Source organism: Pirellulaceae bacterium (assembly GCA_029243025.1).
In the GTDB taxonomy this organism is placed as follows: domain Bacteria; phylum Planctomycetota; class Planctomycetia; order Pirellulales; family Pirellulaceae.
In genome coordinates this window covers 1-52,838 of sequence record JAQWSU010000028.1, presented here as the reverse complement: position 1 = coordinate 52,838, position 52,838 = coordinate 1, and the positions used below count along the sequence as shown (strand labels likewise).

31 protein-coding genes are annotated in these 52,838 nt (G+C 52.9%); 12 read left to right on the top strand and 19 right to left on the bottom strand.

What is annotated here, in order from left to right:
* Positions 1–171: 171 nt before the first annotated feature.
* Both P8N76_12530 and P8N76_12525 read right to left on the bottom strand, forming a co-directional pair.
* Positions 172–1,284 (bottom strand): malate/lactate/ureidoglycolate dehydrogenase, encoded by a 1,113-nt coding sequence (locus P8N76_12530; protein ID MDG2382488.1) that lies wholly within the window; start codon positions 1,282–1,284, stop codon positions 172–174.
* Positions 1,285–1,287: 3 nt separating this feature from the next.
* Positions 1,288–2,301, bottom strand: a complete 1,014-nt coding sequence (locus tag P8N76_12525) for a peptidyl-alpha-hydroxyglycine alpha-amidating lyase family protein (protein MDG2382487.1) — start codon at positions 2,299–2,301, stop codon at positions 1,288–1,290.
* Positions 2,302–2,591: 290 nt separating this feature from the next.
* Between P8N76_12525 and P8N76_12520 the strand changes: the two genes are divergently transcribed.
* From P8N76_12520 to P8N76_12505, 4 genes are all read left to right on the top strand, one after another.
* Positions 2,592–5,375 carry a PSD1 and planctomycete cytochrome C domain-containing protein gene (locus tag P8N76_12520; GenBank protein MDG2382486.1) on the top strand — a complete coding sequence of 928 codons (2,784 nt, stop codon included), beginning with the start codon at positions 2,592–2,594 and terminating at the stop codon, positions 5,373–5,375.
* A 21-nt stretch (positions 5,376–5,396) separates the two neighbouring features.
* A complete protein-coding gene (locus P8N76_12515) occupies positions 5,397–6,875 on the top strand; it encodes a DUF1501 domain-containing protein (protein ID MDG2382485.1) in 1,479 nt (492 codons plus the stop codon).
* A gap of 490 nt (positions 6,876–7,365) precedes the next feature.
* Positions 7,366–8,628 (top strand): hypothetical protein, encoded by a 1,263-nt coding sequence (locus tag P8N76_12510; GenBank protein ID MDG2382484.1) that lies wholly within the window; start codon positions 7,366–7,368, stop codon positions 8,626–8,628.
* A gap of 742 nt (positions 8,629–9,370) precedes the next feature.
* Complete coding sequence (locus tag P8N76_12505; protein MDG2382483.1) at positions 9,371–10,615, top strand: M14-type cytosolic carboxypeptidase; 1,245 nt, start codon at positions 9,371–9,373, stop codon at positions 10,613–10,615.
* A gap of 302 nt (positions 10,616–10,917) precedes the next feature.
* On the opposite strand, the gene P8N76_12500 is transcribed toward P8N76_12505, so the two are convergent.
* From P8N76_12500 to P8N76_12490, 3 genes are all read right to left on the bottom strand, one after another.
* Positions 10,918–12,183: an outer membrane beta-barrel protein gene (locus P8N76_12500; GenBank protein MDG2382482.1), complete on the bottom strand. Its 1,266-nt coding sequence runs from the start codon at positions 12,181–12,183 to the stop codon at positions 10,918–10,920.
* 126 nt (positions 12,184–12,309) lie between these two features.
* A complete protein-coding gene (locus P8N76_12495; protein ID MDG2382481.1) occupies positions 12,310–12,486 on the bottom strand; it encodes a hypothetical protein in 177 nt (58 codons plus the stop codon).
* Positions 12,487–12,612: 126 nt separating this feature from the next.
* On the bottom strand, positions 12,613–14,346 hold the full coding sequence (locus P8N76_12490; GenBank protein ID MDG2382480.1) for an amidohydrolase: 1,734 nt from the start codon (positions 14,344–14,346) through the stop codon (positions 12,613–12,615).
* A 587-nt stretch (positions 14,347–14,933) separates the two neighbouring features.
* Between P8N76_12490 and P8N76_12485 the strand changes: the two genes are divergently transcribed.
* Complete coding sequence (locus P8N76_12485; protein ID MDG2382479.1) at positions 14,934–16,424, top strand: hypothetical protein; 1,491 nt, start codon at positions 14,934–14,936, stop codon at positions 16,422–16,424.
* 447 nt (positions 16,425–16,871) lie between these two features.
* Here P8N76_12485 and P8N76_12480 read toward each other — a convergent pair whose 3' ends face one another.
* A complete protein-coding gene (locus tag P8N76_12480) occupies positions 16,872–16,994 on the bottom strand; it encodes a hypothetical protein (GenBank protein ID MDG2382478.1) in 123 nt (40 codons plus the stop codon).
* 478 nt (positions 16,995–17,472) lie between these two features.
* Between P8N76_12480 and P8N76_12475 the strand changes: the two genes are divergently transcribed.
* Positions 17,473–18,582 carry a glycosyltransferase family 4 protein gene (locus tag P8N76_12475; GenBank protein MDG2382477.1) on the top strand — a complete coding sequence of 370 codons (1,110 nt, stop codon included), beginning with the start codon at positions 17,473–17,475 and terminating at the stop codon, positions 18,580–18,582.
* Between the two features lie 232 nt (positions 18,583–18,814).
* On the opposite strand, the gene P8N76_12470 is transcribed toward P8N76_12475, so the two are convergent.
* The gene (locus P8N76_12470; protein MDG2382476.1) at positions 18,815–20,044 is read right to left on the bottom strand and encodes a glycosyltransferase family 4 protein; all 1,230 of its coding nucleotides are present in this window, start codon (positions 20,042–20,044) and stop codon (positions 18,815–18,817) included.
* A gap of 337 nt (positions 20,045–20,381) precedes the next feature.
* Here P8N76_12470 and P8N76_12465 point away from each other — a divergent pair, with 337 nt between their 5' ends.
* From P8N76_12465 to P8N76_12455, 3 genes are all read left to right on the top strand, one after another.
* Positions 20,382–20,576 carry a hypothetical protein gene (locus P8N76_12465; protein MDG2382475.1) on the top strand — a complete coding sequence of 65 codons (195 nt, stop codon included), beginning with the start codon at positions 20,382–20,384 and terminating at the stop codon, positions 20,574–20,576.
* 518 nt (positions 20,577–21,094) lie between these two features.
* Entirely contained in the window at positions 21,095–21,790 is a 696-nt protein-coding gene (locus P8N76_12460; protein ID MDG2382474.1) for a hypothetical protein, read from the top strand.
* 280 nt (positions 21,791–22,070) lie between these two features.
* Positions 22,071–24,449: an arylsulfatase gene (locus tag P8N76_12455; protein ID MDG2382473.1), complete on the top strand. Its 2,379-nt coding sequence runs from the start codon at positions 22,071–22,073 to the stop codon at positions 24,447–24,449.
* 809 nt (positions 24,450–25,258) lie between these two features.
* On the opposite strand, the gene P8N76_12450 is transcribed toward P8N76_12455, so the two are convergent.
* The 6 genes from P8N76_12450 to P8N76_12425 all read right to left on the bottom strand — a co-directional run bounded on the left by P8N76_12450 (position 25,259) and on the right by P8N76_12425 (position 35,691).
* Positions 25,259–26,809, bottom strand: coding sequence for a hypothetical protein (locus tag P8N76_12450; GenBank protein MDG2382472.1), 1,551 nt, complete (start codon positions 26,807–26,809; stop codon positions 25,259–25,261).
* A 547-nt stretch (positions 26,810–27,356) separates the two neighbouring features.
* On the bottom strand, positions 27,357–29,621 hold the full coding sequence (locus P8N76_12445; protein ID MDG2382471.1) for an arylsulfatase: 2,265 nt from the start codon (positions 29,619–29,621) through the stop codon (positions 27,357–27,359).
* 414 nt (positions 29,622–30,035) lie between these two features.
* Complete coding sequence (locus P8N76_12440; GenBank protein MDG2382470.1) at positions 30,036–31,292, bottom strand: transporter substrate-binding domain-containing protein; 1,257 nt, start codon at positions 31,290–31,292, stop codon at positions 30,036–30,038.
* 724 nt (positions 31,293–32,016) lie between these two features.
* Positions 32,017–32,841: a formylglycine-generating enzyme family protein gene (locus P8N76_12435; GenBank protein MDG2382469.1), complete on the bottom strand. Its 825-nt coding sequence runs from the start codon at positions 32,839–32,841 to the stop codon at positions 32,017–32,019.
* Positions 32,838–34,181, bottom strand: coding sequence for a DUF1501 domain-containing protein (locus P8N76_12430; protein MDG2382468.1), 1,344 nt, complete (start codon positions 34,179–34,181; stop codon positions 32,838–32,840). Before P8N76_12430 ends, P8N76_12435 begins: the two co-directional genes overlap by 4 nt.
* Positions 34,182–34,776: 595 nt before the next feature.
* Positions 34,777–35,691 carry a hypothetical protein gene (locus P8N76_12425; GenBank protein MDG2382467.1) on the bottom strand — a complete coding sequence of 305 codons (915 nt, stop codon included), beginning with the start codon at positions 35,689–35,691 and terminating at the stop codon, positions 34,777–34,779.
* Between the two features lie 830 nt (positions 35,692–36,521).
* Here P8N76_12425 and P8N76_12420 point away from each other — a divergent pair.
* Positions 36,522–37,037: a hypothetical protein gene (locus P8N76_12420; protein MDG2382466.1), complete on the top strand. Its 516-nt coding sequence runs from the start codon at positions 36,522–36,524 to the stop codon at positions 37,035–37,037.
* 32 nt (positions 37,038–37,069) lie between these two features.
* On the opposite strand, the gene P8N76_12415 is transcribed toward P8N76_12420, so the two are convergent.
* The 3 genes from P8N76_12415 to P8N76_12405 all read right to left on the bottom strand — a co-directional run bounded on the left by P8N76_12415 (position 37,070) and on the right by P8N76_12405 (position 42,872).
* Positions 37,070–38,641: a hypothetical protein gene (locus tag P8N76_12415; protein ID MDG2382465.1), complete on the bottom strand. Its 1,572-nt coding sequence runs from the start codon at positions 38,639–38,641 to the stop codon at positions 37,070–37,072.
* Positions 38,642–39,787: 1,146 nt separating this feature from the next.
* Positions 39,788–40,945, bottom strand: a complete 1,158-nt coding sequence (locus P8N76_12410) for a hypothetical protein (GenBank protein ID MDG2382464.1) — start codon at positions 40,943–40,945, stop codon at positions 39,788–39,790.
* A 616-nt stretch (positions 40,946–41,561) separates the two neighbouring features.
* On the bottom strand, positions 41,562–42,872 hold the full coding sequence (locus P8N76_12405) for a PEP-CTERM sorting domain-containing protein (protein MDG2382463.1): 1,311 nt from the start codon (positions 42,870–42,872) through the stop codon (positions 41,562–41,564).
* A gap of 1,128 nt (positions 42,873–44,000) precedes the next feature.
* Between P8N76_12405 and P8N76_12400 the strand changes: the two genes are divergently transcribed.
* Positions 44,001–44,315 (top strand): hypothetical protein, encoded by a 315-nt coding sequence (locus P8N76_12400; protein ID MDG2382462.1) that lies wholly within the window; start codon positions 44,001–44,003, stop codon positions 44,313–44,315.
* Positions 44,316–44,873: 558 nt separating this feature from the next.
* Here P8N76_12400 and P8N76_12395 read toward each other — a convergent pair.
* From P8N76_12395 to P8N76_12385, 3 genes are all read right to left on the bottom strand, one after another.
* A complete protein-coding gene (locus P8N76_12395) occupies positions 44,874–46,331 on the bottom strand; it encodes a neutral/alkaline non-lysosomal ceramidase N-terminal domain-containing protein (GenBank protein MDG2382461.1) in 1,458 nt (485 codons plus the stop codon).
* Positions 46,328–49,309, bottom strand: coding sequence for a neutral/alkaline non-lysosomal ceramidase N-terminal domain-containing protein (locus P8N76_12390; protein MDG2382460.1), 2,982 nt, complete (start codon positions 49,307–49,309; stop codon positions 46,328–46,330). The genes P8N76_12395 and P8N76_12390 overlap by 4 nt, the downstream gene beginning before the upstream one ends.
* Before the next feature lie 145 nt (positions 49,310–49,454).
* Positions 49,455–49,829: a YdhR family protein gene (locus P8N76_12385; GenBank protein ID MDG2382459.1), complete on the bottom strand. Its 375-nt coding sequence runs from the start codon at positions 49,827–49,829 to the stop codon at positions 49,455–49,457.
* Positions 49,830–50,572: 743 nt separating this feature from the next.
* Between P8N76_12385 and P8N76_12380 the strand changes: the two genes are divergently transcribed.
* A partial coding sequence (locus P8N76_12380) for a leucine-rich repeat protein (protein ID MDG2382458.1) occupies positions 50,573–52,838 on the top strand: 2,266 nt, incomplete at its 3' end.

The following is a 52,838-nucleotide window of genomic DNA, read 5'->3' as shown; positions in this document are numbered from 1 at the left end:
CAATTCGTTCTCATCATCCAAGGGCCAAACGGGGACGGGAGCCGATTTTGCCGCAAGCCAGGCAGGTCAGCTAAACCGCCTCATCCAATCCCGGTAGCAACATCGCCGAACACGTTATCGAGGTCAGGTACCAACCGCGCTGGTTGCCGTTGGCAAATCAAGAAGTGTTCATCACTCTTCGGAGTCCACGCCGGGGATGTTGATTTCTGCCTGTGACTGCGAGGGCTGCTCGGTTTGGGGAGGCTCAAAGCCGGGATCGATTTCCAGCAGCCCACAGGTCGTGGCGATTTGAGAACAAGTTGTGGCATCCAGCTCGATGCCGTGGATCAGCCGTTGGGCCTTGGTGCGCTGCTCTGGTTCGCCAGGCATGAGGACTTCGCCTGTCGGGGTCGTCGTGCGAGAGCTTTTGACAAAGTCAACAAATCGGCTCACTTCAGGGTTGAATTCAGCGGTGGGCAAAAAGCGCGACGGATCGAGAATGATCGACAGCATTCCATTGGCGACTTGCTCAGCGTGTTTCGGATTCGTGCAAGATCCACCCGTCAAAGCTCCGGCCAGCATTTCGATAATCATCGACAAGCCAAACCCTTTGTGACCGGCGATCGGCAAGATCGAACCGGGCGGATTGCCATAGAACACTGAAGGCTCGCAAGTTGGATTGCCCACGGCATCAATCAGGCAGCCTTCTGGCACGGTTTCGCCTTTGTTCAAAGCGACGCGAACTTTGCCTTCAGCGATCGTGGCTGCCGACATGTCTAACAGCAGCGGCGCGCCGTTTGGCACCGGAACCGAGGCAGCGATTGGATCGACCGACAGCCTTCGTTCAATTCCTCCGTGCGGCGCGACGAGCATCCCCGCCCCGCTGGTGTTCACAAAGTGCAAAGAAATAAACCCTGCACGGGCGGCCATCAACGGCCAATCGCCGATACGGCCTAAGTGGCCCGCGTTGCGCAGGGCGACAACGGCCACGCCGTGTTGAGTCGCTTTTTCGATTCCCAACTGCATCGACTGATGACCTACCGACTGTCCCAACCCAAACTGCCCGTCGACCACGGCAAGCGGGCCATCGTCGACCAGCACGTTGATCGTTTGATTGGCAATCACTTTTCCAGCCCTTAGCCATTGGACATAACTGGGAATACGCAACACGCCGTGCGAATCGTGCCCGACCAGGTTGGCCTCGACCAGCAGGGTTGCCACTCTTTCTGATTCTTCCGGATTGCAACCTGCAGCGGCAAAGATGCGTTGCGTCAGACTTCGAAGTTGGTCGTGGGGAAAGATCATGGCTCACATTCGAGAGAACTTTTGAATCGTGTGACACTGCGGGCTGACGGCCCCTTTGTTCGCGCCGGCCGACCAGACAACTTCGGAAACATAGATATCGCCACAGCAATCGACCGAAACATCGTGGGGTGCGAAGAAATCGCCCGGGGCGCAAGGATCGTCGCCGCCGCCCCAACGGGCGAGCAGCTCGCCATCGCTGTTGAAAATGCTCAGCCGCCCGCCAATTGCCCCGGTCGGAGCGTCTGGCCAACCCGGCCACCTGCCCGCTCGCGCTCCAAGCTCCGAAACATAGACCGTCGAGTCGTCGGTGACAAACACCTCGGTCGGTCGAACGACGTCGGTCCACTGGTCGATGAACTGGCCCTGCAAATCGAATCGCTGAATGCGATTGTTTTCGCGATCGGCAACGTAAACAATCTCTTCCGGTGAAATCGCAATACCGTGAGGCACCTGGAATTGCCCAGGCCCTTCGCCCGAATCGCCCCAGGAGTCGATCAAGTTGCCCTCGGGCGAGAAGCGGTGAATTCTCGCGTTGCCATATCCATCGGCAATGTAGAGCTCGCCCGAAGCCGCGATCGCAAGATTGGTCGGGTAATTGAAAGGCGGTCCGGCGTGCTTGATCGTGCGATAGTCGATCGTGACGGCACCGGTGTCGGAAAATTGGCCGCTTGTTCCCAAAGTGCGTAATCGTTGGCCTGAGGGCGAAAGCACCTTCACCGTATGATCGAAATCGTCCACACAATAGATCGTGTCGTCGGGGCCTACGGTAATCCCGTGCGGACGAGCGGTGGGAAAATCGGCAATGCTATCAACCAACTTGCCGCACGGGTCGAAGATCAGAATCGGATGCGAGCCGCGATTAAACAGAAAGACTTGACCTGCACGGTTACAAGCGGCAGCGACCACTTCTTGAATTGTCACTTCCTCGGGAAGATGCGGCCAATCTGCAACAACACGGTAGCGATGGTCGTTGTTGCCAACTTCGATCGGATCTTTCGATTCCACCGTACGGCCCATGGTTGCAACTCCGCTAGAGATTGTCGCTGCACAGTACTCTTGCAACCGGCAGAGACGATCAGGATGCGTGCCATGTTAATCCATTTGGGCCTGGAAGTTGCATGCTTTTCCTTGCCTGTTTCGGGAATGTCGAAAGTCACCGACTTTCAGAAGCGAGGCAGTTTATGTAATTTACCGCTGTTCTGGTGCACTAGGCGGCATGTCGGCAACCTTCAACGCTCTTCTCCAAACGCATGTGACGAGCGAGGCAGTTTATGCAATTTGCCCGCTGCTCTGGTACACTGGCTAACATGTCGTCAACCTTCAGAGTCCTTCTCCAAACGCATGCGACGGTGATGATCGCCGCGGTTACGGCTGTTGTCTGTCCGCAAGCAGAGTCAGCGCCGATTGTGAGTTTCGCAGAGGGCGTCTTACCGATTCTGCGCGCTCATTGTTCCGAGTGTCACGACGAGACGACGCAAAAAGCCGAGCTGAATTTGACGACCGCGGCGGGTGTTTTACGTGGCAGCGAATCGGGCCCGATTGTCGCAGCGGCAGATCCCGCTACAAGTCGGCTATTGGAAGTGCTCGAAACGGGCGAAATGCCTCCTGACGGCGAAGGCGAACCCCTCTCGCCCGAGCAGATTGAGGTGATCCGCCATTGGATCGAGCAAGGTGCCGACGTTGGGACGGTTGCTGCGGAGTCCTCCGCGCTCAATCAACACGATGTCTTGCCAACGCTAATGTTGCACTGCGCTACCTGTCATGGCCGTCAGGTGCAGGAAGCCGAACTTGATATTCGCACGGTGGCGGCGATGCTCCAAGGCGGCAAGTCGGGCCCCGCGATCGTTCCCCACGACGCCGAGGCAAGTCTGCTCATTCAAAAAATCAAAGCCGAGCAAATGCCCCCCCGCGAAAAACTGGCCAGCCACAGCGTCAAGCCGGTGAGCGAACAAGGTTTGAAGCAGCTAGTCGAGTGGATTAACTTGGGAGCCCCCGTGATCGATGTCCAGCCCGACGTCGCGACCGGCGAGCCAGACCGACTGGTCATCGACGCTGACAGGAACTTCTGGTCGTTCCGCTCGCCCCAACAGACGGCAGTGCCTACCGTCAAAGGGATTGTTCGCAATCCTGTCGACGCTTTTATTTTGAATTCGCTCCAGGCGGTAGGACTGTCCGCATCTGCTGAGGCGTCAAAACATGTTTTGATTCGCCGCGCGTATTTCGATCTCATCGGCTTGCCGCCTGCGCCCGAAGCCGTGGAAGCATTTGTTGCCGACGATACTCCCTACGCGTATGAGCGCCTTATCGATCGACTCCTGGAATCACCTCGCTATGGGGAAAGATGGGGCCAGTATTGGCTCGACCTGGCTGGCTACAGCGATTCGGAAGGAGTCCAGAATAGCGACCCAGAGCGGCCTCACGCTTACCGTTACCGCGACTATGTGATCCGATCTTTCAATGCCGACAAACCGTATGATCAGTTCCTTATGGAGCAAATCGCCGGCGACGAGTTGGTCGATTATGAAAACGCCCCCGAGATCACCGACGCAATTTACGAGAAGCTCGTTGCCACCGGATTCTTGCGGATGACCTCCGATGGCACCTTTGCGGGCATCACAGGCTTTGTGCCGAACCGGCTTGATGTGATCGATGATCAGCTACGGGTGCTGGGTTCGGCGGTCATGGGTTTAACGATTCGCTGTGCGCGGTGCCATTCTCACAAGTTCGATCCGATTCCGCAGCGAGACTATTATCGACTCGTCGCGCTGCTAAAACCGGCGATGGACGAACACGATTGGCTCAAGCCAGTCACCGGCGGGGCGGGCAACTCGACGGGCGAATATCGTTATTTACCGCACGTGACGACTGCAGAACGGACGCGATGGGAACAGCAGGATGACGAACTCACGACAGAGATCGCCGAACTTAAGAAGCGACTGAAAGAGAAAAAAGACGCAGCGGACGGGGAGTTTGTCAAAACCACCGAAGAGAAGATCAAACGGCTCGAATCGCAGCGCACGCCAGAACCGATGCTGCGTGCGCTGTGGGATCGCGGCGAGCCGTCCCCGACTTATCTGCTGCGCCGCGGGAGCTATTTGCAACCTGCCCGTTTAATCGGACCAGGGGTGCCCTCGGTGCTGACCGATGGAAAAACACCATTTGCCCCCCAACTTCCTTGGCCTGGAGCGAAGAAGACCGGCAGTCGGCTGGCTTTGGCCAGGTGGCTTACCGATCCCGATCATCCACTTACCGCCCGGGTGATTGTGAATCGTGTTTGGAAACACCACTTTGGCGTTGGCATTGTCAAAACACTCGACGACTTCGGTCGTGCGGGAGCAACACCTTCGCACCCCGAGCTGCTGGATTGGTTGGCTGTGAACTTTATGCGTCACGGCTGGAGCATCAAACACTTGCACCGATTGATGATGACTTCAGCCACCTATCGACAGTCGTCCCAGACCTCGCCCGATCGGCAGCGAGCAGACCCCGAGAACACGCGTTTGTCGAGGATGCGGCTGCGTCGGATGGAGGCCGAAGTACTGCGCGACACCCTGCTAGCAGTTGCAGGGCAACTTGACCTGACCCCGTTCGGACCCGCGGATCCGATCACGGCCAATAGCGAGGGGCTCGTGATCTCAAATCTACAGGAGTCGGGCCGCAGACGCAGCCTTTACGTTTTGAAACGCCGGACGCAACGGCTCACCATCCTCGACAATTTTGATCGGCCGACGATGAGCCCCAACTGCGTCGACCGACCTATTTCGATTGTCGCACCGCAGGCCTTGTTTCTGATGAACAACAAGATGGTTCACGAGTTGAGCTTGGCCCTTGCCGAGCGATTGATTGCCGAAGTCGACCAAGACAACCAACAACAGATCGACAGGCTCTGCTTGGTCGCCCTGGGCCGAGCGCCGAGCAGCGAGCAACAGCAGGCGATGATGGGTACACTCGAGCAACTTAAGATCAAATGGCGAGAGCAATTGTCAACAGAGTCCGCGGCTGCAGACTTCGAAGGCGAGGTTACTAAAAAATCGCTTGCCAACCTCTGCCACGTAGTCATGAACTCGGCCGCGTTTTTGTATATCGATTGATTGTGAATTGAAATTTCCGCAATGCGAAACCTAATCCGACAACCAGCGAACATCACCCGACGAGGTTTCTTTGAGAACGTCGCCAACGGTCTCTACGGAGCTGCTTTGGCGTCGCTTGTTTCGCGGGACATTTATGGCCGAGACATTGCGGCTGACAAGCAAACGGTCGATTCGACTGAGGAAATAGCAGACTTCACGCCAAAAACGCCCCACTTTCAGCCCCGTGCCCAATCGGTTATTCAGCTCTTCATGAACGGCGGTCCAAGTCAAATGGACCTCTTCGATCCCAAAGAGGAGTTGGAAAAGAACCATGGTAAGTCCTACTTCGGCAAGATCGCCGGCGAAGTGGAAAACCCTGAGGCGGCCGGTTCGTTGATGCGCAGTTGGTTTCAATTCAAGCAGCGCGGACAGTGCGGCACGTGGGTGTCCGACGCGATGCCTCACCTGGCTAATTGCGTCGATGATATCGCCTTGATTCGTTCGATGCATACGACCAATCTGACACATGAGCCGGCGCTATTCAAAATCCATAGCGGTAGCGAAATGGCAGGCCTGCCGTCGGTGGGCTCTTGGGTCGCGTACGGATTGGGAAGCGAAAATCAGAACTTGCCGGCTTACATCGTGCTCGACGATCCGAAAGGATTGCCAGTGAATCACACTCAAAGTTGGCAGGCAGGCTACTTGCCGCCAGTCTACCAGGGAACCCGGTTCCGCTCGTCCGGCCCGCCGGTGCTCAACCTGCAGCGCGACTTTGGCGAGCCGCAACAGGCGACCCAGTTGCAACGCGACTTGCTCGCCCGCTTGGATCGCATCCACCGCGAATCCCATCCGCGCCAACCGGCCCTGGGCGCCCGCATTGCCAGCTACGAACTTGCCGCTCGCATGCAAATGGCCGCCACGGATGCCTTAGACCTCTCGGGTGAAACGCAGCAAACGCTTGAGATGTATGGGATCGGCACCGAAGCAACTGACTCGTATGGCCGCCGGTGTTTGTACGCGCGAAGGCTGGTGGAACGGGGGGTTCGCTTTATTCAGCTCTACATCGAGTCTCAGATCTGGGACAACCACACCGGACTCGAAAGGGGTTTGAAAGCGGCTTGCGAGAAGACCGACAAACCGACGGCAGCATTGCTGGTCGATCTCAAGCAACGCGGCTTGCTCGACAGCACACTTGTCGTTTGGGGCGGCGAATTTGGCAGGCTGCCGATTGCCCAATTGCCTAGCGATAAGAATGAAAAGAACGCGGGTCGCGATCACAACAAGAATGCGATGGTCACCTGGATGGCGGGCGGCGGAGTACGGGGCGGGTTGACTTACGGCGCGACGGATGAGTTGGGCTTTGCTGCGGTTGAGAAGAAGGTTTCAGTCGCCGATTGGCATGCCACGATTTTACATCAATTAGGCATGCATCACGAACAGTTGTATGCACTGCGCAACGGTTTGAAAGAACGGTTGACGGGGGTAGAAGAAGCGCGGGTGATTCGCGAAATCCTTGCTTAAAAGTGTCACATGGCGACGTCGGGGATATTCTCGAGCCAGTCTGACACTACTTGGACGATGCCAACTCCTACTGCAACCGGATTCCTTTGCACCCACATTGATCCAAACTGCTGGTTTCGATTTTCATCGGAGTGGGTGAAACCATGCAGCGGATTCCGCCACATTGCCGCGTCATGATAACCCTTCCCCAGTCGATGCTAATCGGACTCGGCTTGGCCGTCCGTCGACAAGAGGAGCCGCCGGGTTTTGCTCTTCGCTATACGCCTACGAAGCTGCCCGCCGTTACTGTCCGAGCGCACGATATTCGTGACTGAACGAGCTTTCACCCGCAGCGGTCGCGTCAAGCATTCTTGCTGAAATCGTTCACCGTTCTAATCAAATCCTCCTGGAAGCCTTCATGACAAGAGCGCTTACTAGTTTTAGCCATTGCGGGTACACCGTCGCAAGTTTTAAAATCACCGCTTTAAGAAACATCCATGGAGATATGCCAATGAAACGCCTCCCTGTACTCGCCATTTCCACCTTGATGCTCGCCCCTGCCGCTCTTCTTGGCGAACAGATCTCTCCCAATGGTAATCCGCATCAGGAGACCGTTTATGTGAGGACGCCCAGCATTACCAACGACAGCGAGTTTATAAACAATGGTCAGCTTGAGGTCACTAATTCCGGTACGTTGACCAACAACAACACCCTTTATAACGCGGCAAGCGGCTATGTGGCCAACGACGGCCATCTCAACAATAAGTCGGTGTTGAAAAACTTCGAAGGGTGCACCATTTACAACGGGGGTGAGCTCGAGAACCTCAGCGGTGGCACGTTCACCAACGAAGGGACGCTGGAAAACGAGCATTATCTTATCAACCGCGGCACCCTGAGCAATTCAGGAGCGTGGAGCGATGGTATCGTTCCCGGGGCTTGGTTGATGAGCTGGGGCACCTTGATTAACACACACATCCTGACGAATACCGGCAAGTTGACCAATACTACGAGTAATGATTCTAAGGGTGGGCATCTGTACAACATTGCTGGTGGCACGATCAACAACTACGGGATGTTGATAAACGAATCCGGCGGCAAACTTCTAAACGCCGGCACACTCAATAACGCGGTCGGCGGCAGTCTGACAAACAATGGCACGATTGATACGGTCCATGGTACGTTTACCAACAACGGAACCTTAAAAGGTAATGGTGCGATCAAAGGAAGTTATACCGATCATGGTCATACCAAGCCGGGTAATTCAGCCGGTGTAATGACCATTGAAGGTGAATACTTTAAAGTTGAGGGCAGCAAAGAGATCGAATTGGGCGGTCATTTCGATGGAGGAGGTGATAAGTTGTCGACCGAACATGACTGGCTGGACGTGACGGGCAATGTGGAACTAGCCGGCAGCTTGGACGTACTGTTGATTGACGATTTTGAACTCTCGGATGGAATGTCGTTCAATTTCCTGCGTGTCGGCGGTACGCTCACCGGTCAATATATGGGACTAGGCGAAGGCGGTCTCGTCGGTAACTTTGGCGGCCACGATCTTTTCATTACCTATGCCGGTGGCGATGGGAACGATGTGACCCTGTTCACCGTCCCTGAACCGATCACCATGCTAAGCTGGCCGATGCTGGCTGGCCTTGCAATCATGATGCGGCGCCGACGAAAAACGGCCAACCGCCAAGATATCTATCGACGCCGCCTCGATGCAGTCCCACGAGGGTTTCCGGCGTCCTGCCTGCGACGATTCGTCTGTGATGGGTGAAAATGGTGCGGTCACGCAGACCCTTCAGCATGGCAGCTTCATGGTTCACGATAACGATGCAACAATCGCATCGAGCGAATGACCGCATCACGTTGAGGGACTCCGTTCGAAAGACTCCATACTCCACGCCGAGCACTTGGAAGCGTCCCCTCAATTACTGAACGAGGAGAGTAAAAAGAAACAAAACAAAAATAGGAGTTCAGAGCAAAAGGCAATCTCTTCAACCCGCATTTTAAAAAAACCACATTAAAACAATTGCTGCCCTTGTTTAGCGCGCGGTAAAACCAGTCAAGCCATCAGCCCGTTTGAGCACCCATCGAATACGGCAGAATTAAATCATCCTTTGGGCAGGAGCGTGATAAAGCGTCTGCCTATGAATCTTAGTCATATAAACAGACCCTCCTTCGCGTGAGAGTTCGCGCCTCATGCGTTGAATGTGTAGCAGCTTGAAACTGCTTCTCAAGAAAACGATTGCGAAATCACACGAACGCACAGAGTCTGATCGCAGTAACGTGCCCCGATGACCTACAAAGAAAAAAGCTTCTCAAAACCTCAACGGGAATTGTCGTAAAAACGAGTTTCGTGGGTGAGACAAGTGCAGTGCCTGCAATTTCGTCTCCAGCCAGTTAATCTCACTCTTGCATGCTCAACGTGGTATGTTTCTTCCTGGAAGTGAACCGCGTCGTGCGAGAAAACGTTGATCCCTGAATGCTAGGCAAAAATAACTAAAGGGAATGATGGCATGAGACACTGCTTGATATTGATGGCTCTCATTGCAATGATTGGCAACGGTCGGGCACTGGCTGATTCACGTTTGAGCGTGGTGGCTGATTTCCAGGGGGCGTCAGTCCGCGTTTTGGAGATTGATCAGAAGTCCTGCAGCGTCAGATTCATGCCTGGCGGTGACCCCAGACGCGGCTGGCCTTGTTGGTGGTACTTTCGGGTTGATGGCCTGACAGCCAAAGATACATTGTCGTTGCGGTTACAGCGATCGCCAGCAGCCATCGACAAACGCAAGCCCCTGTCGGCATCGTGGTCCATGCCTAAGTACGCGACGTTTTCCACCGATGGGAAGACGTGGCAGCAGACCGATCAAGGTAGTCGGCAAGACGAGTGGATGGTTTACAAACTCAAGCCGAAAACGAAATCGGTCTTCGTGGCTTGGGGTCCGCCCTACACGCCGCGTACTGCGTCAACGTTCGTACATGAAATAAGCAAGCAATCTGGGCATGCCACCGCGGTTGAGTTGTGCCGATCGCGTGACGGACGAACCGTGCCAATGTTGCACGTCAAGGCAGGAAAGCGGTCGGACAAACAACGTTTCGGCGTTTGGGTTCAGGCACGGCAACACGCTTGGGAGAGCGGTTCGAGTTGGGTAGCACAAGGTTTCGCGAAATGGTTGCTTGGCAAAGATAAACAGGCTGCCTGGCTCCGGCAGCACGCCGAGGTGTTTATTGTTCCGGTGATGGACGTCGACAATACGGCAACCGGCAACGGCGGCAAAAATGCGCTGCCGCATGATCACAACCGAGATTGGTCCCGCAAGCCGCATTGGAATGAAGTTCGTGCGGCTCAACGAAAAGTCGGTAAGCTGATCGACGAACAACGCATGGACGTCTTTCTGGATCTTCACAATCCGGCTCCCAGCGACCCCAGCTTCTTTTACATCCTGCCGAGCGAGATGTCAAAGGAACCGATGATCAGCCTGCGGGATCGCTTTATCAGCCTCGCGTATGCACGCATCAGCAAGGTCAAGCCGCAGCTACCAATGAGCAGCAAATCCAGAGTCACTGGAGCCAGCTACCATCCGCTTTGGCGACAGATTAGCGCAAACTGGGTCAGCATGCACGGTAATCCGCAGACGGTCAGCCTGTGCTTAGAAACGATGTGGAACCATAAAAATAGCACCCCCACCGTCTACCAAGCTGTCGGCGCGAACCTGGCTGCAGCCGTCGCCGAATACCTAGCAGAACGACCGGAACGTTGAGGAGAAACCAAGGGTCACAGAGACAGGCGTAGGGTTCTTTCATGGAGCAACCGAGTCGGAAAGTCCACTCCTCAACAAGCCGCATCCAATGCCAGCCCGCCATTTGGAGGGCGAAAACCCGAGCATTGGGAGCCGCGCAACAGTCCCCAGAACGGGAGCCGATTTTGCAGCAAGCCACGCACGACAGATTAACCGCCTGAACCCTTCTCGATAACAACAATTCAATCATTCCCCTTAGGAAGCATTATGTCCCGACAGGGTATTGGTGAGACACGCGACCGGTCAGCTTCGCATCGAGGAATTCAGAAGATGAGCAAGACGTCCAGGCCGCCCGTGAATTGGTGGACCGACGTACCAGTCATGCCACCGTTCCTGCTGTCAAAAGGCCGGCCTTGACCGGTGAACCAGTCCCAACGGACTTCGGGGCGAATACGAATGTTGCCATGCGGTTCCCAGTTGATGCCAAGCGTCCCTTCATAAAAAGAGCCGGGGCCGGCACCGTTTACGTTGACTCGCTGGCCATCTTCGTCACAGAACCACTCAATCCGGGCTCCCGCCGACCAGCAATCGCTCAGATCATAAAAAAGATAGTTTGTTAGGGAGTACCACTGGCTGTTTCCTGACCCGACGCCAGTATGGCTATTACTGCCCAGCGTATTTTCCAGGACGTAACTGGCGCGTTCCGAAATTTCGCAGGTAAACACGATCGCGTGAGCATAAATCTGCCCGGCGTTGCTCTTGGCCCCGTTCTTTGCGGTTCCGTCCCCGAAATCGCCGATTGTTACGTGATAGGTCAGACTCACCTCGTCGCTCAAAGTCCATGTCAGCCCGCCCACGAACGTTGAGGCGCTCAAGTAGTTAGACCACCAACTATCCCAACCCGTCGTCCATCCCCCCAACACTGCAAGATTATCGCTTAACTCGTACTCCAACACGGCGCCGGAAAATGTGCCAGGCACACCGTACCCGTAGGCGTAGTTATGTGAATAGAAGAAATTGTCCACCGCTTGATTCGCTTCGAAACCCTGCAGGCCAATGGCGTAGCCCACACGAAGAACCAGTTCATGAAAGCCGAGCTCTGCGTATAGCTGAGGAATGGCTGAGCCGTAGTCGCGGGAAGTGTTCCAGCCGAAGTCCCAGCCCTGATCACCCGCTGCCTGCATCTCGGGACCATCCACTCCGAAGAGGTAGTCGATCCGGAAGCCCCAATCGGCACCCATTCTTTCCCTGTCGAGCGGCTTCTCTGCATAGAGCCACAACTGGTTCATTACGGGCGCATCCGCAATAGAGTTTAGTGGCAACGGTGCGTTACCCTTCCCGGTTCGATTGCCGTGTGCATTGGCGGTGAAGCCGGCCGATATCCAACCGCCGCACTCCAACGGCCCGCCGCCTCGATCTAACAGCGACCAGAGATTCTCGTTACCTTCATCAATCCGGGCCCAGTTGGTGTTCCACGGCAAGCCATTGTCCAAACCGATGCTATCTTGCCCGACGACGCGTGACGGCAAGAGCAGTGCACTCGCGAACAGCACAGCAGTGACGAGTCTGATTTCAGCGGTTTGCTGCATGACAACGACCGGATCGCGGGCAGAGAGATAGCATGGGCTATCATAGACACATACGTCGTGTTAAATCGGCACGATTCACCGCAACGCGCCACCTCAATCTACACAAGCCACAGACTCTACCCAGCCTTACTCGGCAAGCGATTCGCCTTTCAACTTCATGCTACCCGGCAAATATTCGGCAAAACGCGTGCTAATCGCTTTAAGACGATCGAGATAGCCATGAAAAGACTCGCGTTCGGCGAACACCGTTTCTAGGAAGAGCCCATTGGAAACACGGAACGATCGGGTTGTTGCGATTCGCATCTTTCTCTTCGGCCGGCTCGGGTCCCAGCAAATCGAGCATGAACGTGCCCGTCCGGCTAGACAGGCCGTAACTGCTTGAAGTCTTGCAACAGCATCGTCGCTTCCGAGCCAACCGTCCTGGCCGAATCAGATCCCCTTTCGGTGCGTGACCTTTCCGTTCATCATTGTCATCAGCACTTTGACCTTGCTGATCTCCATCGGTTCGACGTCGAAAAGGTTCTTCCCGAGCACAACCAGATCAGCCAGCTTGCCGACTTCAATCGAACCCACTTTGTCTTCCAAGCGAATCTGGTAGGCACAGGTCAGCGTCGTGGCTTCGATTGCCTGTGAAAGTGTGATTATTTCATCTTGGGGCGGCATGACTGGCGCCAGGCCTTTCCCAGTGAGCATCTTGCGGGTCAGGGCCACCTGAATCATCTCCAGGGGCTTGTAGGTGCTGTAGTAACCGGCAGGAGGCCAGTCAGTACCGAAAGTCACCTTCCCGCCCGCATTAAGGACCGAACGCGGCCGCATGAACTCGGTGTAGACGACCCGTTCGCCAAGTCGTTCGACCGCGAGGCCCAAGTTTGCTGAGTCAGGCGTGGCCCATTGAATGGAAAACTGCGCGATCGCGTTAAGTTTCGCGTATCGGGGTATATCATCATCCTTTAAATACATGGAGTGACCAAGCGTATGCCTTCGGTCGCGTTTGGGATTCGCCTTGGTGGCAGCTTCGATCGCATCCAAGGCCATCCGAGTAGCGTGGTCACCGTACGCATGATAATGAACGTCGATCCCTGAGGCGTCTGCCCGGGTGACAAGATCATTGAGTTGCTGCGGCGTGAAAATCGGCAAGCCCATGGTGTCCGGCTTATCCGCATAAGGTTGTAGGTAAGCACCCGTATGCTGAGCGTCGCCACCGTCGACATTGATCTTGAGTACCTCGCACTGGACTAATTCACCCCGAAAGGCTTTGCGATTAGCCTTGATGATCGGTAGCGGATCCACCTTGGGATTGTTGTGATAGTAACTGCCGACGATTCGCAATGGCAGTTTTCCGCTCTTTTCCATGTCAAGGTAAATCCCGAACCCGTCTTCGTTCGAAAGCCCCTGAATACCAGCCTCAAAAATAGCCGTGATCCCCGCTGCCGCAAACTTGGGCATCAAGTCGTCGAGTGCTGCCGCGACGCTGCTCCTGTTTTGGATCTGGAGCTTGCTGAGCACTTCGAGCGCTGCGGGAACTTCGACGAGGTAACCGGTGGGCTCGCCCGTCTTGGGGTCACGCTGATACTTGCTGAAGCCTGGTTGCGGATCCGGCGTATCCTTGCTGATACCCGCCTTCTCCAGCGCTTTCGAGTTCACCCAAGCTCCATGCGCATCGATGGCAAATAAGAAGACCGGACGATCGGGAACGATCTCGTCGAGCATTTGCTTGGTCGGCCCCGTGGAGGGAAAGGATGCGTATCGCCAACCAAAACCACGGATAAGATCACTGTCGGGATTTGCGTCCGCCTCTTCTTTGACAGACTTTAGCACCTCGTCTACCGAGTCATATTGAAGAAAAGCTCCAGGTGTGACCAATGCACCCACCACCGGGTGACAATGGCTATCAATGAATCCCGGTAGCATCATCTTGCCATCGAGATCGACGATCTTCGTCTGGTCGCCAATATAATTTTTTGCGTCTGAGGTGGAGCCGACAAAAACGATCTTCTTTCCCTGAACGGCTACAGCCTCGGCCCAGGGCTGCTCTTTGTTGACCGTGTAGACCTTACCGCCCATAAAGACATAATCGGCTGGCCCGGCGTGAACCACAGTCGCGAGCACCAACACAGAGATCCAACCCAAACCATGGACTGCGGAACATTTTGCGCCATTCATTGTAAATATCCTCATTGTATTTTGGACTGTCGATTCCATTCCTGCGTTGACATCGAATACCATCTGAGTGAAATCTCCGCTTGCATGGGCTTCTCGTAGGCAGCGGCCATCTCATCACAAAGCTTTTGCTTCAGGCTCTTAACCTGCAGTAAGACAACTCAGGCTCATCAAAACCTTCCAAATATACAGAACGTTTCGGACCAAGGCACGCAAAAACCGCAGAAAGGACTTCGACTTCAATGACCGTCGGCAAGCAGCTTGCCCAAGCTTAGCTCCGAAGTCTGTCGAGCCTTTCAAAAATCCACAATCTGAGAGGGCAAGAATGTAGCACCCGGGCGGGGCTCTGTGGAGGACGGGAGGATCGCCACCTACGACGTTGCCCCATGGTTTGGAAACTCGATTCGAGGTCGGCGCCACAAGCGATTCAGAAGGCGGACATTTTACAGCCTCAAGGATTCACCAATCCCTAAAACCATCACCTCTCTCAACAAATAAGATCGTTAACAACCGCACATCGCGCCATAATCGGTGAATCACCGGTCGATAAACTGATGTAATCAAACTCTTAGGCAGCAAAGGAATCGAGCATGAAATATCGCCGGGCATTGCTAATGCTCGCACTTTGTGCGTTCCTTACAAGCGGAACAAATGCGCAGCTCCAACCCCCATTGGGTTTGCGTTCTGACCGTCACGAGGCCCCTTCGACGCGGGACTTACTCCGCCGCTTGGAAGTCACCGAAGAGGAATTACGCTATCTGCGAGAACGAGAACAGCAACGTAGCAATTTTGAGCGCACGGCGATGCGGCGACTGCCAACCATCCACGCGACCTACGATCTGACCGTAGAAGATCCGGCGCAGATGGACGGCTGTGAATTTGGACTCTGCGATGGGGACAAGCCGGTTTGCCAGGGCCTAGGACCGCTCTGCAACTGTTGCGAGAAATCGTTCTCGCTGAACAAAGGGCCTTGGCGGATCGTTCCCTTTGGTTTCCTGGCCGGCGAAGCGATCGGTGCCACAACTGGCACGGTAGCGCGTCCCATGATCTTGTATCTCAACTCCCAACTTGGGGCGGGTTTTACTGAGGACCAATTCACCGTACACGGACAAACGTCCGCCTTGGGGTTAAATTTCAGCGGCCCGTCGATTGGATCGTTTCAACTCGGTGGTATGCTCCTCTACAACTACCTGGGCAGCAGGCCAGTGTTGAATCAGTCGTCACCGTTCTTTCTTCGTGGCTATGGGGAGCTCAAGAACGAATACTGGCGAATCACGTTCGGCCAAAATGGAGATCTGTTCAATCCGCTCGATCCTGTGACTGTCAATTTTGGCGGAAATAAGCAGGCAGGCAATGCCGGTTCGTTCCGTGGCTCTCTGCGCGCGGAGCGGTTCATGCGCCCCAGCGAACGCGTACAATGGACGCTGCAGGCTGCGATTAGCCAACAAGTCGTCAACGACTTTGTCACCGATCCTTTTGTGATTGGTACGGACAACGGTTGGCCGAACGTAGAGACACGAGTGGCCTTGGCGCTGGGGAAAGGCAGAAACGGCCAAAGGCCATTTGAGCTGGGAGTTTCAAGCGTCATTGGCGAGATACGATCGCTTGGCCTTGTCCAAGTGGTTTCCGATACCTGGGGAGTCTCGCTCGACGCCAACATCTCCGGCAAACGGATCGGAGTACGGGGTGAGTTTCTGGTAGGCGAGGCAATCGGCACCTACAACGCGGCAATCGGCCAAAGCCTCAATCCCGATACATTGCAGCCGATCGCCACCTACGCGGCCTGGGGTGACATTTGGGTGAAGCTCACTGATTCCCTGACCTTTCACATCGGCTACGGCGTTGACGACCCGCGTAACGAAGACTTGGGCGTGATTCGCCAGGACCCCTTCGATCCGACATCCCAGGCCATCGCGGGACAACGTTCTCGCAACGAAGTGGCCTGGACCAACTTGATGTGGGATGTCAGCGAGTACTTCGATGTCGCTTTCGAGGTGAGCCATCGCGAAACGGACTACATCGCACCCAGCGTTTCAAATAACGCGATGATCTATCACTTCCGCTCACGTCTCAAATTCTGATTAGAGCGATTACACCAGGGCCAACTAACCCGATCGGATTCTTCCACTTTTCAGAATTTAGAAGTGCGAGTACCGTTTCTCTTTCGCGCAAAGCTACACGAACGATGCATCTTGGTCCTGCACCAATCGATCATGAGTGCGCTGAACTCGTTGGGCACACTTGCCATAAGACTCGATAGAATGGGCGAGCAGGTTCAAGGATCACTCCCTGACTCGTCACGTCGAGCCCAGGTAGCATGGCATGTGTTTACTGCTTACTGCTCAGGACTCATTCCTGAGCCCTCTTCGGGGATCACCTGGACGTTGTTAGGCCTCGCCGGATGATCGAATCTGCGCAGCAAGACTGCCTGATCGGAAAATTATTGAAACGACGGTCGCCTCAAAAAAAGTCTACGCTCTCGGAATAAACGGGGCATTGACGAGAATGAATTTTGCCTGGACTGAGATTTACAGCGCGTCGAAGAAGTTGAAATGAGCGAGGCTAAAATTGGCTTTTTCCACCGATTGAAATAGCAGGAAAAACGGCTTTGGATTCGCGAGTCCATGAATACCACCCCAATCGTCGCTCACGATCGGATTTCTAATGTGCGTTGGGCCGCATGAAAAAACGGGCAGCCATTCAACTGCCCGTTCATTTCCGTTTTACGATCAACTCCGCCTAACGCCCACCTACTCCCTGTGAACATCCGACGTGCCACAGTGGGAGTCGAATCGGCCGAAAGATGTCTACTGTGTTGCGAGGCCTGGTTGCGAGGCCTGGTTGCGAGGCTTGATCGTGCACTCAAGCGAATGCGTCGAACGACTTCTTTCGCATCCTCTAACATGAGATGAGGAGGTTTACGGGATAATGGTCCGCGCCAACGGCTACTAACCGATTGTCCGTTCGGGATTGCGAGAATCTGCGTTATCATTTTTCTGGTGCGTTCGGCGCACGGATCCACGCCTTTTCATTTCAAACCGTTCACTTTTTTTCTGCGGAAAGTAAAGTGACTGAAGGCACAACCCTCTCTATAATCACCTCACCGTTGATATTCTCAAAAGCGATCAAATGCATCGAAAAATACTCGAAATTGGCCCGCTCCCTCCACCTCACGCAGGGTGGTCGGTTCGTATCGAATATCTAATGACGTCGATGCGGCAGCAAGGAATCCAATGTGCAGCACTCGATCTGGGCGATAATCGACTGGCTCGCCGAGCACCAGAATCGCATATCCGTGGCATCCGCAGTAATTTCGATTACGCACTCCAAGTTTTGCTTCACTTGCTGCGCGGCTATCGCATACACAACCACTTGAATTCTGAGTCATGGAAAGCTTATTGCTTCGTTCTTTACGCTAGTATCCTGAGTGTGATCTTCCTGCGTCCCTCTGTCCTTACTTGGCACGGCGGCCTTGGTGGACGCTACTTCCCCAATCCAAACAGCCACCTGATTGACGCATTCCACTGGATAATCTATCGACTAAACTCTCAAATCATTTGCAACGATGAAAAAATCAAGCGGCACATCGTTGCGTACGGAATATCACCCGAAAAGGTGACCCCCATCCCTGCTTTTTCCGAGCAATACATGGAATTCGATGCCGTCCCGCTTCCCGCGGGTATTAGCGGTTTCTTAAAAGCTCACCCGACGATCATCTTCAGTTACGTCTTTTTTCGACCGGAGTTTAACCTCGACGTCCTGCTGACAGGGTTTGCAAAAACAAAAAAACACTTCCCCGACGCGGGCCTCTGCCTGGTCGGCTGCGAGGTTGGGAGCGAACCATGCACCGCCAATTTAGAACAACTCGGCCTTAAGGGCAGCGTTTACCTAGCCGGCGACCTGGGGCGAGAACAATACTTAACTCTTCTAACGCAAGCCGACCTTTTTATTCGCACGCCAAAACGCGACGGCATATCCAGTTCCGTATTGGAAGCTCTGGCGTTGGGCATTCCAGTGGTTGCCGCCTACAACACATTGCGTCCACCGCAAGTAAAAACCTATTCAGCGGACGATGCGACGGAATTGGCATCCGCAGCGATCTCCGTGCTCACCGCCGACAATGAATCAAGAAAGCCTGCACGTCCAGCCTTGCGGGATACGATCGCGGAGGAAGTCTCATTGCTTGTGGGGACGGGCTCCCCAACGAGTCGCACCGAGGTCATTGAGCATGTCGATTAAAAACTCCTGACAAACATCAAACACATACGGTGTCGATCCCCGCACCCTGACGCTCCACGCCTCGCCGACATGCGTCTCGGCAACGCACTTTTCCAAACGCTGAAACTGAAACTTTCTTCAAACACAAGAGATTCAGTTTCTGTTGACATCTATCGATGAATAATGAGCTTGCTTCGGTTCCATCCGATTCCATTTGCTGAATCAGACAGGCTACGAATTTTGCCGTACCCTGCTACCTGAGTGCCAAGGCGGACTCGTAGATTTTTTTGTGCAAGTCATCTGCATTGTTCCATGTAAGCTCACGGTTCGCATAGTCACGAGCGCGTTGTCCCATCAAATTGCGTTGAACAGGGTCCTCGGCAAGCTTAATGATTGCATCCGTCAACGTCGGTATGGAAAAATCAGGCAAGATCAATCCCCGACCCTCGTCGAGCAAATATCGAATGTCCCCGACTGGCGTTGCAATGATTGCCCGACCTGATGCCATTGCTTCGACCAGTTTGAGCGGACCTGCGTGACGGGTTACTGAGCTATCCCGCCTCGGAATCACAAATAGATTAATCTGTCGCAAAAGTGCGGGCACATCTGAGGCGGGCACACTTTCGGTAAAGGTGACTGGTAATTCAAGCGAGCGGGCAATGCGACGCAAATCATTCGCCTCGGGTCCATCACCAACCAGCAAGAGATGTAACGCCGGAACTTTTTTGCGAGCTTGAGCCATTGCCCGCATGAGCATCTCGAGTCCTTCGTAATACAGCATCTTGCTCGTGGTGCCGACGACAATACGCCCCTGGAGCCCCAACGCCTTTCTCTGGATTTCGTCACGAGGTCCCCATCCAAAATGACCATCGACAACCCGATTGCTTACCGACCAAATCCGATCATCAAGCTCCGGAAAACAACTTTTCAAATGATGAGCGAGCGAAGGACCAGCGGCAATGATTGCCTGGGAATCAGCCAAATGCGACTCAAAAAAAACTCGCAAATTCGGCTCTAGCCACGTTAAGCGTTGCCGGAATGTCTGACTGTTAACAGCAGCAGCGAGGTCAAATCGAACCTCGGAAACCAACGGGATCCCACGCCGTTTGGCGATCCGCGCCGCGACTCGACCAATGACCGATGACCAGTGAACATGAATCAAGTCCACCCTCCAGTCGTCAATCACCGCGTCAATACTTCGCTCCAAAGCTCGTCCGTCCAAACTATACCGTCGGATCGTGCGTATCCAACGCTCACGACTCGAGGGAGCGCAAAGACGACAACGATCCTCGAGTTGGGTGGGAACGTCTAAGCGATCTTCTCCGTTAGTAAATTGCCGCGACGTCACGATGACCCTTGGCTCAAGACTGCGGTTTCGAATTTGTGCGTTAATCAAATCCCAACTGCGCGAGGTGTAACCTGAAACAACGGGTCGCCAGGACTCGAAGATATGCACGGGTCGGATTTTCGAGTTAGACGACATTGAAAAGCAATCCAAGACCAGACAGGAAGACGAGCGGAGTTCTGCGTTCCAATTCTTTCACAGAGGTCACATACGAGGTACGGCCCTTGGTGATTCACTAATAAAACATCCACATCTTCGGATTCAGATGCGTGCGAATGACCATCCCATTTCCGGGCGATGTCGACTTCGAGAATCTGTCCACGCGCGGGCCATCGACCGAATCTGGAATCCGTCAATTTACACATCTCAACTGAATGCGTCACCATCCAACCGTTAAAATTCCAACATGGGGCCAATTGCCAGTGGCTTAAACCGAACATCGCACCCCGCAAGTCATCAATCGAGGAGCTGGCGAATGAGTGCTGCAAACGCCATCGATGGGGCGCACCGGCTTAACCAAATTGATCCGATTCCCATTCCCAATCCTCATTTGAATGATGCCATTCAAGCACACGGGTTTTGTCGTTCCTTCCAAGCTCTGAAACGAACCGACACGAGGAACCGAGGTCGCTTGTCCACCTCAGTGCTCAAGGTGGCCAGGTGCGGGTAAGGATAGCGTGGCGTCGGTACGGTACTGATCGATGGAGTACGGGTCAATCGTTGATTGATGCCCACTGCGCAAACCATCGCACATGACGCACAAACCATTGAAGGGTGGGCTGAGGAGGGAATTCTTCACGTTATTCAACAAGCACTCGTCATCCCTGGCGGTACGCCATGCGCCATCTCCCCACCTGAAATCGTGATGGCAGCATTGAGCTCGATGGAGGACAAACCGTCAACCCACAGGCCTCGAATTCGGAACTTGCATGCCGGAAACCTTTGTCGTTGGCCCAGATCCCCATCAATCTTAGATGCGATCGAAGCCGCGATGCACGGCGATGAAATACGACCACGAACGACTCGGCGATGACCTCCATGATAATTTCCAGTAGAGTATTATCGATACCACCGCGCGGGTGAACCGCGCCAACTTAGCGAGCGGTGTTGTTTTTCGGCCGGGCGATAACCCTTGTGGCGATTTCCACCCTCCCAACCAATACCATCGTTGGTAGAAAGAACTTTTGCATGTCGCCCTTGAACCTAGAGATTCTTGCCCACGAAATGAGCCCGCTTGGCCTGTTATGCCTACGCCGCCGGGAATTGCTTTCAGAACCCGGCACGATCGTTACGGAGGTAACGCTCAATCACGAATTTCTGATGAGTAGCTTGTACTCCGCGTCCGAGCGTGCCTTGGCCCAAACCGCCTTGGAGATGCATTCCGGCAAGGATCTCAACGTTTTGGTCGGCGGACTTGGTCTGGGCTACACCGCGGGCGAAGCTCTTGCGTCGGATCGCGTGGCAAAAGCCGAAGTTGTCGAGCTGCTACCGCAGGTCATCGATTGGCTTGCACGCGATCTCATGCCACTTTCAAGTCGCCTTAAGGATGAAAGCCGGCTTGCCATCACCCAGGGAGATATCTTTCAGCGATTGGCCGGCCCAGCCGACCAGCTCCTCGATCTGATCTTAATCGACGTCGATCATTCTCCCGAGGAGCATCTGGGTGAGGGAAATGAATCTTTCTACAGCATGCCTGGTTTATCTGCGGCAAAAAAGCATCTAGCTGAGAAAGGCATTTTGGCGGTTTGGTCGTACGCCGAAAGTTCCTCTTTTGTCGATGCACTTCATTCCGTCTTCCAACACGTCCGAGTCGAGTCAGTCACCTATGCCCACCAACACACCGATCAAGAACACACCGATTGGTTGTTCTTCGCTCGGGGATAAGCAAGCAGGGGTGATGGCGTACTACTCCAGTTTTTCGCAACCAGGGGATTACCGCCGTTTATTTCGGATCATCACGAACATCCGTCGCCAACAGCATTCATCCTAAACGCGAGCTAGGCATCACGTTTCTTGCTACTTCGTTCTCGGGAGACGCAGACTTGAATGCGTCGACACCCGATTGCCTAATGGGGTTGACTGGCTATACTCACCGACCTTCAACCTGATCTCAGGTTGCCAATGACAACATGCAAACTGTGTTTACTGACTTTCAGGAGAAATCATGATGCTTTGGGGCGATTCGTCAATCATATGTCTGCGTTCTGCAGTGCTGATGTTAACCTTCCTTTCCATCAGCAAAAATCTCGAAGCAGAATCCTTTGACCGTTCGGTTTTGCCCATCCCTAATCCTGTATCTGCTGCCGTTAAAGAGATGGATGCCCGGAAGGCAACACCCCCACCTTCTTTTGAAGTCAAAGCGCCTGAAGGCGCACCAAACGTCGTCGTGGTTTTACTCGATGACATTGGCTTCGGCGCAACTGCCCCATTTGGGGGAGCTATCGAAACTCCCACGTTTGATCGGTTGGCAAAAAATGGCCTGCGATTCAATCGCTTCCATACCACCGCACTGTGTTCGCCCACGCGAGCAGCCTTGCTATCCGGGCGCAATCACCATAATGTCAACGTTGGTTCGGTGATGGAAATCGCAACGGGATTTCCTGGCAACCTTGGAATGAGACCCAATGACGCCAAATACTTTGCGGAGACACTTCGTTACAACGGGTACAGCACTGCCGCTTTTGGGAAATGGCACGAGACACCCACCTGGGAGGTATCTGTGTCCGGGCCATTTTTTCGCTGGCCAACACAATCGGGTTTCGACAAGTTCTATGGCTTCATTGGGGGCGAAACCAACCAATGGGAACCTGTCATTTTTGATGGCGTGACACGAGTACCGAAGGAAAGTCAGGAAAACTACCATTTCACCACCGATATGACGAACAATGCTATCCGGTGGGTTGAATTCCAGCAGGCCATGACACCTGACAAGCCGTTTTTCATTTATTTTGCAACGGGAGCGACGCACGCTCCGCACCACGCTCCAAAAGAGTGGATCGAAAAATACAAAGGCAAGTTTGACCAAGGCTGGCAAGCACTTCGAGAGGAAACGCTGAAACGGCAAATAGCTGCCGGCATCGTCCCTGCGAATACCCAATTGGCCGATATGCCTGAAGACATCAAGGATTGGGAAACACTAAGCCAGGCTGAAAAAGATTTATTCGCCTTGCAGATGGAAACTTTTGCGGGATTCGCTGAGCACACCGATGTTGAGATAGGTCGTCTTGTTGATGCCATTGAAGGTATCGGTGAACTCGATAACACCCTGTTCATCTACATCATGGGCGACAACGGTTCCAGCGCGGAAGGCGGGCTGGAAGGAACGTTCAATGAGCTTGTCCATCTCAACGGTATTTTCGGTGTCGAATCTATCGAAAGCATGTTGGAGCGGGGTGATGAATGGGGAGGCCCTGATTCCTTTCCGCATATGGCTTGTGGCTGGGCAGTAGCGACCGATGCGCCTTTTAAATGGACAAAGCAAATGGCGGCCGATTTTGGTGGCACACGCAATGGCATGGTGATGCACTGGCCAGCTGGGTTCAAAGCCAAAGGAGAAATTCGCGAGCAGTGGCATCACGCCAACGATGTTGCGGCCACTGTTTTGGAAGCAGCCAAAATTCCACCGACAAAAGTAATCAATGGGGTCCAGCAAAAACCCCTTGATGGTGTCAGCATGCTGTATGCTGCAAAAGACTCGGATGCAGAGGGCCAACATGTCACACAGTATTTCGAGATGTTTGGAAATCGCGGTATCTATCATGATGGTTGGCTCGCCCGTACGGTTCATCAAGTTCCATGGCAGGGTGTCCCGCTACGTAGCCTCCAAGAAGATATCTGGGAGCTCTATAACGTCAACGAAGATTTCAGTTTGACCCAGGATCTTGCCAAAAAACATCCGGACAAACTCAAGGATCTTCGTAAGCTATTCGTCAAAGAAGCGGTAGCCAACAATGTTTTTCCCATTGATGATCGACTCTACGAACGTTTCAACGCCAAGATTGCAGGCCGACCTGATCTGATGGGAGATCGAAAATCCCTGACGCTGTCGCATGGCATGGAGGGGATTCTTGAGAACACCTTCCTAAACGTCAAAAACACGTCGAAGACCATCGAAGCTGACGTGTCACTCAATGACAATGCGAGCGGAATTATTCTCTGCCAAGGTGGAAAGTTCGGTGGTTGGGCCCTCTACATGAATGAAGGTAAACCAGCCTACCGCTACAATTGGTTCGGTCTTGATGAGTACACCATTGAGTCCCCCACCCCCATTGCTTCGGGCAAGGCCAACATTCAGTTGACCTTCGACTACGATGGTGGCGGCACAGGGAAGGGTGGCATCGCCAAGCTGTTTGTCAACGGTGAGAAAGTGGCCGAGGGCCGTGTCGAAAAAACACAGCCAGCCGTCTTTTCTGCCGATGAAACGGCTGATGTCGGCGTTGATGACGCAACTCAAGTTGTCTACGAGCTTTTCGAAGATCGTGAGTCTTCAGCATTCAACGGCCACGTTGAGAAAGTTAAGGTCAGCATCCGCGAAGACGATTGATTTTTACAGTTGAAGGCGGCCCACCCTGACTCTGAAAATGAAGCTCGGGCCGCTTTCCCATTCCTTATTAACCGGGTAACGGCAAGGATCGCTGCGTGGAGCGGTTGACGATCACCTGCTCGCGTGGCAATCCTGCGGTGGAAACGATTCCTGCTCGCAAATGCTTGCAGGAAGTTTTGTACTTTTGTGATCCATCGTCGCTGTACGATATCTAACGAACAAGTAGGTGCAACAGGACTAAAAGTGGGTCCAATACTTCTTCGAGCTCCTGCACATCGAGTTCGACTTCCATCGTTCACCACATCTCAGATGGGAGCGAGTGGAAATGCAGAGTCAATTCCCCTGAAATTAGAGTCCACGCAAAAATACTCGGATCAGATCGTCGTGGCACACTTTGCTGGCATCACACAGCTGCATGATGCCGATGGCGGTAAACAAATTCGAATGAAACGCGTGTCAACAGGTCGGTAGCTACCTTTCTTTCACTGTTCACCTTTCGCTTCGGCAAAATCTTTTTTCGAGCACGCCCTGATCGAGGACGCGGGCAAGCGACGGCCTGTGGGTACCCGTTAGAAGCGACCTGCAAGTCACCCCACGTCTCAAGCAGATCATTGCTTGACCTTAGGCGAGGCTGTTCCTTCAGAGACTCATCTGCAGCCAGCACCCGAACCAGGACGCTCTGCATTATCAAACCTTTACAAGTAATCTGGCATCGAGATGCCGATCGCTGCCACATTGCAGTTATTTTTTCGCAATTCGAAATCGACCGTCATGCTTTAATCCACCTGAAAGACTCAGGGGCTGACAATTTATTTAACGTCCAGTTGCTTGAGCATCTGTAGCGCCTTGGCCTCGTAGATTTCCTGCCAACCCGGCGCCAACAGGCAATCGCTGTCCTCTTGCGCGCCGCCCACATTGTTGCGCAGCTGCTGATCTGTTGGAGCGTAATAAAGATAGCCATTGGTGTAAGCCGCGATAAACGTCCGTTCATGAGGTGATTTCTGCTTGATACTCAATCCAATACGTACGGTCGCTTCGCCGGGAAATGTCACCATCGCCATGTCGCCCAGTCGAATCGCTGTCACTTCGGCGTCGATCGTACGTTTTTTCGCCGCCAGGTTGCGTCGCTGATGCTGTTTCAGCAATTGCAAATTCGTGTTAAGTCGCGAAAGATGCTCCATGGTGTAGATGTTCCGGGCGTACTGCTTCAGCAGGCGACGATTCAACGAGTCGTGCAAAGCCTGATCGTTGTTATTGATCTTTTCGTCAGCCAGGTAACGATACTTGAAATTCGACGGGTAATCGGGCGAGAGCCTGTGCCGAATGGTTAGATCGAGAAACGTGCGAAGGTTGAGCGTCGTGCCGCTGATTGAGTTGAGCAAACGCTGCCGCTCAGACTCCATTTGTTGGATCCGTTCCGCGAGATTAGCACGGGGCAACTCGATCACCTCGTTGACCACGACCAGGCGATCGTCCGCTCGGGTTTCAATTCGACGAATCGCCTTCAACGTGCTCAATCCAAGGATATTGCCCGCCGGTTCGGCGTGGCGGGGAGCATCAATATTTTTGTAGTCAGCTGGGTTGATGTCACCACCGCACCCCTGCAAAAAAAGCGCGACAGCGCCGTTTCCCAGGTTATTTTCGATAACGGAAGAAGAGAACCCCGTGACGTCGGCCGTATTCCATCCATTGGGTGTTCCCATGATGGGATGCATCGCAAAGTTATAGATCACGGCAACTGGGACACCCTCTAGGTCATCAACGCGAACCACTCCGATTTCTGGATCGATGGGACCGACGTCGACCACCTGTTCGTCGGGCGGAAGCGAATAGGCGCGGCGTTCGTCAATTTCTTTCCCATTTTCAAGAATAAGGCGACGATTCTGTTGAATTCGATCTTCATGCCCGGTCCCAATTCCAATCTTCACAGGCTGGAGTTTTCTCGCCGCCTCCCGCACCGCCCGCAAAGTGCGCTGATCCGAGTCCTTGGCCGGTTTGCCGTGACAGTGGCTCGTGTTAATGATGATATTGGCTACGGGAATCCCAAGCTCCCTTTGAATTTGCGAGCGGACGCTGGCCTCAAAATCGTTACCGATGTAGCCGATCTCCCCCAGCGAAACGACGTCGAGCGAAATCACCACAATCGCGGTCGCGTCGTTCTTGAGCACCAAGGCGCGAGCATGCAGCCGATCGTTGAAGGGCTCGCCGGGAAACGTGATATCGGCTTTGGCCGCGCCGGCCTGCAGCTCGGCGGAAACCGATGCTGCGAAGCCGATGGCAGCGACCACCCACAACAGGGTCAGCGTACCCAAGAAAAGGTATCGAGAACGTCGTTTGTAAGAAAAGCTTGAGCGAAGCATTGCGACGACTCCCTATTAGTGCGGTCGATTGGTCCGATGATGGCTATCAATACGCTTGGCGACGATTGTAACGCGCCACGTTTCGATTGGCGCGGGTTAGTGGCGGCCAAGAAAGGGGACAGGAGCCGTTCCTCCCACAAGCCAGGCATACATTCGAGATTGCCTGATCCACTTCCGATAGCCATAGAAGTCGAATCACGTCACAGACGCGATTGACGAGCCGGCTTCTCGTTTGCTCCCGTTCTGACCACGTTAGGCATGATGCGCAGCGATGCCAGCAGAACGTCGCACCTACTGAGGTTACCGCATCTCCATTAAGCAGGTGCAAAAGCATTCCTGGTTAAGCGATTTTAGAACCACGTCATCGACACACTTCGAAAGCAAGTGGAAAAATTCGATCCGAAATCCCACCCGGTGCCGGGATCACTACGGAGGCAACAGCCGCCCCGAACACAGCCAGTCACAACCTCTCGCCAGCCGAGCACTCAACGAGAATAGCATCGAACCTAGCCGACCTAGGCTGGGACAAAACCTGCTCTCATGTCCTTTAATCGCAGGGGCCAAAACGAAGCGTCGGACCGACCGGCGCGCGATGGCGGGAGAAGGACTCATCCAGGTCCTCGAAGGCCGGAATGCTGGTCATGTTGCGTGGGCTTTCAGGACGGACGAGGACGCTTCGCCGGACCTGAACGTCGGGATGAACGAGCGGCGGTAGGCCATCGAACGCCACTGGATCATGAAAGGGATCGCCATCGCCTGCTCTTGTTGACATTAGCAGCACATAATTCGTGTTCTTCCTGATCCTAATCGTTTTTTTCAAAGGGAAATATCGGAATGAATTGTGCAACTGGCCAGCCTGTCCCGCGGCGATCTTGATTCGGGCGATTTCGATGGGTTCGTTCGCTTCCAGTCGCATCAATCGCAGGACGTGCGGGGCTTTGACCTGCCGGCGCTTGTCCTGAGTCCTGAATCTGGAAGGTCGATCATTGTCGTGGTCGCGTGGAATATTGCGCGCGGCTCGGATAGGCCGATCAGCGTCATGATCGTCCCAAATGCCGAGATGGGTGACCTGTTTCGATCCACTTCCATCTCGCAGCCGGAATTCAAATCCGATATGGCCGGTGACGTCGTTACGCAGGTTATGCCAGCCAGGGTCCAGAAACAATTCTGGAACCGATGGTAAATTTAATTCTCTGGCGTGACCACGGTTGTGAATTTCCAGGAGTGTTTTCGCCATTTGAACGGCAACGTCGTTCGATGAATTATTAAACGAGTCGCCGTCTTCATAAAGGTTTTCCTCCAGGTTATGGAGCAACATCGGACGGGAAGCGCCGCGTGCTCCCTGTGATGACCATGGTGCCCACGGCATGACGAGACCACCATCGACGATGAGCTTATAGGGCCCCTGTCGAATCGCCAGGGCGTCATTGAGATAAGGTGGCCCCAGATGGCAGAAGAAGACACGCGGGCGGGTGTCTGGTGTTGGAGGAGTTTCTTTCCAATAGGCGAAAACATCGCGGCTGTCCTGAGCTTCATCGGGGGCAAGGGAATGGGAGACGATGTGAGCGAGTGTCGCATAGATGTCGGTCAAGGTCACGATGGATCGATTTTGTTTTCCACCATCGAGAACTGCTGGCCATGCAACAATAAATGGGACCCGGATGCCGCCCTCCCAGAGTTTCGCCTTTTTGCCGCGTAGGCCGCCGCTCTCCTGATTGCGGCCGAGGTTGTCACCCTTGTTAGGCCCGTTGTCACTGGTAAAAATGACAAGCGTGTTCTCGATCAGTTTGTGCCCAGGCCAGCGGGGATCGTCAGTCGATTCCAGCTTCTGCAAAAGCCTCCCCAACACCCCATCGTTCTCCAGGACCATATCTTCGCGATCGCCAGCGTCCGATTTGTCGGAGTAAACACTCTGGCCTTTGATTGGTGTTCCGGCGATTTGGTCCGGAACCGCATAATCTCCATGAGGATTCCGTTGAAAGTGATTCGCATTCGGCGCGTAGTAGAGAAAAAATGGTTCTTCAACTTTCGTAGACTGACGATCCAAAAAAAGCTCGGCTTCACGAAGGTACAAGGGACCCAGGTTTCGCAGATCCCAATCGGGTGCAGCAAGGATGCGCCGCTCACGTTTTTCCATACCAATCCTCTTCATCCGGCTGCGGTCCGTAAAGGTGAAGCGATCATTCCGGATCAAGACACGCGGCTCAGTATCGAGCGAATCTTCGGTATTTCCCGGGACCCCGAAGTATTCGTCGAAGCCGTGGTGAGTTGGCCCGTCGAGCAGCGGCTTGGTAAAGTCCACATCGCGAAAGTAAAAATCGTCGGCCGGTTGACCTTCGCCATCGTCAAATAACATGCCCACATGGTATTTTCCGATACCAGCCGTTTGGTAACCGTTTGCCTGCAGCATTTCGGGTAGCGTCGTCAAGTCTCGCTGGATCATCGGCGTATTCGGACCGTGGGGCAGCCAGCCTTGATATTTCAGGTAGGATCGATGAGCATATCGACCGGTCAACAGAGAATATCTTGTCGCACTGCACATGGAAGCGGGCGCATAACCGTCGGTAAATAACATCGCCGAGCGGGCAAAGCGTTCAAGATTCGGCGTCTGCAAGGTCCTTTCAATTGGAGGTGCCCCAGGAGTGAGGCGAACCCCGAGATAGGCGCTGGTGTCTCCGATCCCCATGTCGTCGACCATCATGATAATAATGTTGGGTTTCGCCGGTCGTTCCGCTGCCTGTAGCTGACCGACAAAATTTTGCGTTAGAAGAACCACAACAACCCATCCCAGGATGCATATCTTTGGCATCATTCTGTCCTGCATCGTCTTCATGGATGTTGGCTGGACGAAATCCATCACCTCGCACTGCTTGCAAACCTCATGGTGCACCCGATGAATTAAGCACGTCATCATGAGCTTTGGCGTCGGCTGCAAGTGGGGCAAGCTCGATGTCCGCCTTGAGCTCATAATTCTCAATTGCCTTTCCAGCATTTACGAACGCTCTGCTAAGAGTCGAGAACTGTCGTTCAGGGACTTCCGTTCTTCGAAGGCTGTATCTACGCTTCTCAAGGCTTCTGGAAAACGAGTTTCGAGGCTAGGCTGCCGCTTCCCTGTTGAAGTGATTGGGTCCACGGCGTCAACACGCCAGAAAGGGAAGCGAACGAAGTAGCCAGCCGGCTCAAATTGCGCAAAAATGGCTCGCGTGCCCGTTGATCGCATCGTCCACTAATTAAACCACCACTTTTTGATGCGAGCGTATCGCGACGGATTCTCCTCCATCATTTCGAGCAGTGCAACGTTCACTTTCTTTCGGTACCGACTCTTCGATGGAAATGCGATGGCATAGCCATGACCCGCGAATGTGAATTCCCCCAAAACCAACGACTTATCGCGTCGGCTCAGATGGTAGCGCAAGATGGAAAAATCGTGAACGAATCCACTGGCCCGCCCATCTTTTACCGCCGCGAAAGCTCCGTCAAGATCAGCGCATTCCAAAAGATTGACGTGACGAGATGCCATCTGCTGTTTCCCAATCGAATCAGACACCACGGCCACAGTTTCTCCATCGAAATCTCCAATCGCACGAATGTCTGAACGAATTTTTTTCACCGTCAGCGCCGACGTGAAGGCCCCCACCGCAGACCCGAACAAGACGACGCCAACGAGGATCACCAAGATACTCAGCAGACGACTTAAGATTTTACGGGGCACAAAATCACCGTAGCCCACCGACGCCATGGTAACGACTTCCATGAGTGCTTGGCCGACACCAACGTACCAACGGTCGTTAAACGAATTTTCCTCGCCACGCTCTGTCCACCACACTAAATTTGCACACACGAGGAGAAAGCACACCATGAGCAATGCAACGCTGACGAGTTCCCGGGAAAAAAACGCTTCCAGTGCCGGTATAAAGCCGCTCTGACGCCGCGTCACAACGCCCAATCCACCGTTAAACATCGGCATTGAGAAATCTAGTTGTCGTTCACGTTGGCTCGTGACCGATGTGGCAGCGATCCCGAGCTCAACATCGCCTCGAGCAACCGCATCGAGATGCTCATGAATGCTATCGTGAACGACGTACTCAACTTCATCCAGCAGTTTTAAGTCGGCCAGGACCTCATGAATGATGTCGATGGAGAACCCAATCAATTCGTCAGAATTCTCGTCGCGCATCACAAAGGGCGGTGTAAGCTTGACGCCCACACGAAACGATCCCTCCTTGAAATCCGTTGCCTCTGCTTGGGATGGTATTTCACTGGCAAGATTTTCGTCGCACAGGCTCGGTACGACCCAAGCCCCGAGAGTGAACAGCAAAAGCAGCCTGCAACCTAGCAAAGTGTCAGACAATGGATTCCCCAGATTTCTATTTCCCAGGAGCACATTTTCGCTTTCAGGACCCAAGTGTACGCCAAAACGGCCACCGATGGCTAGCTCGAGGTTCAGCTTGTTGATTTCGGCTAACTTTGGCAAGCCAGGCACAGGAAATCTCGAACCCCACTAATCGTTTGCTCCCGGTGCCCAGTCGAAACGAAAGACCAAAACAAAGTAAATTATTTTGAACCCTTCGCGGCGAAGGACATCGTCAACGATACCATTGAAAAGATAACATGTGCAAACCACCGTCCCAGCGGCTTAACCGATCACTTGTCCCTCTTTTATTCATCGGCATAGCAGAATAAATCCAGCTCACATTTGCCTTACTTTCTGACGAAAGCCGAAGTCCTCCATACCGATTGGACTTGGTAACGTCCGGAACACATTATCGCTCGAGCTAAGATCGACACGACAATGATCGGTGTACCGATCTCTGATTTACTGGGTAATCGCGTGGGCGTTGATAAGATCGGTTGTGGAACAAAATTTCCACAACGCCCACCCGCTTTACCGAGAGTGGAGAGTATTAAGGGCTGTCCTAGCCTCTCGAAAAGTCGCTCGCCCTTACTGATAAAATGGTACAACTTTGCCCGAATGGCTGCGGACGCAATTCGATCGATTTCCGAAACATCAACACTTCATCTTCGACTAATTAGTCATTCTTGATGTGATGAAGACGCTTGTAGAAGCCGCGTATCGCCCATGCAAGACAGGCCAACGTCGCCTGAATTCGGCGAGGTGAACCGCTTGCCGAAGGGAATTTCCGAACAGGGTCGTTTTTCGACATATTCGAAGGCGGTGAGGATTAACGAGCTTTGCCTCGTACACCTTACTCCGAATCAACACGTTGCCTTTTGCCGAATTCCGCTATCTCCGACTCGAGAGCATCAACCACCATTCGAAATCCGGCGAAGCTCACCTTTTGGTGGGGGACACTGAAAAACCTGGTGGTTGTTCGAAGCGACTCCGCTTGGTAGACCCAACAACCGCCGCGCATGATTCGATTTGTCCCTTGCGCGGCGCCCCCAGGATTTGCTTGTGGTTTTCCAGACCCTACTTTGTAGTCCGCGCCCCAATCGGAACACCACTCCAAGACATTTCCAGCCATGTCCAACAACCCGAATGGGCTCACATCGCCCGGATGCGAACCGACGGAAGCCGCTTTGCCACCCTTACCATACACAAGTCCGTAAACGGCGCGTGTGCGATCCGGCTGTTCATTTCCCCAAGGATAGGTCCGCCCGTCTGTTCCTCGAGCGGCGAATTCCCACTCCGCCTCGGTCGGTAGCCGACCACCGGCCCACTGGCAATAGGCAACCGCATCGGTATAGTCAACGCCAACGATCGGTTGGTGGTCGCCATTGTAGAGTTCTTCGTTCGAAAAATCCGCCTGACGATGACCGGTCTCGGCCCGAAACCGGCCATACATACGATTGGTAATCACAGTCTGGCTGATCCAAAAAGGGCTCAGTTGCACTTGATGGGGTGGGCGCTCATTAGAATAGTCCAGGCTTCCCATGCTAAAATCACCCCCCGGAACCAAAACCAGCGTGCTACCATCCTGGACATGGGTACGCGTGCGTGTTACTTCAGTGCTTGAATGACGATCCATGAGTAACTCACCTTGGAGCGGCTCCCACCCCAACTCTTTCATGACAGTACGTCCGTAATGACCTTGCCCGTCGAGATCGGGATGGGACGGCCGAGTGGATCCTTGACTTGACTTGCCGGATTAATGCCGAAGCAATGCAAAATTGTTGCCTGGACATCCCACGGTCCCACCGGTTTGCTATGCGGAAAAGCACCGGTCCGATCCGATGACCCAAAAACGTTGCCACGTTTGATGCCGCCGCCAGCCATAATCATCGAGTTGACACCGGCCCAGTGATCGCGTCCACCGTCGCGGTTGATTTTTGGTGTACGTCCGAACTCACCCGCAGCCACCACCAACGTCTCGTCGAGCAGACCCCGCTGTTCTAAATCGATTAACAGCGCGGACAGACAACCGTCCAGCTTTGGCAATAGATAGCCTTTGCACATATTGAAATTGTTACTGTGTGTATCGAAACCGCCGTCACCCCGGTTTCGCCAATTCACTTGTACAATCGGCACACCGGCTTCCACAAGACGACGTGCCAGTAGCAAGTTTTGCCCGAAGGGATGGTCTCCGTACGCGGCGCGAGTTGTTGGTGATTCCTCTCCAATGGAAAAAGCATTTCGCATGGAAGAGGTGGCGAGTATTTCAAAGGCCCGTTCCTGGTGGGTCCCGAATGCCTGATCATCAAGAACATCGACCGGAGTCGACACATTGAGACGTTCCAACAGTTTGCGTCGTCGTACGAACCGATCGGCCGAGATGTCTTTCGAGGGTGACCAATCGTCAACTCGAAACCCGGGTTCATTGGCGTCCTGCTTGACCAGATAGGGTGCCCAACCAGCTCCAAGAAACCCTTCGTTTTGTCCAATCCCGGTCGATGTCTTGCCACCGACAAGAACGAAACCTGGTACGGGCGGCGTTTCCTTTCGAACAAAATTGATCAACGGACCATAGGCCGGATGGTCAGTTGGATCCGGACGCACAACGGTATTGGGTTGTGGATGTGGCCGACCGGTCATTAGAGAATAGAACGCGGATTCATGACCATTGTCTTCGTGCGTGACCGATCGCAGCGTCGTATACAGATGAGCAAGCTTTGCGAGTTTCGGTAAATACTCACAAACCTGAAATCCCGGAACCGTGGTCGAGATCGGTTTAAATTCACCGCGAACCTCAACGGGAGCATTTGGTTTCAGATCGAAAGTGTCCTGATGAGGTGGCCCGCCATAGAGTGCGAGAAAAATAATCGATTTCGCAGGAGATGAGGGGGCGGTTTTTCCTGCGATGGCCAATGACGAAGGTGAAAACGCAAGCGAGAACGCACCGGCTCCACCAATCGAAAGAGCTGTCCGCCGATTCACCGAATCAAATACGCGAATACCACGTCGTCGCGGCAAGTTGGCCCCTTTCCTTTTGAACCTGGGCAAGTTTGCCCCCTAGTCTAAACGAATTCGGACCGACGGGCCAACCTCGTCTGATAGACAAACATCGCATCTGCAGATTGGCCCTGGGAAAGCCGGCCAACCATGCCCGACACCCCTTCGTCGCCGCTCCTGGCGGCGGCCGGGGTTTACGAGTATTTCAACGAGAATATCGGGCAGCAGGAAGTTAAACAACTTCTTGTTATGTAGAGGATTGCGCCGTTTCTGCCCAACCATTCGCCGGTGTCAAGTTGGTCTCGATGACGAGGTAGATTCCGCCAACGCACCTCAGGATACAGAGGAATGCTCTGGTCAAGCAGTGCCTAGACGATTCGCGACGATGCTTCGGGATCTGCTATTGCCGCAAAGGATGCATTAAAACCAATGTCATCCCCTCGCCCTCCTGGGCTTATTTTGCCTTCTTTCGAAAACGGATCTGCACGGCGCAGAAACCTTACCTTTGAGACAACCTCCAACAACCCATTGCTTACCTGGCCTGCGCCCATCCAAGGCCTGATAGCACCATCCCCTACAGAACACCACGGCACTTTTCTACGGCGCACAACGGCCGCTAATTGTTGTCTGTAGATCGACGGCCCGTTCCGCGGTCCTTGTGTAAAAAGAAACTCGGCCATCTCTTCGGAAGCTTTCCTTGATTCTGCATTGTCAAAACCATTTCCATCATGTCTGGAAAATTCTTGCGGATCGCATTACGATTCCCTTTCAATCTCCATTCTTCCTTTCCAGGCGCATCAAAACCGTCACCCTGCCAACCGTCCATCACATCGGTCATTGCACAAAAGAAGAATTCGGGAACCAGACAGCCGCTGTGTGAAACACAGTCATCGTCATAGACGTAATGCTTCTTTGTGACAGCTTTCAGAGCCGCATGATGAGCAATGCTGCGCGGATTTGCATCAAGTGCGAATGCTTTCGGGTATTCAATTTCCCACAAATGTCTTTGAAGGAAATGAAACAATTCCTCCTGAATGTTACTGAGTTGTAATTTTTCACCATCCCGAAAAGAGCTCCACCCCTGGTGATAGACGCTGGGATGTTCGCCGTCGAATGACTTATACTTCGCCTTTTGCTCGGTAACGTAAAGCACTAAACGATTGTTGTTGTTGACCTTTTCTTTCCATTTGTTCCATAACTGTTCATCATCCGGCAAGCCGTTCTGATCATTGTCAATCAGACCCATTAACACATGAGCGATCCGCCTCATATCGGCTCTCTGCTGTTTGGTTTCGCCGACAATGGCAATCAGTCCCAGAAAATCCAGGTACTGGTTTCCCATTTCTTTTCTTTTTGGATAGGCGTCAACAAAGGAAGCAGGCAATGGACTTACGAAGGTGAAGTCCGTAAAACGTTCGGTTTTGGGATGAACATAACCGTCTACAAAAGAAACAACTTTGTCGTTAGCATCCATGACGGCGGGTGCCGCAAAGACAACCATTGACACAATGATGATGTGAGTCGTATGCATGTTTGAATGTGCTGTTGGGTTTGAGGGCGGATCGGTCGCTACGGCGCAAAATCAATTATCCACCGTGACTCAGCCACAGACAATCCGAATCCGGACTATTTCTTAGCGCCTCGATGAGTCACGAAGATTACGGAAGATCGCGGGTCGGGATCTGATGCGGCGTCGAAAGCTGTCGAAGTGATCACGGGGTGTATTCCTCGATCGCTCCTTCTTGACTATTTCTTGAATTGGAGTACACGCTCTGCCCTTATTTATCCTCCACTTGCGCAACGTCCAACAAGCCAATTGCACCCACCATCAATCACATCTTAGTCCAACGCTTTGATCCACCTTCCGCTTACACCCAGAGCACCACGCCTGAAACAAGCAAGACGACCTCATCAACTAAACAGGTATTTAACGGGCTTCCTTTCCGTACCAATCGGCTCATTAGGGGAGTGTCAGATCCATCGATGCGATAAATCACTAAGTCCCTGAACGGAAGAAAAAACAAGTCACGACTTTTTAAGTCGAGGCATTCACACCAAATTGACGAGATCACATAAACTGACAGTCCATTCAATCTTCTTGAACTCAAAGGCCACGTGGTGAAAGGACTCGGAATTCTACTTCTCGTTGTTGGTTTGGCTTGCTTTGCAACTGAGTTTTCGGGGCTCGTTGCGTAGACAGCCCGGCTTCCCACCGAGCCGACGACAACAGCAATTTCGAATGTCATTGGAGCCAGGCGATTGCTCATGTACGGCGTCGGCAGTGCGAGCATCCTTGGGGGAGCAATCACTCTGATACTCAGCATCAAGAAATCGCGTCAACAAACGCCACAAGAAACAAAAATGGATATCCGAAAATCGATCGTCGTCATTTTTGTCACGGCAGTAATCCTTGCTGGCATGATTTTCGCCGGCATTAACTTCATGACGCGTCAGAGTGTTGACGAAGGATGGGCTGCAAAGGTCATCAAGGAATCAACCGATCTTCAACTTTTGCTCGAGCGATTCCACGATGAAAACGGCGAGTTCCCAACGTCACTCAATGAAATAGACAAGGCTTACACGCAACCAACGGAATACTTGACTCGCAATAGCGACGCACCTGAAACGGCCAATTGGTACTACGATCGAATCGGTCCGGACGATTACCAATTGTATGCTACCGCCTATTCTTGGGTGTCGTATTTTGACGCAATGGTCTACCGCAAGTCGGCGAGATTTAACGAAGCCTGGTTTGGCAACCGAACTCGATCAAACACGCAAGAGATTAAGAACTGGCGGTATATCCGAGGATTCTCCAGTTACGAGAAGCAGCATTACTTTGATGCGGATGGCAATCCCCACCGACACAGCCCATAAAAGCAGGCCCGGAAAAGGTGCCCGATACGTTTCTAGCTATTCGCCCGCAGCGAACTCTGCGTTGACTCGTTTTCAACTTCAAGTGGCGGGTCACGGCGGTGAAGCAAGAGCGCACCAAAAATCAACAACTCAGAACAACGCAAGAATATCCAGTTGTTGGTGTGTCGTCCGCCATTTGGTAACGTAGCCCACGGATAACCGAAGAACACGAAATTGAGCGAAAAGTAGACCACAACGCTGAGAATCAAACCGTAACGAGCATACGGTAGACCACGTTGCCCCTGGCGTCCTCGTCTTTCGAAGACGAAAGCCACAACGGCCATCACCGCCAAGGGAAAGATAAACAGCAAGAATCGATCGGTATAAGGGTGAACCTTGTCCGTTATTTTATAGGTGATTCCGGCAATCGGGACTGCAACCAATGGAAGTGAGAACATGTAGGGCCAAATCCGACCGCTAAGAATGCCTACCAAGGGAATGAGCCCCATGCCCAGCGGATAGTCTCCTAACAATTCAACCGAGTCGTGGCGCGGCACACTCCAGAGGAAGAGCAACACCGCGTAAATAATAATAGAAACCCATTCCACGTACGGATTCATCGCAACAGCGTCGTTGGCGTTTGTGGCGCTAATATGCTTTCGATTGAACCAAAGCCCCAACCCAAGAACAAATCCCAACACCAAACCAAACGTCGTCTCCATCATATTCCACCAATTCCAGCCCATCAGACTGAAAAACTTTTCGGGAAAAATAGCAGGTAACGCTGTATGGAGAAAAACGTCAAATTCGGTCAGCCAATTCGGTGTCCAAGAGTGTTTTGCCTGAAGAGTTTGGCCCAGCGTGAATCCAAGTCCTCCGGCAAGCACTCCAAGCAGAGCCATCCTGAATGCGAGTCGATCTTTTTTGAAACATCTGACATAGGTCACCAAACCCACAAACGCCGCCAGTAACCCACCCCAGAGTTCCGGTCGAGGATCCATCTTGAGATTCTCAGGCTCCCATTTCCAGTGATCCGAAAAGTAGATCCACGGCAACGCTCGATCGCCAGTAGTCACCTCGGGAAAGAAGAACCACGCAAGCTCGCGATCCGTCCCGGGCACGTAAGGACGATTCAACACTTGGATGCCAAGAAAGATCAAGAAGAGTAATGCAACGTAGATCGCTACTATTTCCTTCCAACGGTATTGCTTGCCACCCAGACCAATGCCTAGGAAAGCACCCCCGAATCCGATCCAAAGTCCGCCCTTCACAAAAAGCCCCACCATTCCCCATTGATAAGCAGCGTCATTACCAACTAACGGAGTGTCGTGGGTCAAGCCGACAGTTTGACCATAGGTCATTGTGCCGCCGAACGAGAAGCCAAGCGCCGTCAGCGCCACCGCACGGGCAGCAGTTAGCGACGATAGTCGTTGGGAAAAAAGAAAGACCAGCACAAAGCCGACCAGGACTCCGGGAACCATTGCTCCCCATTCATGGCCGTACTGACCTCGAATCCCCCACCCCATACCGCCGGCAGCGGCGCCCATCAGTGGAGCGGCAAACAGCAACACTACATCATAGGAGGTTGCATCTTGAAGGCGGGGTGCCGTATCGATTTCCTGCATCGCCTGGCCTCTACATGAATTGTCGTATTAATACGGACGGGAATCAATTCGCCGCGACGGGTAAGCATCGTCAATATTACCTCATCGTCACCTCACAAGATAGGACAACCGAGGCACGCTTACCCCCGCTAAGCAGACACGCTAATAAGGATACCTACCCTATTTTGATTTTGAAGCCAGTCAAAACAACCCAACCACGGCGACACGCGATACCAAAATCGCCAGCTTCCAAGCCAATCGTTTCACGTCAGGGACTAACCCCATGCCGTGTTGCACTTCCATGGAATCATCTGATGAAAATTCAGGTCACGACGGAATGGCTCCTCGCGGTCATCAATACGGCTTCGAGCGATACCGAATCGCTATCCGAGATCAGCGAATTGCAGAATGATATTCTCTGAACCAACATCACTGGTCACCTGAAGGTTGTTGGATATCGTCAGGTGACGGCCGGGCAGGGTGAATGCGTCGATTATTGAGGCTCCATGGCCCCAAACACTCCGCGATCCCTCAGCCAAATCGCCCTGACGAGTTGACGGCCCGAACCTCCCTTGCTGGATGTGAGCACGAAGAATAACGGACTATCAGATGGAGCCCGTGATGTTGCCGATTGACGCACAGATCGCACTTTGATGACCGCCGTCAACTTCTGCCAGCGTCAATACACAAAGGGGCACGAACCGGCAAAAGCAGGTCAATCAAAGAGATAGGTTTTCACGAGCTACCTCATGAAAAAGATTCGTCATCCACTTCTCACTGTTTCACTTCTAAGGCACATCGCGGAATTCGATCTAGAATGAAACGAACGGTAACCGGCCGACGAAGCACCCGTCGTGCGAATTCACAATTCCACTCGTCCACTAAGAACGTAGGCTGCAAGTGGATATCAAGTCGAGAGTTGTTTGATGGCCGTTGCCATCATTCGCTAAGCAAAGACGATTGTGGGTGAGTCAATAAAGATCGCCTCGATTTCGGGAAAACCGAACGGTTACATTGCAGAAACATCGAGAGTACTCGACACCCACAAAAACCAGACGGCGAAATCCCAGAATGGCTCCATCCGACGTGACAAGCATTGCGCCGATCCCAATCCGGATAGCTCATCTCAATCGTTCTCATCGGGTCCGTCGAAAGCTCATCGCCCTTTTAGAGAATGGACGACTCTGTACTAGCCTTTGTCCACTGCAAGAAAATCTCTTGGAGCCGCTGTCCGACTTGGACTTCCTCGTTAGCTTGGAGATTGATCGCCGAAATTAAAAGACCGTCCGATCCCGTTCCATAAACGCGTCCCGTCGCAATTGCCGTTGTACCGTCTCGTAATTCTTGGGCAAGCATCTCATTCGTCAAACCGAGTTGGGTCTCATTCCACTTCAACAATAGATGAGGAAAGTGATTGGCGACCGCCGGCGTCACGTAGTTTGCCTCGAGGCCGCTGATATCGCGAAGCAATGATTCAATCGTCCGCAACTGCTTTCGGCAGCGATTTGCGATGTGATTTCCATGCGTCGCGCCCTCAGCCAGAAATAGCTCAAGTGCCCTCCAAAGAGCAATGATGTCTTCCTTGGAAACTTTAGCGACCCGCCCGACCGCACCCTCGTTTGGAACGGCATTTAGTTTGGCGGCATCAATCAACCGAGCACTGCCAACCAAAAGACCGCTACTTTGTGGACCACGAATCGCCTTGCCGCCGCTAAACGCAACCATGTCGTATCCCATTTTGTTGAATCGCCAAAGGTTGTCGACTGGCGGAATGTCAGCGGCCGCGTCCAATAATGTCGGAACCCCGTGCTCTTTCGCCCTCTCCAACCAGGCTTCATGTGGAATCGGTGATTCCGGCTCGTAGACGTTGTAACTCATCATCAGCACGGTGCGGTCCGAGAAGCGTGAATTCAGTTCGTCCTCCGATGTGACCTCAACAATCTTAACTCCACAGGTCTCGAGCTGCCGATCGTAAAGGTCGCGGTGAGCCTTCTGTCGAATCACTTCATAGGGCTGGCCATCAGCTGCAACGCAATTTTCCAGCGGGAATTGCTCATCGCGGAGGGTCAAAGCGCCCGCCAGTCCGAGTAGGATGCTACTCGCGGCCCCCCCGGTCACCAAGGCCGATTCGACTTGGAGCATTTTTGCGATGCGAGTACCGACACAATCTTGTAGTTCTCGGAGGTCAACAAAATGTTCTGCAGCCTCCAGCCATGCCGTCCTGACGGGGGCGGGCATGAGTGAGCCTCCGAGTTCAGTGAAAGTACCCGCTGCATTGATAACGGGCTTTAGACCCAGCGACTCGTAGATGCTTGGCTTGTTCAATTTGGCACCTACTCCTTTATGCCGGAAAGAACATTGCAAACCCCAATCACCCGATCGGACTCAGTCGCTGTTTCATCAATGTGGAATACCGGAATGACACGAAATCAAGAGACATCGACTGCCGAAAAACGGAACCTGCTAAAATGCTGGTTTTATCCGTTCCCCAACAAAAGCAAGAGTACAAACGATATTCAACTTCGGATTTCGCAATTGTAACGTGGTTCAAAACTCGCCGCAATAAATCGTAATTTGTCACGGTTGGGTCGGAGCGACTCTTGCTTAAATATTGACCCGCAATCCAGCTTTGAACTCACAAACGGGTCGAGACTGCGACCGGGACGCCAAGCTCGTTCCCAGTCGTGCACTTACCAACGCCACTCCCCCAGCCGCCGCTAACCACCAACACCACGCAAAACCGACAGCCTTGGTTCGTCGGCAACCTTCCACCACCTCGACCATTTCCCAACATTCTCGTAAGAGGAAATAACCTGCGCACTCGCAAGTATCTCAGCTAATCGGATGCTGTTTTTTGGACGAGCAATCACGAATAAATTTCGCAAGACGCAGCGTTTCATTCCGATTGAGGATCGCACACCGCGTGATAGCAACTAGCGGCTTAGCCGGATTTACGACGCCGGAACAACAACCACAGGGTCGTTCCCACCATCAACAGCAGACCCGTCGCGGGCTCTGGCACTGCGATGCTTACCTTTGGGCCTTGTTCGTACCCACCATCGGAAAACGCGGCGACCAAGTCACCCGAACCAAATACGAGATCCGCGTTCCAATCACCTTTTGCCCAAGTCGCCACGCCACCTGTCTCGTATCGACCGCCAGAAAAGACAGCGACGAGGTCACTCGAATTGAACTCACCATCCAAATTGGCGTCGCCAATCCAGGTATGCAATATCCTCTTGTCACCAACATAGAAATTGAGGTCCGAGCGGTTGACACTGCCATCAGTGTTCACGTCGAATTTAGAATCGGTATCTCCGCCCGCGATGGCTGCGGACAACATATCAATGTCACCTACCCCTAATTCGCCATCGAAATCGAAATCGAGTGGATCACCACCTGCGATTAACCCGTCGAGGTCACTTATCGTCAACTCGGACTCCAGCGAAAATACAAACGCGTCTAATGATGACCCTCGTTCACGTGTAGCAATCGAAAAATCTAATGCGATGCCTGTATCTTCAATCGAGTAGCTTGCGTGACGATTTTCCTGCGAATCATCCGAGAACCTAAGCTTTTGCCAATGATATTGGCCTTCCAAAGAAACGGCTTCCCGCTCGCATTCGTCCTCTGGAACTTGCCACAATTCTTCTTCCGCAATGCGGCACCCATCTGTCGGCAACACGTCGACTATTTCCTCAGCCGTGAAGTCTCCGCCCACGTTTCTCCTTAGCGAGGACTGTCCGGCGCGCTCGTCACGAATTTCTGGTTCAGGCCCGGCCGGATCATCTTGGAGATCAAAGGGGGGAAGATAGATCGAATCCTCGTGACCGTAATCGTTCCGTCCGAAGATTTCACGCATGTCGTAAGACGAATAACGTAGATACACGAAGTATTCGCCCGGAGTATCAAAGGTCAACTCCCACCCCACCTGGTCGGCAAAGTCGCCTCCGCCGACTAGATCAAAGATCGCCTTTCCACCCGACATATTGGCGTTCGCCGGCGGAACCATAATCGTTCCAGGATTCGAACCGTGCAGTTCAACTTCTTGCGGATCCGACGGATCGATGATCATCCAGCCGGTTCCAAAGTTGTCATCTTCGACGAAATTAAACTCGTCGAGCGTAAAATCCTCTGCTTCAAATACCAAATAGTTTGCGCCGGGTGCCTGCACCACCTGTGCCGTGGCGTTCGATGCGAGGCCAAGGGCGACAAATACGGCACAGCAGAACGATAAGGGTTGAAACGTCATGCTAATATTTCTCCGGCAAGATGATCGAATGCTCAAAAGTCTTAACTCCAAGTATCGCGTCACGGAGTCAACAAAGAGATAGTCTAAGAAGCTTCGCAATAGCTTGCAAGCTTTTTCAAAGGAATATCAATCCTGTTACTGCATCGTCAATCAAGTAGAAACCCTCAAAAACGCATGACATCAGGGTTGATGTACAACTGTTTATATCCGAAAGAAGAAACGGGCTCTTTCATAGATCGTCTTCAGGCATGGGTTGAGCGATCCAGTACACGATCAGAATGCTTTTAAAAAACGCCGTCGCGAAAATACACGATCCACGTCGGCGCATCGAGGGGACCGTATTCGAACGTGAGGTGCCAGGTCGAACGAACTGCAGGCTGAAAACCAATGATGCTGCTACATCAAATCATCGCGCTTCAACACCAGCGAACAAAAAAACCGATCATCAACGTAAAAGCTTGCAGCGACCTGCAAGCAAGGGCACCAGAAACAAAATCGGAACAATACCCCCCAAAAAAGTCATCGAATCTTTCGTCGCCCAGCCTTATCACCTCGCGAGAGCATGTTCTTATCGTGTCACCACTTTTTTTCAGATCCAGTCGATTTCCAGGATCCGTAGGATTCAAAACAGATCGCGTTTCGCATGGGCCTCGTATGTGTTTGCGAGTCGCTGCAAATTATCGTGTGTACTTGCTGCGCCCAATTTTGGGTCCGCGTCAATTACGTGTCCGCAGGCAAACCGGTCACGAACTCTCTATCGCACCCCACTCTTCGTCACCAGCACCGAAGCGACCGGGTTAAGTTGCCCCCACCCAACCCTATCAAACCGTTTCGTCCAACACGAGCGAACGACGCTATCGAGAACGCATCGATTGCCATCACAGAATGCAAAAAGTTCAAACAGCCGCCATTGGATTGAACGAAAACAAGATGGACAGGACACGATCCGATCAGGTTACCCAACAACCCGATCATTACCTCGCAGACAAAATCGTTTAAACTTTGCTACTTGATTTGCGGGAGAATATCCTGGAACGCATCAATAAATTCTCCCAAAGAGTTTCCCACCGTGAACGGCACGTCGCGATACTTTTCATCGACAACACCGACCACGTTTGGACTCATCCTATGCTCAAGAGATCTCTTACTGCCGTCACTCTTTGCTTGGTGATCAGCTCAGCCCTTCAAGCGAGTTTTTTTGTACCGAGTGGTTTAGAAGCTGGCGACACCTTTCAATTAGTCTTTGTAACGCACAATCTCCGCGACACCACCTTGACTGATATCGCCGGCTACAACACTTTCGTTCAGAATGAAGCATTGACAAATGCTGCCCTCACGGGCGCTGACGCAACCCAAGTGTACACAGCCATTGCAAGTACGAAATTTGTCAACGCCAAAACCAACGCGAATGTATATGGCCCGGTCTATAACATGGCAGGGTAACTCGTAGCCAATGATGCGGCTGAAATGTGGAGCGGCAACCTTCAGGCGCCGATTAATCGCACTCAGTACAATGGGGAACAAGGGGAAGGGTGGGCAGCAACAGGTTCACTTCTTACGGGCGACACCCAGTCAACTGATTATCTAGGGGCGAGCTCTGTCAGATTTGGTCGTATCAATAACACGAACAGTACCTGGATTGATTCAGGGAGTAACCAGTCCCAGTCGAATCATTTACCTCTTTACGCGCTAAGCCCAGTGTTCACGACCCCCGTCCCTGAACCGGCATCGGTGATCACTTGGACGCTATTGGTTACCATCGGATTTGTAGGTCTGTGGCGGAATGGTCGCTGCAAAGCGGCTTAGTCGCACCTATCGAAATCTGAGAACGGGTTTCAAACACCCATTTGGTGAATCAGGTCATTCGGGCCAGTGCAGCCCTAATGACGAGCAGAAGGTTTCACCAATAAGCAGCTGAGTCTATGCACGACGTGTTTGAGTAACACCTCGCCTCGCGCAATCGTCGGTCGTGGTCCACGGAAACCGATCTATCATCAACGTTCAACGGCGATGGACCCGTTTCAAGAGCTCAACGGCCGACGACGTCATCACGCGACCGACCGCAGGTTGAAAGGGCGGATAATTCAGAATCCGTGGCACCTTTGCCGCCGCATACTCCGATCGATCATACGCCTTGGCATCCGGCACATAGCCGACGTATCCGTCCGCATAGCCAACGACCAACGTCTGCCGAAACGGAGAGTCTCTTTGAATTTCTAAGCCGTATACCGTGTATAGCTCCGCCGGATGAAAAAGTAGCGCAACATCGCCTAGCCTGATCGCCGCCAGGGTGATTGGCAAACTGCTTTTGCCCAGATTGTATTGAGAGGCAAACGTGTCATACCAATCTTGATCAAACAAGCTAATTCCTGTGTTCGCCGCTAGTTTCCCTTGATGAATCTCTCTGTTCTTCTGAAACAAGTCCATGTCAAAGGGAAGTTCGACCAGCTGTGTTTCCACGGCAAGTTGTTCGACAGGTTCCTCTACCGCGGACTCCACTGCCTCCACAATCGCCCCGGCCACCATCGTTGCAGTCTGTTCGCGTCCCACTGGATTAATGTCACCGATGTGGCCTTGGAGATAGGAGGGCGAAACATCGAATTGCCCACGGAGCAGTCGTTGCACCAAACCGGGCCAACCTGGCCCCGCGGCACTGCTCGCGCCATAGGTGACTGGATGAGCCGAAAAGTTGTACCAGAGTAAATTGGGCTTTGCTTCAGCACGTTCGAAATGCAGGACATGAACCGTCTGATCGAACCAGCGATCCTGTTCGTTACTCTTTGCAGTGAAGTCGATATCCGGTCGGGCTCCCTCACGAACTGTTCGATTCACATTTGCTCCAGCGGCGCGAGCCTTCCCAACAAACAATCGAGTTGGCGTTTGATCTGCACGGGCCAACTTTGACGCTTTGACCATTGCGTTAGCAACAGCCGCTTCATACTCGGGGTTATTGTCTCCCCAGTGCCGATTGAAAGCGATGCTGGGCATCGAATGCGCGTGCGTCGCGCAGATACGAATATTTTGCGGAGGGATCTTGAAGGCGTTTCCAATCCGATTTTGCACATCACGCACCATCTCGAACGATACATTGAGCATATCGAACGAAATAATGACAGCCGTTACCTGGCTGTAACTGATCACGATCGATCTTACTTCCGGCGGATAATGTACGCTCGTGGTGACCCGCGGACGGGTTGGGTCGCTGTAATGAAATCCGCCTAACGCCGTACCACGCGGTGGCGAAATATCGACGACGCCTTCACCAACCAGCAACATTGGCGTAGCGGCGCAGAGGTTGCCAGCCAACAGGGCCATTAACACAAGTGACGTAATCGGCTGCCCCAGCTGTCCGGCGAAAAGACGAAAGACGGCATGAGAATCGGAACCCTCAAAAGACCAACCTGCGATTTGATCGAGAACCGCATCAGGCCGTCTGCACGATGTATCGATTTTTTTCACGGCTTTCCAACTCCCTTGGCTGCGTGCTGTCGACGGTACCGCGGGCCCAACTGATAGTGGACTTCGTCGACAATCTTATCCTCTACCCCTGGCAGAAACGGCGCCGCCCAATCGTGAAAAATCATGGCGCCGCCACCCTCATAGCCACCTTCTCGCAGTACGCGTTCCGAGGGGATATAGCAGGGTACATCGTTCGCATAGGAGTTGATCCAAACGCGTTTTGAATCGATACCACGCTTCAATCGCAACGCGTAATCGACGACGACTTCCCCCCCCAAGAAAACAATGGCCAATTCATCCGCAAACGTCCAGGTTTGCACGGGCAAGGGCACCCGGCTTCTGATCGGCTCACCCTGATCCAATCGCTGCAGATGTACACGAGCGTGATAGCCCACGGTGCCTCCTCGCTCGGAATTCTGCTTGGCGCGTTGCTCCCATTCCGCGCGACTGGGAATTGCGGCCAATTGTAATTCGACGGTCGAGAAGCGGGTGTCCAATTCGCCGGAAATCGGACTCAATCCATATTGAATAAGTCGCGTGGCTTCTCGACCAATTTCCTGACCGTGTGTCGCCGCAGTTTTGTCCGAGTCTTCACCACCGCGGGTTGGATTGGCATCCGCCCCGCACCCCACCGAAACCAGCGCGACCGCGCCCGGAAACGCACGTTGGATTTGCTCCTGAGCGTATCCCGCCCAGTCGCCGCTCACCTTGTTGTGAGAAAGGGTAGTGCAATGGCAGGCATAGCTCACATAGACAGCAAAAACCTTTCCCGCACGATCCTTCGCAACCAAAACGGGCAGGTCGTGGTCCACCGGACCCCCTTTCGTACGTCGGTTCTGAGCGAACGTAACGTTGCCTTGTGCTCGAAACAAGCGTGCGGGCTGCAAATCATTCCAGGCCTCGATAGCAACTTTTTCGAGCTTGCCAGTAAGCTCCTCGGTATAACGCTCGATGCGTGTTCGATGGCTTTCTGGTAGCGGATGGCAATAAAGTGTCTCTGACATACGCGCCAACATCGGACCGCTATGCGTATGCGTTGCGGTGATGGCAAACCTGTCAGGTTCAAGGCCAATACGCTGCTTCAACCGTGAAGCCAATTCGTTTCTCAAGTATGCCGGAACAAGACAGTTATCCAGCGTGATCAGCAACACGGGCGCTCTTTGCGGACTTTGAATCACCAAGGCCTTCGCCCAAAGTCGCTGGACGATCCCTTCCGACTCCGTGCTACGTCCCGAATAACCACGCAGTCGTATCGGATATTCGGGAGTCACGTCGACAGCAGCAACGCCGACCTGATAAGTGGTGTTCTCCTTGGCTTCGACCACGGCCAGCTTATCTTGACTACCGACCTGTCGGCCAACAACATCCTTCACGGGATGCAGGGCAAACCAGCGCTGGGAACCGCTGCCCAACGAACGGACGCCCACACGGACGGGCTCTCCCTCGCTCACCAATTTAGGTGACACGGTTAAATAGAAGAATCCGGCAGCATCTTCCGAAGAGGTCCAGGTCGGATAAAACACGAGCGATGCGTCAGAATCATCGCTTTGCCAACGGGTGTACTCAGCGGTAACGTCAAAACGCAGTTTTTCCCGCCCGTTGATATCGAGCGCATATCCTTCGGTTGTCGGCTGCGAGCGAAATCCGATCGCTCCTAAAAACACAAAGTGCAGTGGTTCGCCTGCCGTCTGGACCTTGTTCGTCGGTGGAGTCAGCCAGATTAGCTCTGCCCCCACCTTGTTCTGACGAAGATGGTGATTGGGCACTCGCTGGCCTTGATAGTTGTACCATTCATCGGAATCACCATCGTTGCTAACTAACGATGCAAATCCTTCGCCCGCAACCTGCTCTAAATGCCGAATCTTTCGCTTCAGCAGCGATGCACGCAGACTGTAGCCGACAGCTGACGCAACCTTGCTTTTCGCGTTACGGGCCGGATGAATCGTTCGGGTCGCTGGGTCATACCAAGCGCCAGTCGTCTGCCCATTCAGCGAGATGGGCGGTATTCCATCGGTATCCAGCGAACGCTTCGCCGATAGCAACCTCGATGACCATCCTGTTTGCAATGAGTCAAAGAGGTGAACCGAGTAGCTGTCGCGATCGGAAATGATCAAATCTTGATCGCCATCCTCATCCACGTCCACAAATCGCAAACCACCGTCATTGCCATCGCGGTCGATCATCGCAGCCGCATCAGGAAGTTTGCAGCGACTTTTCACCCAATGTTTCTTCTCACCGTTCCAACGAAGCACACCGCGACGCGTGGGTCCGGCCGCAACAAGCTCGCAACAACCGTCATTATCGAGATCCAACAACCGAACCCCGTGTTTCGAGTCGGTGAACAAACGCTGACCATCCAACATAAGTCCGCGAGTCAAGTGATGCGCGTCTCGCCAACGTCCATCAACGAATTCCCACGCACCGGACATTCCAACGCTACGGACAATAATCGTTGTGGGTCCGCCACGTTCAGTCATTCCCCAGAGGACAGAGTGAGTGTCAACCTGAACCGGAAACGGGACAATCGTCCAATCCTTGTCGACATCCGACCAAACGAGTGTTTCGGCTCCATCGCCCCGCGAGCGAATCAGATCAAGTGCCCCGTCACCATTGACATCTACAATCACATTCGACGCGTCACGAGCGACAAACTGAATCACCGTATCGGCGCCAGTACCTTCGTTGTACTCACGGAGAATACGTTCCACAATTTCATCGCGTCGACCGATCCGGGAAAGATCGACGAGCAGAACGTCTCCCAATTGATGCTCGGCCTGCCACCGCGTACCAATCTGTCCTGGCAGCGATCGACTGATGAGAGTCTGGTCAAATGCGTGCAAGTAACCAAACGGATTACCAGATGCCGGACGCTCGACCGATGTCACCTTGTCATCTTGGTCCGTCGCGCCAAATCCCACGGTGCCGCAGCAAAGCAGACTCATCGCAGCAACAAGGCAAGCAAACTGATTTTTTCCCATTCGCGCACCCGTCAAAAGTTCTCAGAAGTCGGAAAGCCGCCATCGGTATGTGTTGATGCCACCATTGTAGACCTTGCTTAAAGCAGCGTCGGCTGAAACCCACGACACACACGAATTTTCTTCCTCAATCATGGAACGTTCGAAATCACGAGACTGGATTCAAATCGTTAATGATTTCACCGGTCACATAATTTTCTTCGATTGTGTTTTTCGTGAAGTCTGGCAGAGCCTTGTATTTTTTATACGTCAGATCACTCACATCTGGATTTCCGGCCCACTCTTTCAGGATCGGCGAAGCCAAGAATGCGTCTAACGATTCCTCATTCGTAAAGAAATAGATGCCGCCATATTCGTTTTCGTCAGGATTGGCTAAACCAAATTTCATCCCCAAGCCCGGCACATCCTTAAACACCTTGCTCAATGCGCCGTCCTTGGTGATCTCCACTAAATCATTCTCTTCACGCAAGTCATATTTATAGTTCACGACGAGAATACTGAGCTTTGATAGTTTACCCTTCATGGTCAAAACCTCCTTTGCCATGTGTTGACGGTTTCCATTGGTTGCCACAAGAAATCACATTTTTTGTCAGCCCATTGGTTCGGCCCTACAACAGTTTTTTCATTGCAGACAGGCGGGGAGTACTCGCCGAGCAGGCCATGACCACGAACAAGCTCACACTCGCGCGGACTTTATTGTTTCGCCATGACACGATGCTGGCACTGGCACCCGCTATTTTTCGCTTGACATTTTAGCGGCTATGAGCCGCCGATTAAACATTTCCTAAGGGATGTTTCACCAGCCAACACGAAAAGGTGCGGCAGAGAGCTATTCCCTATCTTCTCGCATTCCCTCAATTGTCATTCCATCGATGGATTTCATCGTTGCCGACTGGTTCTACCTTGGTGCCGATATCGATCCAACGAGATCATCCACCCGCGGGCTGGCCTACGGCTCACTTGAAACCACGCACTCACCAACGGCACCCGCTCCTTTCCACAGCCGAACCGAAGCGAATTAGCTTAGCGGCACAATGTGCACTTGCGCGATCGATATAACGTCCCACGATGTAAAATGGACAACTCACAATTCACAGCCGCGAACCACGAACCGCGAACCGCGAAAAATACATCTCAGGAGCCACATTCCCGTCGTGACGTTAACTCGCTAATCAGAATATCGTTGCGTGGAATCTCATTTTCGGATACACATCAATGGTGTGTTGCGATGAACAAATCGAGATCCCGGGGGGGAGACTGCTTAGAATGATCCACGCCAAACCTACTTTCACTCTCATCGTTTGCCTTGCCATCTGGCTATCTGGTACACCTCTGGCCGTGGCGGTCGACACCGATGGCGACGGCCTCCTCGACTTGATCGATCTTCCTGGTTATGGGTTGGGCAATTTCAATTACGCCCAACGAGGGGTTCAGGACCTAGATGGAGCTACGCAGCTAACCGCAGCAAGAGATCTTAGACTAGAACGTAATCGAATCACGAGTATAGAAAACGCCGACTTCCAAGATTTGAGCGGCTTGGAAAGTCTTCATCTTAACGACAACCAAATAACCGCCATTAAAAGTGGAGCTTTCAACGGGCTGGGTAACTTGCGATTGCTGAAACTGCAAAACAACCCAATCACCAATCTTGAGAGCGGTGCATTTTTAGGCATGAGTAACTTGCCATCGCTTGAATTGCAAAATACCCCCCTCACCAAGATTGAAAGCGGAACATTTCTCGGGCTCAACAATTTGAAATCGCTTAATCTTCAAAGCAACCAAATCACAAGTATTGAATCTGGTGACTTCCAAGGACTCACCCGGTTGACGAAACTTGAAATCAACAACAATCAGATCAACCGCGTTGCAGGTGGGGCTTTCCGGGAAACCCAGTTACAAGAACTGCACCTGAATGACAATAACATCGCCACGATTGCATCCGGTAGTTTCCTGGGGCTTAACAAGCTACGAACACTCGACCTCCAGAACAATCCAATCACCAACCTTCAGAGCGGAGCCTTCCAGGACCTGAGTAGCTTGCCACATCTTGACTTGCACGGTAATCAAATCGCTAGTTTGGTGGCCGGGACCTTTCAAGGATTGAACAGATTAACAACACTTCAGTTACAAAAGAATCAAATAAACAGTATCCAGCGCGACACTTTCACGGATCTCAACAACCTACGGACGCTCAATCTGGAAGACAACCAAATCAACAACATTGAGACCGGAGCGTTTCAGAACCTAAATCTGCAAAGCCTTCTTCTAAGTCGAAATCGTATTGCCAACATTGAGAACACGGACATTAACAGCGCAACGATCTCTTCAACGCTTGACCTCGCAAACAACAGGATCACCCAAGTCGAGACCGGAGCATTTCAGACACAGGATAACTTGGCAACACTTTTCCTCTACAGCAACCAAATAGCCAACATTGAGCGTGGCGCCTTCCAAGGACTCGACAATCTCAGGACCCTTTACCTCTACAACAACAACCTCGACAACATCAAACCAGGGTCGTTTGAAGGGGCAAGGCGATTACAAAGGATTTCACTGCGAGCCAACCAACTCACCACGATTGAGCCTGGAGTATTCGAAGGACTCAACTCTCTAGACAAGGTACACCTGAACGACAACCAAATCACCGACCTTAATTGTGGATCGTTTCAAGGGCTTGGCCGGTTGAAAACGATCTACCTTAACGACAACGAAATCACCACGATTGACTGTCGGGCGTATCAAGGACTTGAGAGGCTAGAAACCCTTGACCTTTACAACAACCAAATAACAGACCTTGGCAGCAGATCCTTTGAGGCATTAAAAAAACTTAAAAGCCTTAATCTGCAAAACAACCAGATATCAAACCTTGAAAGCGGAACTTTCGAAGGCTTGAACCAACTGACGACACTTAACCTTAAAGACAATCCCATCGGCAACGTTCAGAACGGTGCTTTCCTTGGCCTGAACAACCTGCCATCTCTCGACTTACAAAACAATGAGCTAACCAATCTCGTAGCCGGTGCATTCGACGGACTAAACAACCTCTCGACGCTTAACCTCCGAGGCAATCCCATCACCACCATTGAAAATGGGGCATTTCGAGACCTGCGCAACATGACCACGCTTGACCTGCGTGACACTCAGCTCACCGATTTAAATTTTTCACAAGCTGACCTTCGCAGCATCAAGGAATGTAACACGCTGAAAAATGAAGGAATTTGTTTTCCGGACGGCACAATCCGCAGCTTACTGCTGGACGACACGATCTTCAGCCTTGAATCCTGGCTCGGACTGACGCTGAAAACGCCTTCGATTACGGACGCTTCTCTCCTTGGCCTGCGTTTCGTTGACGCGAAACCCGGCGGCCTAACGGCGTTACTGCGAATCGACACGCTCGACAACTTGACGGTCGACGAAGGGATCTACGAAAGCTATACCGACGAACTGGATGCTTTTGCGGTCGAAGCTGGAAACACCTTGTCGGTCGTCTTCTACGGCGACGCGAATCGCGATGGTAAGTTCAACAGTAGCG

What these genes read in the sequence shown, in the direction of transcription:
- P8N76_12445 (MDG2382471.1), bottom strand. Translation starts at nt 29,621, where the DNA reads ATGATGCCAAAGATATGCATCCTGGGATGGGTTGTTGTGGTTCTTCTA.
- P8N76_12500 (MDG2382482.1), bottom strand. Translation starts at nt 12,183, where the DNA reads ATGCAGCAAACCGCTGAAATCAGACTCGTCACTGCTGTGCTGTTCGCG.
- P8N76_12405 (MDG2382463.1), bottom strand. Translation starts at nt 42,872, where the DNA reads ATGACGTTTCAACCCTTATCGTTCTGCTGTGCCGTATTTGTCGCCCTT.
- P8N76_12455 (MDG2382473.1), top strand. Translation starts at nt 22,071, where the DNA reads ATGATGCTTTGGGGCGATTCGTCAATCATATGTCTGCGTTCTGCAGTG.
- P8N76_12530 (MDG2382488.1), bottom strand. Translation starts at nt 1,284, where the DNA reads ATGATCTTTCCCCACGACCAACTTCGAAGTCTGACGCAACGCATCTTT.
- P8N76_12505 (MDG2382483.1), top strand. Translation starts at nt 9,371, where the DNA reads ATGAGACACTGCTTGATATTGATGGCTCTCATTGCAATGATTGGCAAC.
- P8N76_12415 (MDG2382465.1), bottom strand. Translation starts at nt 38,641, where the DNA reads ATGCAGGAAATCGATACGGCACCCCGCCTTCAAGATGCAACCTCCTAT.
- P8N76_12425 (MDG2382467.1), bottom strand. Translation starts at nt 35,691, where the DNA reads ATGCATACGACTCACATCATCATTGTGTCAATGGTTGTCTTTGCGGCA.
- P8N76_12510 (MDG2382484.1), top strand. Translation starts at nt 7,366, where the DNA reads ATGAAACGCCTCCCTGTACTCGCCATTTCCACCTTGATGCTCGCCCCT.
- P8N76_12475 (MDG2382477.1), top strand. Translation starts at nt 17,473, where the DNA reads ATGCATCGAAAAATACTCGAAATTGGCCCGCTCCCTCCACCTCACGCA.
- P8N76_12490 (MDG2382480.1), bottom strand. Translation starts at nt 14,346, where the DNA reads ATGAATGGCGCAAAATGTTCCGCAGTCCATGGTTTGGGTTGGATCTCT.
- P8N76_12435 (MDG2382469.1), bottom strand. Translation starts at nt 32,841, where the DNA reads ATGAAAGAGTTGGGGTGGGAGCCGCTCCAAGGTGAGTTACTCATGGAT.
- P8N76_12470 (MDG2382476.1), bottom strand. Translation starts at nt 20,044, where the DNA reads ATGTCGTCTAACTCGAAAATCCGACCCGTGCATATCTTCGAGTCCTGG.
- P8N76_12525 (MDG2382487.1), bottom strand. Translation starts at nt 2,301, where the DNA reads ATGGGCCGTACGGTGGAATCGAAAGATCCGATCGAAGTTGGCAACAAC.
- P8N76_12420 (MDG2382466.1), top strand. Translation starts at nt 36,522, where the DNA reads ATGGATATCCGAAAATCGATCGTCGTCATTTTTGTCACGGCAGTAATC.
- P8N76_12400 (MDG2382462.1), top strand. Translation starts at nt 44,001, where the DNA reads ATGCTCAAGAGATCTCTTACTGCCGTCACTCTTTGCTTGGTGATCAGC.
- P8N76_12520 (MDG2382486.1), top strand. Translation starts at nt 2,592, where the DNA reads ATGTCGTCAACCTTCAGAGTCCTTCTCCAAACGCATGCGACGGTGATG.
- P8N76_12465 (MDG2382475.1), top strand. Translation starts at nt 20,382, where the DNA reads ATGAGTGCTGCAAACGCCATCGATGGGGCGCACCGGCTTAACCAAATT.
- P8N76_12460 (MDG2382474.1), top strand. Translation starts at nt 21,095, where the DNA reads ATGTCGCCCTTGAACCTAGAGATTCTTGCCCACGAAATGAGCCCGCTT.
- P8N76_12390 (MDG2382460.1), bottom strand. Translation starts at nt 49,309, where the DNA reads ATGGGAAAAAATCAGTTTGCTTGCCTTGTTGCTGCGATGAGTCTGCTT.
- P8N76_12385 (MDG2382459.1), bottom strand. Translation starts at nt 49,829, where the DNA reads ATGAAGGGTAAACTATCAAAGCTCAGTATTCTCGTCGTGAACTATAAA.
- P8N76_12495 (MDG2382481.1), bottom strand. Translation starts at nt 12,486, where the DNA reads ATGCGAATCGCAACAACCCGATCGTTCCGTGTTTCCAATGGGCTCTTC.
- P8N76_12485 (MDG2382479.1), top strand. Translation starts at nt 14,934, where the DNA reads ATGAAATATCGCCGGGCATTGCTAATGCTCGCACTTTGTGCGTTCCTT.
- P8N76_12450 (MDG2382472.1), bottom strand. Translation starts at nt 26,809, where the DNA reads ATGCTTCGCTCAAGCTTTTCTTACAAACGACGTTCTCGATACCTTTTC.
- P8N76_12515 (MDG2382485.1), top strand. Translation starts at nt 5,397, where the DNA reads ATGCGAAACCTAATCCGACAACCAGCGAACATCACCCGACGAGGTTTC.